The organism is Streptomyces sp. NPDC031265 (assembly GCF_055570295.1).
The window spans coordinates 57,672-106,205 of record NZ_JBVIHM010000004.1 but is presented as its reverse complement, the minus strand read 5'-3'; the positions used below and the strand labels follow the sequence as shown (position 1 = coordinate 106,205).

Below are 48,534 nucleotides of genomic sequence, written 5' to 3'. Positions count from 1 at the left end.
GTTGTTCCTCCCCCCCCCTCCCCCCCCCCCCCTCCCCCCCCCCCCCCCCCCCCCTCCCCCCCCCCCCCCCCCCCCCCCCCCCCGACCAGCCACAGACGGTCCGCGGACGAACTCCGGGCATCAGGCCGGAAGTCCCAACTCCCTCGCGATCAGCATGCGCTGGACCTCGCTCGTGCCCTCGCCGATTTCCAGGATCTTGGAGTCGCGCCACATACGCGCCACCGGGTACTCGTTCATGAAGCCGTAGCCGCCGTGGATCTGGGTGGCGTCGCGGGCGTTGTCGACCGCGACCGTCGACGAGTACAGCTTCGCCAGCGCCGCTTCCTTCTTGAAGGACTCGCCCCGCACCAGGCGCGAGGCGGCGTCGCGCCAGCCCACCCGGGCCATGTGCGCCCGCATCTCCATGTCGGCGATCTTGAACTGGATGGCCTGGTTCTCGCCGATCGGGCGGCCGAACGCGTGGCGCTCGTGCGCGTACTTCACCGACTCGTCGACGCAGCCCTGCGCCAGACCCGTGGCGAGCGCCGAGATGGCGATGCGGCCCTCGTCGAGGATGCGCAGGAACTGCGCGTACCCCCGGCCCTCCTCGCCCAGGAGATTGCCCACCGGGACGCGGACGTCCGCGAAGGACAGCTCGCGGGTGTCCGACGCGTTCCACCCCACCTTCGAGTACGGCGCGGCCACCGTGAAGCCCGGCGTGCCGGACGGGACGATGATCGAGGAGATCAGCGGGCGGCCGTCAGGCTTGCGGCCGGTCACCGCCGTCACCGTCACCAGGCCGGTGATGTCCGTACCGGAGTTGGTGATGAAGCACTTGGTGCCGTTGATGACCCACTCGTCGCCGTCGCGCACCGCCGTCGTGCGCGTGCCGCCCGCGTCCGAGCCGCAGTCCGGCTCGGTCAGGCCGAAGGCGCCGAGCAGCTCACCGGCGCAGAGCCGGGGGAGCCATTCGCGCTTCTGCTCCTCCGTACCGAACCGGAACACCGGCATCGCGCCGAGCGAGACCCCGGCTTCCAGGGTGATGGCGACCGACGAGTCGACCCGCGCCAGCTCCTCCAGGGCGATGCCCAGGGCGAGGTAGTCGCCGCCCATGCCCCCGTACTCCTCGGGGAAGGGCAGTCCGAACAGGCCCATGCGGCCCATCTCGCGGACGATCTCGTACGGGAACTCGTGGCGCTCGTAGAGGTCGCCGATCTTCGGGGCGATGACGTCGTGCGCGAACTCCTCGACCGTACGGCGGAGTTCTTCGTGCTCGTCTGAGAGCCGGTGGTCAAGGGACATGGGGGGTCACTCCTTGTGGGAGTCGGGGGAGAGGGCGCGGACGGTGCGGGACGGGCTCGGCCGTCCCAGCTGCTCGGCCAGCCAGACGCTGGTGGCGGTGAGCCTGCCGAGGTCGACCCCGGTGTCGATACCGAGGCCCTGGAGCATCCACACGAGGTCTTCGGTGGCGAGGTTTCCGGTGGCGGACTTGGCGTACGGACAGCCGCCCAGGCCGCCCGCCGAGGCGTCGACCGTGGCCACGCCGTGCTGGAGCGCGGCGAGGGTGTTGGCGAGCGCCTGGCCGTAGGTGTCGTGGAAGTGCACCCCGATCGCGGAGGTCGGCACGCCCTCCTCGTTCAGGGACGCGAGCAGGCTCTGGACGTGGGCCGGGGTGGCGACCCCGATCGTGTCCCCTAGGCTCAGCTCGTCGCAGCCCAGGTCCATCAGGGACTTGGCGACCCGGACGACCTGGTGGACGGGGACGGCTCCCTCCCACGGGTCGCCGAAGCACATCGACAGATAGCCCCGGACATGGACGTCCTGCTCCTTGGCGCGGGCCACGACGGGCGCGAACATCCCGAGCGACTCGTCGACCGTACGGTTCAGATTGGCCTTGGCGAACGACTCCGTGGCGCTGGCGAAGACGGCGATGCGGCGGGCGCCGAGCGCGAGCGCCCGGTCCAGGCCCCGCTCGTTGGGCACCAGGACCGGCAGCGCCACGCCCTCGATGTCCTGGAGCATCGGGAACAGCTGCTCTGCGTCGGCCAGTTGGGGCACCCACTTGGGGTGCACGAAGCTGGTCGCCTCGATGGTGGTCAGGCCCGCGCCCGCCAGCCGGTGGATGAACTCGGCCTTGATCTCGGTGGGGACGACGGCCTTCTCGTTCTGGAGGCCGTCGCGGGCCCCGACCTCGTGGATCCGCACCGAGGCGGGCAGGTCCTGCGCCGGTACGACCATGGGCAGCGTCACTGGTCCTCCTCCTTCGGGGTCACCACGGCCAGGACCTGGTCCATGGCGACGGTCGAGCCGGGGGAGACGTCCAGCTCGGTGACGGTGCCCGCGTGCGGGGCGGAGATGACGTGCTCCATCTTCATCGCCTCCACCACCAGCAGGCTCTGGCCCGCGTCGACCTCGTCGCCGACCGCCACCTTGACGACGGTGACGGTGCCGGGCATCGGCGCGGCCAGCGTGTCGAGGCCGCCGCGCGCGGCGCCGGTGAGGCTCGCCGCGACGGGGTCGTGGTCGAGCACATGCCAGCTGTCCCCGTCCCGCCCGAGCCAGGTCCCCTCCGGGGAGGGGGCGGTGGTGAAGGTGTGGGTGAGGCCGTCGAGTTCGACGCTGACGTGGCCGGGGGAGACCCGTCCGGCGGCCTTGCCCCGCACCACATGAGTAACGGGTTCGAGTCCCGGTACTCGGAACGGGAAGGCCAGGGGCGCCGGTTCGCCGCCCATGCGCCAGCCGCTCGGCACCGCGAACGGGTCCAGCCACGCGCCCGTGGCCGAGGGGCGCAGCCCCTCCTGCCGCACCAGCGCCGCCGCCGCGTACACCTCGTCCGGCACCCCGTCCGGCACCAGCGCGTCGGCCTCGCGCTCGACCAGGCCCGTGTCGAGGTCGCCCGCGACCACGTCCGGATGGGCGAGCAGCCTGCGCAGGAATCCGGCGTTGGTGGGCACGCCCAGCGTGACCGTGTCGGCCAGCGCCGCCCGCAGCCGGCGCAGCGCGGTGGCGCGGTCCGGCCCGTACGCGATGACCTTGGAGAGCATCGGGTCGTAGAGGCTGCCGACCTCCGTGCCCTCGCTCAGCCCCGAGTCCGTGCGGACTCCCTCGCCCTGCGGCTCGCGCAGCGCCAGGACCGTACCGCCCGAGGGCAGGAAGCCGCGGGACGGGTCCTCGGCGCAGATGCGGGCCTCTATGGCGTGGCCGGTGAGGGTGATGTCCTCCTGGCCGTACGGCAGCTCCTCGCCCGCGGCGACCCTCACCTGCCACTCCACCAGGTCCAGGCCCGTGATGAGCTCGGTGACCGGGTGCTCGACCTGGAGGCGGGTGTTCATCTCCATGAAGTAGTACGAGGACGGGTCGTTGCCCGGGACGATGAACTCCACCGTGCCCGCGCCCGCGTAGCCGCAGGAGCGGGCCGCCTGGACCGCCGCCTCGCCCATCGCGGCCCGGGTCTCCTCGTCGAGCAGGACCGAGGGGGCCTCCTCGATGATCTTCTGGTGGCGGCGCTGGAGGGAGCACTCGCGCTCGCCCAGGTGCACCACGTGTCCGTGGCCGTCCGCCAGGACCTGGATCTCGATGTGGCGGGGGCGGTCGATCCACCGCTCCACCAGGAGCGTGTCGTCGCCGAAGGAGGCGCGGGCCTCGCGGCGGGCGGCCGCGATCTCGTCGGCGAGCGCCGCCTCCTCGCGGACCAGCCGCATGCCCTTGCCGCCGCCGCCCGCGCTGGGCTTGAGGAGCACCGGCATGCCGATCTCGCGGGCCGCGTCGGCCAGTTGGCCGTCGGTGAGGCCGCTGCCCGAGGAGCCGGGCACGACCGGGACGCCGGCCGCCCGCACGGTCTCCTTGGCGCGGATCTTGTCGCCCATCAGGGAGATCGCGTCCGCCGGGGGCCCGATGAAGACCAGGCCCGCCTCGGCGCACGCGCGCGCGAAGGCCGCGTTCTCGGCGAGGAAGCCGTAGCCCGGGTGGACGGCCTGCGCGCCGCTCCTGGCGGCTGCCTCCAGGAGCCGGTCGATGGAGAGGTAGCTCTCGGACGCCGCCGCCGGGCCGATCCGCACGGCCGTGTCGGCCTCCCGCACGTGCCGGGCGTCCGCGTCCGCGTCGCTGAACACCGCGACCGAGCGCACCCCGAGGGCGCGCAGGGTGCGGATGACGCGGACGGCGATCTCGCCCCGGTTGGCGACGAGGACTGTGTCGAACATCGTCATGGTCCGTCTCACATCCGGAAGACGCCGAAGCCGGGCGCCGAGTAGTCCCGCTGGGGGAGGGGGGCGTTGGCACAGGCCGTCAGGGCGAGCCCGAGGACCTGGCGGGTCTCCATCGGGTCGATCACCCCGTCGTCCCACAGCCGGGCCGTCGCGTAGTAGGCGTTGCCCTGCTGTTCGTACTGGGCGCGGATGGGGTCCTTGAAGGACTCCTCCGCGTCGAGGGGCCAGCTCTCGCCGCGCGCCTCCAACTGGTCGCGCTTGACGGTGGCGAGCACCGAGGCCGCCTGCTCGCCGCCCATCACCGAGATCTTGGCGTTGGGCCACATCCACAGGAAGCGCGGCGAATAGGCCCGGCCGCACATCGAGTAGTTCCCCGCCCCGTACGACCCGCCGACCACGACCGTCAGCTTGGGGACGCGGGTGCAGGCCACGGCGGTGACCATCTTGGCGCCGTGCTTGGCGATGCCTCCCGCCTCGTAGTCCCGCCCGACCATGAAGCCCGAGATGTTCTGGAGGAACACCAACGGGATGCCGCGCTGGTCGCACAGCTCGATGAAGTGGGCGCCCTTCTGGGCGGATTCGGAGAACAGGATGCCGTTGTTGGCGACGATACCGACCGGGTGGCCGTGGATCCGGGCGAAGCCGGTGACCAGCGTCTGGCCGAACTCGGCCTTGAACTCCTGGAAGCGGGAGCCGTCGACCACGCGCGCGATGACCTCGCGGACGTCGTACGGCGTGCGCGAGTCGACCGGCACCGCCCCGTACAGCCCGGACGGATCGGCCTTGGGCTCCTCCACGGGCTCCACGCTCCACGGGAGCTCACCGCGCGCGGGGAGGGTGGCCACGATGTTGCGCACGATCCGCAGCGCGTGCGCGTCGTCCTCGGCGAGGTGGTCGGTGACGCCGGAGGTGCGCGAGTGGACCTCGCCGCCACCGAGCTCCTCGGCGGTGACGACCTCGCCGGTGGCGGCCTTCACCAGCGGCGGGCCGCCGAGGAAGATCGTGCCCTGGTTGCGGACGATCACGGCCTCGTCGCTCATCGCCGGGACATACGCCCCGCCGGCGGTGCAGGAGCCGAGGACCGCCGCGATCTGCGGGATCCCGGCACCCGACATCCGGGCCTGGTTGTAGAAGATCCGCCCGAAGTGGTCGCGGTCGGGGAAGACCTCGTCCTGCATCGGCAGGAAGGCGCCGCCGGAGTCGACCAGATAGAGGCAGGGCAGCCGGTTCTCCAGGGCCACCTCCTGGGCGCGCAGGTGCTTCTTCACCGTCATCGGGTAGTACGTGCCGCCCTTGACCGTGGCGTCGTTGGCCACGATCACGCACTCGCGGCCGCTGACCCGCCCGATCCCGGCGATGACCCCGGCGGCGGGCGCCTGGTCCCCGTACATCCCGTCGGCCGCGAGCGGCGCGAGCTCCAGGAACGGCGAGCCGGGGTCGAGCAGCGTGTCGACCCGGTCGCGCGGCAGCAGCTTGCCGCGCGCGACATGGCGCTCGCGGGCCCGCTCGCCGCCGCCGAGCCGGGCCGCCGCCAGTCTGGCGCGCAGCTCCTCGCCGAGGGCGCGGTGCGCCTCCTCGTTGGCCCGCCACGCCTCGGACGCGGGATCTGCCGCACTCCCAAGGACCGGTGCCTGCTGCATCGTGTCGAGCCCCCTTGCCCGTACGAAGTCTTCCGGCCGGATGTTAATGACCGTTAACTCATTTCCTCCAGGTTAACGAGCGCTAACCGCGTTGTCTAGAATGAATTCTCATGAGCACCCGGACCGATGCCCCCACCCGACGCGAGCAGATCCTCCGCGAGGCCGCGCGCCTCTTCGCCGAGCGCGGGTTCCACGGCGTGGGCGTCGACGAGATAGGCGCGGCGGTCGGCATCAGCGGCCCCGGCCTCTACCGCCACTTCGCGGGCAAGGACGCGATGCTGGCGGAGCTGCTCGTGGGGATCAGCGGGCGGCTGTACGACGGCGGCCGCAAGCGCGTCGCCGAGGCCGACGGGGGCCCGGAGGCGCTCCTCGGCTCGCTCATCGACGGCCACATCGACTTCGCCCTGGACGACCGGGCGCTCATCACGCTCCACGACCGTGAGCTGGACCGGCTGCGCGACAGCGACCGCAAGCTGGTGCGCCAGTTGCAGCGGCAGTACGTGGAGCTGTGGGTCGGGGTCGTACGGGAGCTGTACCCGGGATCCGAGGCCGAGGTCCGGGCGGCCGTCCACGCGGTGTTCGGGCTGCTCAACTCGACGCCGCACCTGGGGTCGTACGGGGCGGGGCTGCCCGGCCGGACGGCCACGGAGGCGCTGCTGCGGCGCCTGGCGCACGGGGCGTTCGCGGCGCTCGCGGGCTGAGTGCCGGCACGCGCGTGTGCGCGCGTCCACTGCGCGGGACAGGCGGCGCCCGCCGCGGCGCACCGGGGCAGAATGGGGCGCATGCCGATACCCAGCCGTGCCGCTCTCGTCGACCACCTCGTCCGCACCCGTATCGCCGGAGACGTCGCCACTCCCCGCGACAACAACCTCTCCCACTACCGCAAGCTCGCCAACGGCGACCGCCACTACTGGCTGGGTCTGGAGCTGGGCGACCGCTGGACCGACGAGCAGGACGTGCTCGCGGTGATGGCCGAGCGCTGCGGGGTCGTCGACGACCCCGGGCACCGCACGGGCCAGGACACCATCGACCCCGAGCTGACCGTCGACGCCCTGGAGCGGATGGCGGCGCGGCTGCGCAAGGCGGCCGCGGGCAAGCAGCGGGTGCTCTTCGCGACCGGCCACCCCGGCGCGCTCATCGACGTGCACAGCAGGACGGCCGCGGCCCTGCGCGCCGCGGGCTGCGAGATCGTGCGCATCCCCGACGGGGTGCTGGCCGACGAGGGCTGTGTGGTGCAGTTCGCGGACGTCTCGCTCTTCGAGCGCGGCGCGTCCCTGTGGCACACACACTCGCCCGAGCCGATGGCCGCGATCCTGAACGCGCTGGAGCGCGAGGGGCGGCCGCTGCCGGACCTGGTTGTCGCGGACCACGGCTGGGCCGGGTGCGCGGGCCAGCGCGGGATCGACGCGATCGGCTACGCCGACTGCAACGACCCCGCGCTGTTCATCGCCGAGGCGGAGGGCACCCTCCAGGTCGCGGTCCCGATGGACGACCATGTGGTCGATCCCCGGTTCTACGAGCCGATGACCGAGTATCTGCTGGGTGCGGCCGAGCTGGTCTGAGTTCGCGCCGTGGGGGCGGGGTGGTCGGGCTGGTGCGGACCGTGCTGGGCTGGTCGCGCCCACGCGGCGGAGCCGCACAATGACACAGCCCCGCGTCCCTGAAAGCGGCGGCCCGGACCGCGGTGGGCTCAAGGCCTACCGCGGTACCCGCACCACGCCCTCCTGGATCACCGTGACGGCGAGGCGGCCGTCCTGGGTGTAGATCCGGGCCTGGCCCAGGCCCCGGCCCGCCGAGGCCGACGGTGACTCCTGGTCGTACAGGAGCCATTCGTCGGCCCGGAACGGCCGGTGGAACCACATCGCGTGGTCCAGGGACGCGCCCACCACGTCCCCGACCGCCCAGCCGCCCCGGCCGTGCGCGAGCAGCACGGAGTCGAGCAGCGTCATGTCGGAGACGTAGGTGGCGAGCACGATGTGCAGCAGGGGGTCGTCCGCGAGCTTGCCGTTCGTACGGAACCAGACCTGTGAGCGGGGCTCGCGCGGGGTGCCGACGCTGCCCCACGGCGGCACGTCGGCGTAGCGCAGGTCGACGGCCGCGCGGGCCTCGACCAGGCGGGCGGCGACGTCCGCGGGCAGATGGCGCGGCAGCATCTCGGCCGCCGTCGGGAGCGACTCGGGGTCCGGAGCCGGCGGCATGTCCGCCTGGTGCTCCAGGCCCTCCTCGTACGTCTGGAAGGACGCCGAGAGGTGGAAGATCGGGTGCCCGTGCTGGACCGCCACCACCCTTCGGGTGGTGAAGGAGCGGCCGTCGCGGATGCGGTCGACCATGTAGACGATCGGTGCGCCCGGGTCCCCCGCACGCAGGAAGTACGCGTGCAGGGAGTGCGGCGGACGGTCTCCGGGAACGGTGCGACCCGCGGCGACCAGCGCCTGGGCCGCCACCTGCCCGCCGAAGACGCGGGGAACGAGCGCCGAGCGTGAGCGGCCCCGGAAGTAGTCCCGCTCGATCTGCTCCAGGTCGAGCAGATCGAGCAGGGCATCCAGAGCCTCGGTCACAGACCCATGTCCTTGGCGATGATCGTCTTCATGATCTCGCTGGTGCCGCCGTAGATCCGGTTGACGCGGTTGTCGGCGTACAGACGGGCGATCGGGTACTCGTTCATGAAGCCGTAACCGCCGTGCAGCTGGAGGCACTTGTCGATGACGCGGTGGGCGACCTCGGTGCAGAACAGCTTGGCGGAGGCGGCCTCGGCCGGGGTCAGCTCGCCCGCGTCCAGGGCCTCCAGGGCGCGGTCGGCGACGGCCTCGGCGGCGTCCACCTCGGCCTGGCAGGCGGCGAGCTCGAACTTGGTGTTCTGGAAGTGCGCGACCGGCTTGCCGAAGACGGTGCGCTCCTGGACGTACTCCTTGGCGAACCGGACGGCGGCCTTGGCCTGCGCGTAGGCGCCGAAGGCGATGCCCCAGCGCTCGGAGGCGAGGTTGTGGCCGAGGTAGTAGAAGCCCTTGTTCTCCTCGCCGAGGAGGTCCTCGACCGGGACCTTCACGTCGACGAACGCCAGCTCGGCGGTGTCGGAGGTCTTCAGGCCGAGCTTGTCGAGCTTGCGGCCGATGGAGTAGCCCTCGGACTTGGTGTCCACGGCGAACAGCGAGATGCCGTGGCGGCGGTCCTCGGCGGTGGGGGCGGCGGTGCGGGCGCAGACGATGACGCGGTCCGCGTGGACGCCGCCGGTGATGAAGGTCTTGGCGCCGTTGAGGACGTAGTGCGTGCCGTCCTCGGAGAGCTTCGCGGTGGTCTTCATGCCCGCGAGGTCGGAGCCGGTGCCCGGCTCGGTCATCGCCAGGGCCCACATCTCCTCGCCGGAGACGAACTTCGGCAGGAAGCGCTTCTTCTGCTCGTCGTCGGCGAGCATCTTGATGTACGGCAGGCCGAGCAGCACGTGCACGCCGGAGCCGCCGAACTGGACGCCCGCGCGGGAGGTCTCCTCGTACATGACGGCTTCGAACTTGTACGAGTCGATGCCGGCGCCGCCGAACTCCTCGTCGACGCGGATGCCGAAGACACCCAGCTCGGCGAGCTTGTAGTAGAAGTCGCGCGGCGCCTGGCCGGCGGCGAACCACTCGTCGTAGACCGGGACGACCTCGGCCTCGATGAAGGCCCGGATGGTCTCCCGGAACGCCTCGTGGTCCTCGTTGAATACCGTACGGCGCACGGAGCCTCTCCTTCGACGGTGGCGGCGACTTTGGCTAAGCGCTTGCTCAGAGCTTGAAATACGAAGTTACCCGGCAGTCACTCGCACTGTCCAGAGTGAGCCTCAGCACTTCCGGCCGCACTTCGCAGTGCCAGCCACAGCTCCGTACGGACATCCATGTCGTCCAGGTCCGCGTCGAGCAGCGCGGCGCAGCGGGCCAGGCGCTGGCGGACGGTGTTGCGGTGCACCCCCAGGGCCACGGCCGTGCGGTCCCAGCTGCCGTGCAGCGAGAGCCAGGTGCGCAGGGTCGTGAGCAGCGGCTCGGTGAGCGGGGCGAGCAGCCGGCGGGCGTACGCGGCGGCCTCCTCCGGGTCCACCAGCGAGGCGTAGCCGCCGGTGCGGTGGCGCACGAGGGGCGAACGGGCGGCCTCGGCCCGGTGCAGGGCGCGGGCGGCCTGGGCGTCGGCGGCGGCCAGCTCCCCGGCCCCGACGGGCGCGCTCGCCCCCAGGGTCCAGCCGGGGTGCGGGCCGGTCTCCTGCCCGCCGGGGACGAGTACGCGCGCGTGGCCGTCGCCCGCCTCCACCAGCGGGCTGCCGAGGTCGGGCGGGGCGCCCTCACCGCGCGCGTGGACGACGGTCCAGGGCGCCTCGCCGAGCAGCGGCGCGACCTCGGCCGGAGCCGCGCCGAGCAGCAGCCGCACCAGCGCGGCCGACCGGGTGGCCTCGTCCGCGCCCTGCCGTTCGGCGGTGAGCAGCGAGAGCAGTACGGACGCGGTCCCCGCGATGGTGTGGTCCCCGGGCTCGCGCCGTTCGGTCGCGATCCCGAGCGCGAGCCCGCGCGCCCCGGCCAGCGCGTACGCGGCGAGCTGTGCGCTGCCCGCGGTGTCGCTGGCGGAGGTGGGTGAGGGCGGGAGAGCGGACGCGTCCGGGGACGGGGCCGTCGGGCCTGCGTGCGGCGCCCTCGCCCGGGCGCCCCGCTCCGGGGACACCACACCCGCCAGGCGGCGCAGCGCCGCCGCTTCCTCGGCGGAGGGCTCGCGGCCCGCCGCCCGTACCACCGAGCCCTCCGGGTCCAGCACCCCCGCCCAGCCCCCCAGCCGCACCGCGAGCTGGTGCAGGACCGCCGGGACCGGGTCCGGGCGGGCGGCCGCCGCGGCGAGGCCCTGCTGGGCCTGGGAGACCCGGCGCAGCTCGTGGTGGCGGGCCTCGGTCATCAGGCCCCAGACGGCGCGGGCGATCGCCGTGAACGTGGTCGGCGGCGGCACCTCCACCAGCGGCAGCCCGTGCCGCTCGCAGGCTGCCACAAGCGCCGCCGGAACCGTGTCGTACACCGGCGCGAGCCCGAAGCCCAGCGCCGCCGCGCCCGCCTCCGCGACCCGCGCCGCGTAGCGCTCCGGGTCCGCGAGCTGCACGCCCGCGGTGAGCAGCAGCTCCCCGCCGAGCAGATACGGATACGGGTCCGCCATCTCCGAGGCGTGCACCCAGTGCACCTCGGCCCCCGGCGGCCCGGCGATCTGCCGCAGGCCGAGGTCCGTACGGGCGAGCAGCGCGGAGAGCGGGACGGGAGTGGTGGGCGGGGCCGCCGCGGGCTCGGCAGGCATGGTCACTCCGTACATCGATGGGGCCTTAAGTGGAGGAAACGTACACTTCAGTATCGCTGGACGGCCGCCTAGGGTGGCGAGCGCGGGCCGCACGGGCCCGCGGGAACCACAGGCCGCCGGGTCCGTACGCAGGCCGATCACGAAGGGCACTTCACATGAGCAGCAACGAAACGCCGCGCGGTCCGATCGACTCGTCCCGCGTCCCGCGGTACGCGGGGCCCGCGACCTTCGCCCGGCTGCCCCGCCTCGACGAGGTCGGCACCGCCGACGTCGCCGTGGTCGGCGTGCCCTTCGACAGCGGTGTCTCCTACCGCCCGGGCGCGCGCTTCGGCGGCAACGCCATCCGCGAGGCCTCCCGGCTGCTTCGCCCCTACAACCCGGCCCAGGACGCCTCGCCCTTCGCGCTGGCCCAGGTCGCGGACGGCGGCGACATCGCCGTGAACCCGTTCAACATCAACGAGGCCGTCGACACGATCGAGGCCGCCGCCGACGACCTGCTCGGCACCGGCGCCCGGCTGATGACGCTCGGCGGCGACCACACCATCGCACTGCCGCTGCTGCGCTCGGTCGCCAAGAAGCACGGCCCGGTCGCGCTGCTCCACTTCGACGCGCACCTGGACACCTGGGACACCTACTTCGGCGCGGAGTACACCCACGGCACCCCGTTCCGCCGCGCGGTGGAGGAGGGCATTCTCGACACCGAGGCGCTCTCCCACGTCGGCACCCGCGGCCCGCTCTACGGCAAGCAGGACCTGACCGACGACGAGAAGATGGGCTTCGGCATCGTCACCTCGGCCGACGTCTACCGCCGCGGCGCCGACGAGATCGCCGACCAGCTGCGCCAGCGCATCGGAGACCGCCCGCTCTACATCTCGATCGACATCGACTGCCTCGACCCGGCGCACGCCCCCGGCACCGGCACCCCGGAGGCGGGCGGCATGACCTCCCGCGAGCTCCTGGAGATCCTGCGCGGCCTGGCCTCCTGCAACCTGGTCTCGGCCGACGTCGTCGAGGTCGCCCCGGCGTACGACCACGCCGAGATCACCTCGGTGGCCGCCTCCCACACCGCGTACGAGCTCACGACGATCATGTCCCGGCAGATCGCGGCGAGCCGCACCACCGGCGCGTAGCGACCCCGGCCGAGGGCGGGCGGCCGTACGTCGGCCGCCCGCCCTCGGCCCCCGGCTCCACCGAGAGGACGTGCAGTGACCCACGACCACCACGACCTGGTCCTGCGGCCCACGCCGCGTCAGGTGGAGGCGGCCCTCGACCCGCCCGCCCGTCGCCCGGCCGCCACCCCTCAAGGAAGCGCTACGCGCCACGCGTCGACTGGCCGCATCGGCGGCGACCTCGTCGTGGAGACCCTCCGGGGTCTCGGCGCGACCACCGTCTTCGGGCTGCCCGGCCAGCACGCCCTCGGGATGTTCGACGCGCTGCGCCGCTCGTCGATGACGTACGTCGGGCTGCGCGTCGAGAACAACGCCGCCTTCGCCGCCGACGCGTACGGCCGGGTCACCGGCGAGGCGGCCCCGCTGCTGCTGTCCACCGGCCCCGGCGCCCTCATGTCGCTGGCCGCGCTCCAGGAGGCCGCCGCGGCGAGCGCCCCCGTGCTCGCCATCGCCGCTCAGGTGCCCACGGCCGGACTCGGTGGCGGCCGCCACGGCTATCTGCACGAACTCCGCGACCAGCAGGGCTCGTTCCGGGACGTCGTGAAGTCCGTGCACACGGTCCGCACCCAGTCCCAGATCCCGTCCGCGATCGCGGCGGCCTGGGAGTCGGCGCTGACCGCCCCGCACGGCCCGGTCTGGGTGGAGATCCCGCAGGACGTGCTGCTCGCCGAGACCCCGCTGCCGGTCGTCACGGCTGTGGACGCGACCCCGCGCGAGCTGGTGCCGCGTCCCGAACTGACCGCTGTGGCCGCCGAGTTGCTGACGAACGCGGCCCGCCCGGCGATCATCGCGGGTGGCGGTGTCGTACGCTCCGACGCCTCCGGAAAGCTCCGCGCGCTCGCCGAGAAGCTGGACGCGCCGGTGGTCACCACCTTCGGCGGCAAGGGCGCCTTCCCCTGGGAGCACCCGCTCTCGCTCCAGTCCTGGATGGAGGACCGGCACACCACGGACTTCCTGGAGGACGCCGACGTCCTGCTCGTCGTCGGCTCGGGCCTGGGCGAACTCTCCTCGAACTACCACACGTTCAGGCCGCGCGGCCGGGTGATCCAGATCGAGGCGGACCTCGGCAAGCTGGAGTCCAACCACCCGGCGCTCGGCATCCACGCGGACGCCCGTATCGCGCTCTCGGCGCTCCTGGAGACCGTGGGCGAGCGCACCGACCCGGCGGCGGCCGCGGCCGTGCGGACCGTCCTCGCCAAGGTGCGCGAGCGCATCGCGGGGCAGGATCTGGAGGCCGAGCAGCGGATCCTGGCGCAGGTGCGCGCGGCCCTGCCCGACGACGCGCCCAGTTTCTGGGACATGACGATCCTGGCGTACTGGGCCTGGTCCGCCTGGCCGGGCGCGCTGCACTCGGCGCAGGGCGCGGGCGGCCTCGGCTACGGCTTCCCGGCGGCGATCGGGGCCGCCGCCGCCGACCCGACGCGGCCGGTGCTCGCGGTCTCCGGCGACGGCGGCGCGATGTACTCGATCGCCGAGCTCGCCACCGCGAAGCAGTACGACCTGCCGGTGACCTGGCTGATCGTCGACGACGGCGGCTACGGCATCCTGCGCGAGTACATGACGGACGCGTTCGGCGAGGCCACCGCGACCGAGCTGGCCCGCCCCGACTTCGTCGCGCTCGCCCGGTCCTTCGGCGTCGCGGCGGTCCGTACGAGCGCGGAGTCGCTCCAGGAGGACCTGGGCAAGGCGCTGGCGGCCCCCGGGCCCTCGGTGGTCGTCCTGCCCGCCGTACTGAGGATGTTCGCTCCGACGCATCTGTGATGCCGGAATCCGACCGGTCTATGTCCGCCTGTGACAGAGCTGTGACGGATTCGGTGGGCAACTTTCCCGTCCTCGACGAGTCATCTCAGGCGGGCGCACTGCACAGGTGCGCCCGCGTCATGACTTTCAGGGGACGGGGACGCTTTGCCCAGACAATTCCACACATCCCGAATATCCCGCCGCGCGCGCCGCGGCACGCTCTCCTTGGCCGTCGCCGCGGGCGTGCTCGCGCCGGTGGCCGCGGGTGCCGCGCCGGCCGCCGCCGCGACCTCGGTGACCTGCACCTCCGCCAAGGCCGGTCTCGCGGCCAAGCTGTCCAGCGACATCACCTCGGCGCTCAAGGGCCGCTCGTCGCTGACGGCCCTGGCCCTGTACGACCGCTCGACCGGCACCAAGTGCGAGCTGCGGGCGACCGACACCTTCGACTCCGCGAGCGTGGTCAAGGCCACCGTGCTCGCGACGCTGCTGTGGGACGCGGGCAGGCAGCACCGCTCGCTCACCTCGAACGAGCGCGCCCTGGCCACCGCGATGATCACCGCGTCGGACAACGACTCCACGTCCGCGCTGTGGAAGCAGCTCGGCACCGGCAAGGTGTCCGCGTTCCTCAAGGCCGCCGGGATGACCCAGACGACGCCGGGCTCCGGCGGCTACTGGGGCCTGACCCGGATCACCGCCCGCGACCAGGCCAAGCTGCTCGCGCTGCTGACCTCCCGTAACTCGGTGCTCAGCGACGACGCCCGCGAGTACGAGCTGGGACTGATGAACCGCGTCCGGTCCGACCAGCGCTGGGGCACGCCCGCGGGCGTCCAGGGCGGTACGACCGTGCACGTCAAGAACGGCTGGCTGCCGCGCGCCACGCACGGCTGGCGGGTGCACAGCATCGGCGCCTTCACGGACGGCGGCCACGACTACGGCCTCGCCGTCCTCACCGAGGACAACAGCTCGATGAGCCAGGGCATCGACACCATCGAGGCCGTCGCCCGCGCCGTCCACGCGGACCTCGGCCGCCCGGCCGAGGGCGGCAAGCCCTGGAACCCGCCGAAGTGGCAGCGGCCGACAGTGGCGAGCGAGGCCGTCCCGCCGGTGCCCGAGGCACCCGCGGGCCGCGACCTCGTCACGACGGTCCGGGGCCGCTAGCCCGACCCGTACGCCCCTGGAAGACCCGCCCGGTCCTACGACCAGAGGCGGGTCTTTCGCTGCCGGATGTTGCTACGGGATGAAATCCGCCGGTGACGGCGTTGGAGCCTTCCGGCGGAGCGGACAAACGGGAGGCACCAGTGGCGGCGGCAGAGCAAGGGTGGGCACGACGGCTCACCGGGTACGCCTGGCGGTACCGGCGCGATGTCGTGCTGGCGCTCGGGTCGTCGCTCGGCGGCATGGCGGTGATGGCTCTGGTCCCGCTGGTCACCAAGGTGATCATCGACGATGTGATCGGGGTCCACACCCGGTCCCTGGCGGTCTGGACCGGCCTTCTCATAGCCGCGGCGGTCGTCGTGTACGTACTGACGTACATACGCCGCTACTACGGCGGCCGCCTCGCCCTCGACGTCCAGCACGACCTGCGTACCGACATGTACGCGACGATCACCCGGCTCGACGGGCGGCGCCAGGACGAGCTCTCCACCGGCCAGGTGGTCGGCCGCGCCACCAGCGACCTCCAGCTCATCCAGGGCCTGCTCTTCATGTTGCCGATGACCATCGGCAACATCCTGCTCTTCCTGATCTCCCTGGCCGTGATGGCCTGGCTCTCCCCGCTGCTGACCCTGGTCGCACTGGCCGTGGCGCCCGCGCTGTGGTTCATCGCCCGGCTCAGCCGCACCCGGCTCTTCCCCGCCACCTGGTACGCCCAGGGCCAGGCGGCCGCCGTGGCGGGCGTCGTCGACGGCGCCGTCTCGGGCGTCCGCGTGGTCAAGGGCTTCGGCCAGGAGGACCAGGAGACCGGCAAGCTCCGCGAGGTGGGCCGCAAGCTCTTCGCGGGCCGGCTGCGCACCATCAAGCTGAACTCCCGCTACACCCCGGCCCTCCAGGCCGTCCCCGCGCTCGGCCAGGTCGCCATGCTGGCGCTCGGCGGCTGGCTCGCCACCCGGGGCGAGATCACCCTCGGCACGTTCGTGGCGTTCTCCACCTATCTGGCGCAGCTCGTCGGGCCGGTGCGGATGCTGGCCATGGTGCTCACCGTGGGCCAGCAGGCCCGGGCCGGCGTCGAGCGCGTCCTGGAGCTGATCGACACCGAGCCGTCCATCGCGGACGGCACCAAGGAACTGCCCGCCGACGCCCCGGCCACCGTCGAGTTCGACGACGTGCGCTTCGGGTACGAGGACGGGCGCCCGGTCCTGGACGGCTTCTCCCTGGAGATCCACCCCGGCGAGACCGTCGCCGTCGTCGGCGCCTCCGGCTCCGGCAAGTCCACCGTCTCGCTGCTGCTGCCGCGCTTCTACGACGTCACCCACGGGGCCGTCCTGGTCGGCGGTCACGACGTGCGTGAGCTGACCCTGGCCTCGCTGCGCGCCGCCATCGGCCTGGTGCCGGAGGACAGCTTCCTCTTCTCCGACACCGTGCGCGCCAACATCGCGTACGGGAAGCCGGACGCCACCCAGGAGCAGATCGAGGCCGCCGCGCGCGCCGCGCAGGCGGACCGCTTCATCTCCGAGCTGCCGGGCGGCTACGACACCACGGTCGGCGAGCACGGCCTGACCCTCTCCGGCGGCCAGCGCCAGCGCGTCGCCCTGGCCCGCGCCATCCTCACCGATCCGCGCCTGCTGGTCCTGGACGACGCCACCTCGGCCGTGGACGCGCGCGTGGAGCACGAGATCCACGAGGCCCTGAAGTCCGTGATGGCCGGGCGCACCACGCTGCTCATCGCCCACCGCCGCTCCACCCTCAACCTCGCGGACCGCATCGCCGTCCTCGACGAGGGCCGCCTCGCCGCCCTCGGCACCCACGAGGAACTGCAGCGCGACTCGGCGCTCTACCGCCGTCTGCTGACCGACCCCGACGAGCTGGGCGCGGTCTCGCCCGGCCACATCGCGCCGGCCGAGGCGGTGGAGGACCACACCGTACGGGACGAGCTGGACGCCGAGTTCGACGCCGAGCGGGGCATCACGCCCCCGCTGTGGATACGCGAGGACGAGCCCGTCTCCTCCGCCCCCGGCGGCCTGCCCTCCCCCAAGCCCTCAACTTCGTTCGGGCAGGGGGGACCCCCATCCCCCGAACTCCTCGCCCAGGTCGAGGCGCTGCCCCCGGCCGACGACACCCCGCACATCGACGAGGCCCGGGCGGTGCAGCCCGAGGAGTCGTACGGGCTGCGCCGACTGCTGCGCGGCTTCGGCCGCCCGCTGGCCGTCAGCCTCGGCCTCGTCGCGGTCGACGCGGGCATGTCCCTGCTGCTGCCGGTCCTGATCCGGCACGGCATCGACCAGGGCGTCAGCAAGATGGCGCTCGGCGCGGTGTGGGCGGCCGCGGGCCTGGCCCTGCTGACCGTGGCGATCCAGTGGGCCGCGCAGTTCGGCGAGACCCGGATGACCGGGCGCACCGGCGAGCGTGTCCTCTACAGCCTCCGGCTGAAGATCTTCGCCCAGCTCCAGCGGCTCGGCCTGGACTACTACGAGCGCGAGCTCACCGGCCGGATCATGACCCGGATGACCACCGACGTCGACGCGCTGGCCACCTTCCTGCAGACCGGCCTGGTGACCGCGTTCGTCTCCGTCGTCACCTTCTTCGGCATCATGCTGGCGCTCCTGGTCATCGACCTCCAGCTGGCGCTCGTCGTCTTCGTGACCCTGCCGCCGCTGATCATCGGCACGTACTTCTTCCGCAAGCAGAGCGTGAAGGCGTACGAGCTGGCCCGCGAGCGGGTCGCAGGGGTCAACGCCGACCTCCAGGAGTCGGTGAGCGGGCTGCGGATCGTCCAGGCCTTCGGCCGCGAGCGCGACGGCGCCGAGCGCTTCACCGCCCGCAGCGCCGACTACCGCAAGGCCCGTATCCGCGGCCAGTGGCTGATCTCGGTGTACTTCCCGTTCGTCCAGCTCCTGTCGTCGGTCGCGGCGGCCGCGGTGCTGATCGTGGGCGCCCACCGGGTCGACGCGGGCACCCTGACGACCGGCGCGCTCGTCGCCTACCTGCTCTACATCGACCTGTTCTTCGCCCCCGTACAGCAGCTCTCGCAGGTCTTCGACGGCTACCAGCAGGCGGCCGTCTCGCTGAAGCGCATCCAGGAGCTGCTGCGCGAGCCCACCTCCACGGCGGCGGCCGAGGAGCCGCTGGACGTGCTGTCCCTGCGCGGCGAGATCGCCTTCGAGGACGTCGACTTCGCGTACGGCGACGAGGAGGAGGCGCTGTCGGGCGTGAGCCTGCGGATCCCTGCCGGGCAGACCGTCGCGTTCGTCGGCGAGACCGGCGCGGGCAAGTCGACGCTGGTCAAGCTGGTCGCGCGGTTCTACGACCCGACCGGCGGCCGGGTCACCGCCGACGGCACCGATCTGCGCTCGCTCGACATCACCGCCTACCGGCACCGGCTTGGCGTCGTCCCGCAGGAGGCGTACCTGTTCGCCGGGACGGTCCGGGACGCCATCGCCTACGGGCGGCCCGACGCCACCGACGCCCAGGTCGAGGCGGCGGCCCGCGCGGTCGGCGCGCACGACATGATCGCCACCCTGGACGGCGGCTACCTCCACGAGGTCGCCGAGCGCGGCCGCAACCTCTCCGCCGGACAGCGGCAGCTGATCGCACTGGCCCGCGCCGAGCTCGTCGACCCGGACGTCCTGCTCCTCGACGAGGCCACCGCCGCCCTGGACCTGGCCACCGAGGCGCAGGTCAACCAGGCCACCGACCGGCTCACCGGCCGCCGCACCACCCTGGTCGTCGCCCACCGCCTCACCACGGCCGCCCGCGCGGACCGGGTCGTGGTGATGGACCACGGCCGGGTCGTCGAGGACGGCACCCACGACGAACTCCTCGCCCAGGACGGCCGGTACGCGAGCCTGTGGCGCACCTTCATCGGCGAGGACGAGCCCGCGGCGGTGTGAGCGGCTGAGTACGCGTACGTACGGAAATGAGTACCGGGGACGGTCCGCGCGGCGGGCCGTCCCCGGTTGGATCGGGGGCATGACCACGAACACCGGGTCCCAGCCCGCCCCGACCCCGACGACCTCCCTGCCCCGGCTGCGCTCGGCGGCCGTGCTCTCGGCGGTCGGGCTGATTCCGGCGGTGGTCCTCGCGGTGCTCGTCGTGGCCAGCTCGGACCGGTTCTCCCGGTGCCTGACCTACGGCGACTACTACCCGGACTGCGGCGACCACGGGGCGGGCGGCGCCCCGCTCGGCTGGGCCCTCGCCGTCGCCGGTCTCGCCCTGGTCTTCGTGCTGGCCGTGCCCGACCGCGCCCGGCGCGTCAAGGAGCTGCGGACAGCGGGCCTGTGCGTCCAGCTCATCGCGGAGCTGACCTTCCTCGGGATGCTGCTCAGCAACGCCTGACGGGACCGCCCCACTTCCGGCGCAACCGCGGGTAGCCCCCAGGCGTCCGTACTCACATACGCTCATGTGACGGAAGGGGGAAAGCGTGTTCGGTGGGGAAATGCGAGGGCTGCGCGGGCGGGCCGGCCCGGGTCTGGCGGTACTCCTGGCGACGGCTGCCCTGACCGTGCTCGGGCCGGGCGCGGGGAGTGCCGACGCGGCGGCCTCGTGCGGCGGCCGGCAGGTCAAGACGGTCCAGTTCGCCACCGGCGAGCTGCGGGTCTACAAGACGCACGGCTACGCGTGCGCGGTCGCGGTCGCCAAGTCGCCCGGCGCCAGACGGCAGATGGCGGTGACCATCCAGGCGCGCGGCGGCGGCCCGGTCTCGGACAGCGGCCGGTTCACCCGGCAGGCGGGCCCGGTCTCGGTGCACGCGATCAACCGCTGTGTACGGGCGTCGGGTTCGGTGGCGGGCAGTAGCGGCTCCACGGGCTGGATCCTGTGCTGAGCCGGCCTTGAGCAGAGGATGACAACGCTGCCATAACACCGCGGCCGGACAACCGGGTCTGGTGGTGCGGGTGTTGCCCCCGCTAGGTTCACGACGATCGCGTCACGTCGTGACCCCAGGGGAGAGTGCATGCGCAAGACGCTCAGATGGCTTCTTTCACTCGTCGTGCTCATAGGCACGGTGAGCGTGGCGGGAGCCACGGCAGGGGCGGCCACCGCCGCCGAGCCGGACATCAAGGACCGCATCCTGGCGATACCCGGGGTGAGTCTCATCGAGGAGAAGCCGTACCCCGGCTACCGGTACTTCGTCCTCAATTTCACCCAGCAGGTGGACCACCACAACCCCGCCGCGGGCACCTTCCAGCAGCGGATCACCCTGCTGCACAAGGACACCGGCCGCCCGACGGTCATGTACACCAGCGGCTACAACGTGTCGACCAACCCGAGCCGCTCCGAGCCGACCCAGATCGTCGACGGCAACCAGGTCTCGGTCGAGTACCGCTACTTCACCCCGTCCCGCCCCGCCCCGGCGGACTGGAACAAGCTGGACATCTGGCAGGCGGCCAGCGACCAGCACAGCATCTTCGAGGCTCTCAAGCCGGTGTACAGCAAGAACTGGCTGACGACCGGCGGCTCGAAGGGCGGGATGACGGCGACGTACTACAAGCGCTTCTATCCCAAGGACATGGACGGCGTGGTGGCGTACGTCGCCCCCAACGACGTGGTCAACGACGAGGACTCGGCGTACGACCGCTTCTTCCGGAACGTCGGCACCAAGGAGTGCCGCGACAAGCTGGAGGCGGTGCAGCGCGAGGCGCTGGTGCGCCGCAAGCCGCTGGAGCTGAAGTACGCGGAGTACGCGAAGGCCAACGGCTACACCTTCACCACGACCGGCTCCCTCGACAGGTCGTACGAGGCGGTCGTGCTGGACTACGTGTGGGCGTTCTGGCAGTACAGCCTGCTCTCGGACTGCGGCACCATCCCGGCGGACGCGCGGCACGCGACCGACCAGGCGATCTGGGACACGGTCGACACGATCTCCGGCTTCTCGTTCTACACGGACCAGGGCCTGGAGCCGTACACGCCGTACTACTACCAGGCGGGCACGCAGCTCGGCTCGCCCACCATCGAGCAGCCCTGGCTCGGCGGTCTGAGCCGCTACGGCTACCAGCCCCCGCGCCACTTCGTCCCGCGCTCCATCCCGATGCGCTTCCACCCGGCGGCGATGCCGCAGGTCGACACCTGGGTCCGGCACCACGCCGACCACATGCTGTACGTGTACGGCCAGAACGACCCGTGGGGCGCGGAGCGCTTCCGCCTCGGCGCGGGGACGCGTGACTCGTACGTGTTCACGGTCGCGGGCGGCAACCACGGCTCGAAGGTGGCGGGCCTGGCGGCCGAGCAGAAGGCGACGGCGACGTCGGCGATCCTGCGCTGGGCGGGCGTGCCCGCGACGACCGCGACCCAGGCCAAGCCCCTGGCGCGCTACGACGCGGTCCTGGACCGCCAGTCCATCGAGCGCGAGCCGACGCTGCGGCCGTAGGAGCGGGTCCGGTGTTCGTCTGCGGGCCGGTGGGGGCTTGTCACGCAGTTCGCCGCGCCCCTTGAATGCGCCCCTTCGGGGCGCCCATCAGGGGCGCGGGGAACTGCGCGAGCAACCAGGGACGGCCCGCAGACGAACGGGGTCCGAGGGCGTAGCCCCTCGGGGAATCACAGCCGCCGCGCGCACCCCACCCCGTCCCCGCCCCCTGGCAGCTCCACGTACAGCGCCGTCGACGCCGGGCAGTCCGGGCGGCGGGGCACCGCCGAAGTCACCCTGTACTCCGGCGGGTTGGCGCCCGACCCGTCGCACGGGGCTTCCTTCACCTGGTCCGCCCCCGCGTGGTAGACGCAGTCGCCCACCACCGTGAAGGGGCCGCCGCCCATCCCCGGGTCGCCCGGGTGTGGCGCCTCCAGGTTGCGCATACAGGCGTGGCCCGAGGCGCCCTCGCCCCCGATGTACAGCACGAAGTCCGTGTTCAGCGGGCACCCCGCCGCCCCGGCCGTCCGCGCCCCCTCGCTGCGCACGGAGACCCGTGCCACCGCCCGCTCGCTGGTGCACGGCACCTCGCGGAACGTCTGCCCCCGCGCCGCGCAGTCCCCGGGCCCGAGGAACGTGGCGCCGTAGGACGGTGTGGGGGCCGAGGCCAGGGGAGCCGCCGGGGCGGCCGGTGTCCTCTGGCAGCCCGTCAGCAGCAGCGTCCCGGCCCAGAGCGCGGCCGAAACGGCCCGAACCAGTCTTGCGGCACCGTACTCGTACATGTCGGACCCCCCGTACCAGCGTGACCGCTCACCGCGAGAACACGCCAGAGGGCCCAGGGGTTATCTCTGGAACGACAGACCGAATCCGATCGGGTACAGAACCCGGGCCGGATCGTCCCCGCGCGGCACCGCCACCGGCAGCCGCCCGGCCGGCGCGGCCCTGCCGGCCAGGACCCGTACCGCCGCCCGCAGTTCGACGTCCGTCCAGGAGTAGGTGGCGAGCGAGGCCGTGTACCCGCTGAGGTGGGCGATGTCGTACGGGTTGCGGATCGCGAGGTGCACCACCGGCACACCCGTCGCGCCGAGCGCCGCCACCAGCCGGGCCTGCGCCCCGCCCGGCCCCGCGTTGTACGTGCCCACCACCACCGCGTCCCTGCCCCGTGCCGCCGCCACCGCCGCGTCGATCTGCGCCTGCGTGGGCAGGGTTCCGGTCGACAGCGCGGTGGCGGTGAAGCCCAGCTCGGTCAGGGCCTTGGCCAGGACGGCCGTCGGCGGCCCGGTCGTCCCGGACGGCGACGCCGGGTCCGCGCCGACGACCAGCACGTTGCGGTGGCTTCGCCGTGACAGCGGGAGCAGCCCGCCCGTGTTGACGAGCAGGGTCGTCGTCCGCTCGGCCACCGCGTCGGCGGCGGCGAGGTGCGGCCGGGTGCCCACCACCCGGTCCACGTCGGGCTCCGACACATACGGATGGCTGAACAGGCCGCGCCGCTCCTTGAGTCCAAGGATCCGCAGGATCGATTCGTCGAGCCGGGCCGTGCTGATCTCGCCACTGGTGACCGCCGCCATCACACCGTTCCACGCCACCGCCAGGTCCGGCGGGTTGAGCAGCTGGTCGGCCCCGGCCTTCAGGGCGAGCACCGGCACCCGGTCGTCGCCGTACTTGTCCCGTACGCCCTGCATGCCGAGCGAGTCGGTGACGATCACCCCGCGGTAGCCGAGCTCCTCGCGCAGGATCCCGGTGAGGATCGGGTGCGACAGCGTCGCCGGGTCGTTGGACGCGTCCAACGCCGGGAACTGGATGTGCGCCGTCATGATCGAGTCGATCCCGGCGGCGACCGCGGCCCGGAACGGCGGCGCGTCCAGCTCCTCCCACTCCTGACGGCTGTGGGTGATCACCGGGATGCCGGTGTGGCTGTCGACCGTGGTGTCGCCGTGCCCGGGGAAGTGCTTGGCGGTCGCCGCGACCCCCGCTTCCTGGTAGCCGCGCACCTCCGCCGCCACCATCCTGGCGACCGCCGCCGGGTCGGCGCCGAAGGAGCGGACGCCGATGACCGGGTTGGCCGGGTTGACGTTCACATCGGCGTCGGGGGAGTAGTTCTGCCGGATCCCCAGCGCGCGCAGCTCGGCCCCGGCGACGCGCCCGACCGTACGGGCGTCGCGCGCCGATCTCCCGGCGCCGAGCGCCATCGCGCCCGGGAAGAGGGTGGCGGGGTAGCCGACCCGGCACACGATGCCGTGCTCCTGGTCGGTGGCGATGAGCAGCGGTACGGGCGTGGGCTGGGAGAGGCCCGCCCGCTGGATGCCGTTGGAGAGGCGGGCGATCTGGTGCGGGTCGCGGGTGTTGTGCGCCCAGCTGAAGTAGATGATGCCGCCGACGTGGTACTTGGCGATGAGCTCGGCGGCGGTGCGCACGCCCATCTCGCTCATGTTGGCGTCGGTGTCGGCCTGGTCGGGCGCGGTCGCGGAGTGTCCGTACACCCGCATCACGAAGAGCTGGCCGACCTTCTCCGCCAGGGACATCCGGGAGACGATCCGGCGCAGGCGGTCGTTCGGGGCGCGCCGCGCCTCGGCGTACGCGGGGAGCGCGGGTCCGACGGCGGCCGCGGCGGCCGTCGCGGCGGCGGTGGCGAGGAGGGTGCGTCTGGAGGTGCGGTGCGACACGGGCACTCCATCCCTAGGTCTGGAAGAAACTTCCAAACCGAACGGATAACCGGAAAGTTATTGCCGGTCAAGGGGGCGCGCACCGCCGGACCCGGAAAAAGGGGGCGGCCGCCACCGGCGCAGTCGGAGGGGGCGCACCGGTGGCGGCTGCGCTGCCGGCCGCAGGCGGTTGGAGAGGGGAGTCGGCCGTACGCAGCCAGCAGCGAGGACCGACACCGCTCTGCGGAGACTCACCGGCAGTACGGCACTTGGACGGGGCCCGTCACCGCGGGGTTCCCGGCCATGGCCCGTTCCGGGAAAAAGGTAGGGAACCGGGCCCGCGGGGTGGAGGGTTCGAGTGGGTCAGGGGTGGACGGGAGGCGGCGTTCCCGGTGGGCGGGGAGGCGCCGGTGTCACTGCCCCCGTGAGCAGCGCGGCCAGCCGTTCCCGACCGGCCGTCAGCAGCCCCGGCAGCTGCGCCGCGTCCGGGTACCAGCGCTTCTCGTACTCCCAGCACAGCCAGCCGTCGGGGCCGAGCGGCGCCAGGCAGTCCGCCAGCGGCAGCACCCCGGCGCCGATCGGCAGCGGGGTGGTGTCGTCGGCCGAGGCGATGTCCTTGACCTGGACGTATCCCAGATGCGGGGCGAGTGCCGCGTACGACTCGGCCGGGCTCTCGCCGCCGAGCCAGGTGTGCATCACGTCCCACAGCGCGCCTACTTCGGCCGCGTCGACCCGGTCCAGGACGCGGGCGACGGCCGCGCCCGTCCGGTGGGAGTCATGTGTTTCGAGCAGGACGCGCACCCCCCGGTCGGCGGCGAGCGCGGCCACCGACCGCAGCCGCCGCACGGCCACGCCGTCGTCCTGGGGGCCGCCCCGGCCGCCGGGGAAGACGCGTACGTACGAGGCGCCGAGGTCGTACGCGAGGTCCACCAGCGCGTCCAGCCGCTCGGCGTCGTCGGGGTCGGCCACGCGCGCGTACCCGGCGACGGTGAGCACGCGGACGCCGTGCGCCGCGAACTCCACAGCCACGTCGGCCCGTTGGCGGGCGCCGATGCCGGGGTGCACCGGCTCCTCCGGGTGGGCGCGGAGCTCGACGCCGTGGTAGCCGTGCGCGACGGCGAGGCGGACGACGTCGGCGACGGGGAGGCCGGGCACCCCGAGGGTGGAGAACGCGTACCGCACGCCGCTCACCGGTCCACCAGGCCCAGGGCCCGTTCCGAGTTCCCCGCCTGCGCCCCGACGCCCGGCAAGCACCCTCGGCGCACGGCGTCGCAGGACAGGTGGCTCCGCCACATGACCTGCGACGCCGCACGCCGAGCGCACGCACCGAACGCCGCTGCGCCCGCGCTTCGCGCGGACGACGGGGAACTCGGAACGGGCCCTGGCCGCCAGTCCTGGCCGACCAGGTCGGCGCCGTAGGAGCGGTGGGGCTTCTCGGCCACGAGGGTGAAGCCGTGGCGCAGACAGAGCGCGCCGGCGGCCGCGAGCACGTCGTTGGTCCACGGCACCAGCTCGCGGTAGCCCGCTTCGCGGGCGAAGGCGACGACCTCCGCCACCAGCCGGTCCCCGAGGCCGTGGTCACGGTCCCCGGGTTCCACGAGGAGCAGGCGCAGCCGCGCGGTGGCCGGCGCGTCGTCGCGTACGCACATCACGCACCCGGCGCGGCGCCCGTCCAGCTCCGCGATCCGGACGCGCTCCAGACGCGGGTCGTGGTCCCGGGCGAAGGCCGCGACGATCCCGGCGACCAGACCCTCGAAGGCGGTGTTCCGCCCGCACTCGGCGGCGTACAGCGCGCCGTGCCGCTCCGCGATCCAGCCCAGGCCGCCCGGGCGGGGGTCCCGCAGGACGGGCCCGGCGCGCGGCGAGGTGGAGTGTGTGTCGGCCACGGGGCCAGTATGCCGGGCGGACGTCACCGTACGGCGGACCCGGAGGTCTCCACCGGTCCGCCCCGCGAAACCGAGCCACCCCGCGAAACCGATTCGCCTCGCACCACCGCCTCGAACCGCTCCACGGTCTCCCGGAGCACCTCCACCCCCTTCCGCCCCCACAGCCCCTCGTTGAACAGCTCGACCTCCACGGGGCCCGGGTAGCCCGCCGCGCCCACCCGCTCGTACCACCCCCACAGGTCGATCACACCGTCCCCGAGCTGGCCGCGCCCGGTCAGGACGCCGGCGGGCAACGGTGTGATCCAGTCAGCCAGTTGGAAGGAGTGGATGCGCCCGCCCGCCCCGGCGCGGGACACGGCGGCCGGGGCCAGGTCGTCCCACCAGACGTGGTAGGTGTCGACGACGACCCCCACCTCCTCGGCCGGGAACCGCTCGGCGAGCTCCAGGGCCTGGCCGAGGGTGGACACGACACAGCGGTCCGAGGCGTACATCGGGTGCAGCGGCTCGATCGCCAGGCGTACGCCCCGGGCGCGTGCGTACGGCCCGAGTTCGGCCAGGGCGTCGGCGACCCGCTCCCGCGCCCCGGCCAGGTCCCGGCTGCCCTCGGGCAGTCCGCCCGAGACAAGGACCAGCGTGTCCGTGCCCAGGGCCGCCGCCTCGTCGATCGCCGCCCGGTTGTCGTCGAGCGCACGTACGCGCGCGTGGGGCTCGCTCGCCGTGAAGAAACCGCCCCGGCACAGCGTGGTGACGCTCAGCCCGGCGTCCCGGACGAGCCGCGCGGCCGCCTCGACGCCGTAAGCCCGGACGGGCTCGCGCCAGAGCCCGACGCCCGGCACGCCCGACTCCACGCAGGCGCCGACGAGTTCGGGCAGCGAGAGCTGCTTCACGGTCATCTGGTTGATGCTGAGACGGGAGAGGTTCATGGGATCGAGGGGGCTCATGAGGTGACTCCGTAGACCGTGAGCAGGGTGCGCATACGGGACTCGGCCGCCTCCGGGTCCGGGAACAGGCCCAGACCGTCGGCCAGTTCGTACGCCCGCGCCAGATGCGGCAGCGAGCGGGCCGACTGGAGGCCGCCGACCATCGTGAAGTGGTCCTGGTGGCCCGCCAGCCAGGCGAGCAGGACCACGCCGGTCTTGTAGAAGCGGGTCGGCGCCCCGAAGAGGTGGCGGGCGAGCTCGACGGTCGGGTCCAGACGCTTGCGGAAGCCCGCGGGATCGCCTGCGTCCAGTGCCCGTACCGCGTCCGCGGCCATCGGGCCAAGCGGGTCGAAGATCCCCAACAGGGCGTGGCTGAAGCCCTGTTCGTCGCCCTCGATCAGCTCGGGGTAGTGGAAGTCGTCGCCCGTGTAGCACTTCACACCGTCCGGCAGGCGCCGTCTGAGCTCCACCTCCCGGCGGGCGTCGAGCAGCGACACCTTGACGCCGTCGACCTTCTCCGCGTGGGCGGCGACGATCCCCAGGAACGCCTCCGTGGCCGTGTCCAGGTCCGGTGAGCCCCAGTACCCGGCGAGCGCCGGGTCGAACATCGGGCCGAGCCAGTGCAGGATCACCGGCCGGGCGGTCTGCTCCAGCAGCCGCCCGTACACCGCCGGATAGTCCTCCGGGCCGCGCGCCACCGCCGCCAGCGCCCGCGACGCCATCAGGATCGCCTGGGCGCCGACGCCTTCGACGAGGGCGAGCTGCTCCTCGTACGCGGCCGTCACCTCGGCGAGCGAGGCGTTCGGGGAGTCCGGGGCGGCCGGGGTCAGCTGGTCGGTGCCCGCCCCGCACGCGATCCGCCCGCCGACCGCCCGCGCCTCGGCGGACGAGCGCCGGATCAGCTCGGCGGCCCCGGCCCAGTCCAGGCCCATCCCGCGCTGCGCGGTGTCCATCGCCTCCGCGACACCGAGTCCGTGCGCCCACAGATGGCGGCGGAAGGCGAGCGTGGTTTCCCAGTCGACGGCCGCCGGTCCTCCGGGCGCGGTGTCGGCGTACGGGTCGGCGACGACGTGCGCCGCCGAGAAGACCGTACGGGAGACGGGCGGGCCGCCCGGGGCGACGGCGACCGGGTCGGGGCGCGGCTCGTACCGTACGAGCGCCCCGCCCGCGCGCGGCAGCAGCAGGCTCACAGCGCGATCTCCGGCACCTCGATACGACGGCCCTCGGCCGAGGACCGCAGCCCCAGCTCGGCCAGCTGCACTCCGCGCGCGCCCGCCAACAGATCCCAGCGGTAGGGGGTGTTGAGAGCCACATGGCGCAGGAAGAGCTCCCACTGGGCCTTGAAGCCGTTGTCGAACCCGGTGCCGGGCCCGGTGTTGTCCGGCACCTCCTGCCACTGCTCGCGGAACGACTCGGTCGCGGGCAGGTCCGGGTTCCACACCGGCTTGGGGGTCGCGGCGCGGTGCTGGGCGCGACAGGTGCGCAGGCCCGCCACCGCCGAGCCCTCGGTGCCGTCCACCTGGAACTCGACCAGCTCGTCCCGGTGCACGCGGACCGCCCAGGACGAGTTGATCTGGGCGACCGCGCCGCCCTCCAGCTGGAAGATCCCGTACGCGGCGTCGTCGGCGGTCGCGTCGTACGGCTTGCCCCCCTCGTCCCAGCGCTGCGGAACGTGCGTGGTCGCCAGCGCCTGTACGGAGGTCACGCGGCCGAAGAGCTCGTGCAGCACGTACTCCCAGTGCGGGAACATGTCGACGACGATGCCGCCGCCGTCCTGGGCGCGGTAGTTCCACGACGGGCGCTGGGCGCTCTGCCAGTCGCCCTCGAAGACCCAGTAGCCGAACTCGCCCCGAACCGACAGGATCCGGCCGAAGAAGCCGCCGTCGACCAGCCGCTTCAGCTTCAGCAGGCCCGGCAGAAAGAGCTTGTCCTGGACGACGCCGTGCTTGATCCCGGCGTCCCGGGCGAGCCGGGCGAGCTCCAGGGCGCCGGACAGGCCGGTCGAGGTGGGCTTCTCGGTGTAGACGTGCTTGCCCGCGGCGATCGCCCTGGCGAGGGACTCCTGGCGGGCGGAGGTGACCTGGGCGTCGAAGTAGATCTCCACGGTGTCCTCGGCGAGCACGGCGTCCAGGTCGGTGGACCAGTGGGCGAGCCCGTGCCGCTCGGCGATGGCCCGCAGCGCGGGCTCGCGGCGGCCCACCAGGACGGGCTCGGGCCACAGGACCGTGCCGTCGCCGAGGTCCAGGCCGCCCTGGTCGCGCAGGGCGAGCAGGGAGCGTACGAGGTGCTGGCGGTAGCCCATGCGGCCGGTGACGCCGTTCATGGCGATCCGCACGGTCCGGCGTGCAGGTGTGGGTGTCATCTGAAGCCCCTTCAATCCCCTCAGCCCCTTCCGTACCGGCTGGCGGGGCGCGGTGATCCAGCGGTGATCTACTGGTAACAGCTGTAGCAAGCGCTTTCTATCGAGGGGGACGCTAGCCTGCGCACAGCGCCGCCGACAAGAGGCGCGCGGCGGACCACCCCAAGTGCCCAAAAGACGTGCCCGGAGGCAGAGATGACAGCGACCCTCGCGGATGTGGCGGCGCGCGCCCGGGTGTCCCCGGCGACCGTCTCGCGGGTGCTCAACGGCAACTATCCGGTCGCCGCGGCCACCCGCGAGCGCGTCCTGCGGGCCGTCGACGAACTGGACTACGTCCTGAACGGGCCCGCGAGTTCGCTCGCCGCCGCCACCTCCGACCTGGTCGGCATACTCGTCAACGACATCGCCGACCCCTTCTTCGGCATCATGGCGGGCGCGGCCCAGTCGGAGATCGGCGGCGGCCCCGGGGCCCGCGAGAAGCTGGCCGTGGTCTGCAACACGGGGGGCTCGCCGGAGCGCGAACTCACCTACCTCACCCTGCTCCAGCGCCAGCGCGCGGCGGCGGTCATCCTCACCGGCGGCGCCCTGGAGGACCCCGGCCACGCGGCGGCGGTCGCGGCGAAGCTGGGGCGGCTGGCGGAGGCGGGGGCACGGATCGTGCTGTGCGGACGGCCGCCGCTGGCGCTTTCCGGGCCCGCCACCGGGGCGGGGGCGCGGGTCGACGCCCGGCCCGCCGGGCCCGTCGCGGCGACGCTCACCTTCGACAACCGGGGTGGCAGCCGTCGGCTGACGGAGCATCTGCTCGCGCTCGGCCACCGCCGCATCGGCTATGTCGCGGGCCCCGAGGAGCGCACGACGACCCGGCACCGCGTCGAGGGCCACCTGGCCGCGCTCGCGGACGCGCGCGTGGCGCCCGGCCCGCTCGTCCACGGCTCGTACGACCGCCGCTCCGGCTACGACGCGACCCTCGAACTTTTGCGCCTCGACCCGTCGTTGACGGCGGTCGTGGCCGCCAACGACACCGTCGCGCTCGGCGCCTGCGCGGCCCTGCGCGACCGCGGTCTGTCCATCCCGGACGACGTCTCGGTGGCGGGCTTCGACGACCTCCCGTTCAGCACGGACGCCGTCCCCGCCCTGACGACGGTACGGCTGCCGCTGTACGAGGCGGGGGCGCGGGCGGGACGGCTCGCGATGGGCAAGGAGCCGGTGCCGCCGGGCGGGATCGCCACGGTGCACGGCGAGTTGATGGTCCGGGGCTCGACCGGTCGTACGCGCGCGTAGAGGACGTGCGGGGGTCTTCGGCGGGGTGCAACTCGGTGCCGGATTCCCGCCAGCGAGCGGGGGCGCGGCAGAACAGGATCAGGTGCACGGCCTCCGGTTCGCCCGTCCGGGGCGAGGGCCGCACCCGAGGAGACAACCCCATGGACCTGCAACTTTCCGGCCGCTCCGCACTCGTCACCGGTGCCTCGAAGGGCATCGGCCTGGCGGTGGTGCGCACGCTGCTCGACGAGGGCGCGCGGGTGGTCGCGGTGTCCCGCCGCACCAGCCCGGAGCTGGAGAAGCTGGCCCGCCCCGAGCTCGTCCACGTGGCGGCCGACCTCATGGACCCCGAGGCCCCCGCGCGCGTGGTGGCCCGTACGGTCGAGGAGTTCGGCGCTCTGGACATCCTGGTCAACAACGCGGGCGGCCCGCCGCCGGGCGTGTCTCTGCCGCGCACGTCGTTCCTGGACGCGCCGGACGCGGACTGGGCAGCCATCTTCGAGTTCAACCTGTTCTCGGCGGTACGGGCGGTCCGCGCGGCCCTGCCGCACCTGCTCGCCGAGGGCGGCGGCGCCGTCGTCAACGTCTCGACGGGCCTGGCGCGTCAGCCCGCGGTCGGCAACGCCGAGTACGGCGCGGCGAAGGCGGCCCTGACCAACTTCACGAAGGTCCTGTCGGAGGAGTACGCCCCCCAGGGCGTCCGCTTCAACACGGTGTCGCCGGGTGCGGTGCGGACGGCGTGGTGGACCGAGGAGGGCGGCGCGGCGGACGTCATCGCGGCGATGGCGGGCTCGGACCGCGACACGGTGATGGACACCCTGGCCCCCCAGATGATGAACGTCTCCACGGGCCGCCTGGTCACGCCCGAGGAGATAGCGGACGCGGTGGCCCTGCTGGTGTCCCCGAGGTCGGGCAGCACGACGGGGGCGGACTTCGTGGTGGACGGGGGGTATCTGAAGGGGGTGTGACCCCGTAGGGGTCTGGGGCCCGGGGTGCGGTCCCGGTGGGCTATTTGGGCCCCTTGCCCGCCGCGCCCCGCTTGCTCAGTACCGCCAGCACCACCGGGACCAGCAGCTCAAGTCCCCGCGTCACCGTCGCGACCGGGAGGCCCGTCTTCTTCGCGACCGCCGTGGCCACCGGCTTCGTCGCCTTCGCCAGGACCCCGGCCATCAGGCCGCCGCCGACCGCCCCGAGGCCGCCGAGCGTGGCCACGCCCCGCAGGGGCGCGTCCTGTGGCCGTGCATCCTGCGGGGGTGCCGCCGCCTCCGACGCCACCGCGTCCGGGGGCAGCCCGTCGGCCAGCTCGGAGGCCGCCGACTCCACGACGCGCTGGGCGCCGGCCGGATCCGTACCGAGCTGCTGGGCGAGCTGCTGCAGCCCGTCGTCCCCCAGCTCGTTCAGTACATCCTGTTCAAAGCTGGAATCGTCACTCATGGGCGAAACGCTACGACCGGCCCCCTTTGTCGGCACGTCGAGATTCCGGAAAAACTACTGCCCGCAGTCGTACAACCCTTGTGGCGTGATGGGTGTCTTACTTTGCGTCGGCGTTCCAGGGGAGGGATCCGGGGGGATCCGAGGGAATGCCGATTGGGGAGGGACAGGGGAGGGAATCGAGGGGCCCGGTCATACGGACCGGGCCCCCTTGAATTCCGGCGCCTCCAACAGCCGTCCCCCACGGGAAAGTTATCCACAGGCGCCCCGCGGTGTCCGAGCCCACGGGTAGCGTCGGATCATGTCCAATCTCGCGGTGGTCGAAGGGGTCCTGGAGCGGATCACGTATGCCAACGAGGAGAACGGCTACACGGTCGCCCGGGTCGACACCGGGCGCGGCGGTAGCGATCTCCTCACGGTGGTCGGCTCGCTGCTCGGCGCGCAGCCGGGCGAATCGCTGCGGATGGAGGGCCGCTGGGGCTCGCATCCGCAGTACGGCAAGCAGTTCACGGTGGAGAACTACACGACCGTGCTGCCCGCCACCATCCAGGGCATCCGGCGCTACCTCGGCTCGGGCCTGATCAAGGGCATCGGCCCCCGTATCGCCGACCGCATCGTGGAGCACTTCGGCACGGACACGCTCGACGTCATCGAGCAGCAGCCCAAGCGCCTCGTGGAGGTGCCCGGCCTAGGCCCCAAGCGCACCAAGCTCATCGGAGCCGCCTGGGAGGAGCAGAAGGCCATCAAGGAAGTGATGGTGTTCCTCCAGGGGGTCGGCGTCTCCACCTCCATCGCCGTGCGCATCTACAAGAAGTACGAGGACGCCTCGATCTCCGTGGTGAAGAACCAGCCCTACCGGCTGGCCGCCGACGTCTGGGGCATCGGCTTCCTCACCGCCGACCGCATCGCCCAGGCCGTCGGCATCCCGCACGACAGCCCGGAGCGCGTCAAAGCGGGTTTGCAGTACGCGCTGTCCCAGTCCACCGACCAGGGCCACTGCTTCCTGCCCGAGGAGCAGCTCATCGCGGACTCGGTGAAGCTCCTCCAGGTCGACACGGGCCTGGTGATCGACTGCCTGGCCGAGCTGGTCGCCGAGGAGGGTGTCGTCCGCGAGCCGGTCCCGGGCCCGGTGGGCGGGGCCGAGCGGGTCAACGCCGTCTATCTGGTCCCCTTCCACCGCGCCGAGCTCTCCCTCGCCGCGCAGGTCGTCCGGCTGCTGCGCACCGGCGAGGACCGGATGCCGGGCTTCCAGGACGTGGACTGGGACCGGGCCCTGTCCTGGCTCGCCGCGCGCACCGGCGCCGAGCTCGCCCCCGAGCAGCAGGAAGCCGTGCGGCTCGCCCTGACCAGCAAGGTCGCGGTGCTCACCGGCGGCCCCGGCTGCGGCAAGTCCTTCACCGTGCGCTCCGTCGTCGAGCTCGCCCGGGCCAAGCAGGCCAAGGTGGTGCTCGCCGCGCCCACCGGCCGCGCCGCCAAGCGGCTCGCCGAGCTCACCGGCGCCGACGCGTCGACGGTGCACCGCCTGCTGGAGCTGAGACCGGGCGGCGACGCGGCGTACGACAAGGACCGCCCGCTCGACGCCGATCTGGTCGTGGTCGACGAGGCCTCGATGCTCGATCTGCTGCTCGCCAACAAGCTGGTGAAGGCGGTCGCCCCGGGCGCGCACCTGCTGATGGTCGGCGACGTGGACCAACTGCCCTCGGTCGGCGCCGGCGAGGTGCTGCGCGATCTGCTCGCCGAGGGCGGACCGGTGCCGAGGGTGCGCCTCACCAGGATCTTCCGCCAGGCCCAGCAGTCCGGCGTGGTCACCAACGCCCATCGCATCAACTCCGGCGTCCCGCCGCTCACCCAGGGCCTCAGCGACTTCTTCCACTTCGTGGAGGAGGAGACCGAGGACGCCGGGCGGCTCACCGTCGACGTGGCGGCGCGGCGCATCCCCGCCAAGTTCGGCCTCGACCCCCGTCGCGACATCCAGGTGCTCGCCCCGATGCACCGCGGCCCGGCGGGCGCGGGCAACCTCAACGGCCTCCTCCAGCAGGCCATCACGCCGGCCCGCCCCGATCTGCCGGAGAAGCGGTTCGGCGGCAGGGTGTTCCGGGTGGGCGACAAGGTCACGCAGATCCGGAACAATTACGAGAAGGGCAAGAACGGTGTCTTCAACGGCACCGTCGGCGTGGTGACCGCGCTCGACCTGGACGAACAGCGGCTGACGGTGCTGACGGACGAGGACGAGGAGGTGCCGTACGACTTCGACGAACTGGACGAGCTGGCCCATGCGTACGCGGTGACGATCCACCGCTCGCAGGGCAGTGAATACCCGGCGGTGGTGATCCCGGTCACCACGGGCGCCTGGATGATGCTTCAGCGGAACCTGCTCTACACGGCGGTGACCCGGGCCAGAAAACTCGTCGTACTGGTGGGGTCCCGCAAGGCGATCGGCCAGGCAGTGCGTACGGTTTCCGCAGGCAGACGCTTTACCGCACTCGCTCACCGGCTGTCAGGAGGCGGTTTGGTGTGAAACATCACCTGGGGCTTCCAGAACCGGGGCGAAGGGGGCAGGATGAGCAGGTTGACGGCACTGAGTGCCGCTAATGAGCCCAACGGGCGACCCCGAGTGCACTCTGCTGAGCCAAGTGGGGGATGGTAGAGACAGTCAGGGCACCTCGAAGAAGAGGCACTACGTCGGTGAGGGATGACGTGAGCGAGAACGCTAACAACGCTGTAGTACTGCGGTTCGGCGATGGCGAGTACACCTACCCGGTGATCGACAGCACCGTCGGCGACAAGGGCTTCGACATCGGGAAGCTCCGGGCCCAGACCGGTCTCGTGACCCTGGACAGCGGATACGGCAACACGGCCGCCTATAAATCCGCGGTCACCTACCTCGACGGCGAACAGGGCATCCTGCGCTACCGCGGCTACCCGATCGAGCAGCTGGCTGAGCGCTCGACCTTCCTGGAGGTCGCGTACCTGCTCATCAACGGCGAGCTGCCGACGGTCGACCAGCAGTCGACGTTCAAGAGCGAGATCACCCAGCACACGCTGCTGCACGAGGACGTCAAGCGCTTCTTCGACGGCTTCCCGCGGGACGCCCACCCGATGGCGATGCTCTCCTCGGTCGTCTCGGCGCTGTCCACGTTCTACCAGGACAGCCACAACCCGTTCGACGAGAAGCAGCGTCACCTCTCGACGATCCGCCTGCTCGCCAAGCTTCCGACGATCGCGGCGTACGCGTACAAGAAGTCGATCGGCCACCCGTTCGTCTACCCGCGCAACGACCTCGGCTACGTCGAGAACTTCCTGCGGATGACGTTCTCGGTCCCGGCGCAGGAGTACGAGCTGGACCCGGTCGTCGTCTCGGCGCTCGACAAGCTGCTGATCCTGCACGCGGACCACGAGCAGAACTGCTCGACCTCCACGGTCCGCCTGGTCGGCTCGTCGCAGGCCAACATGTTCGCCTCGATCTCGGCGGGCATCTCGGCGCTGTGGGGCCCCCTGCACGGTGGCGCCAACCAGTCGGTCCTGGAGATGCTGGAAGGCATCCAGGCCAACGGCGGCGACGTCGACTCCTTCATCCGCAAGGTGAAGAACAAGGAGGACGGCGTCCGTCTGATGGGCTTCGGCCACCGGGTCTACAAGAGCTTCGACCCGCGCGCGAAGATCATCAAGGCTGCCGCGCACGACGTCCTGTCGGCCCTCGGCAAGTCCGACGAGCTGCTCGACATCGCGCTGAAGCTGGAGGAGCACGCGCTCTCCGACGACTACTTCGTCTCGCGCAACCTGTACCCGAACGTGGACTTCTACACGGGTCTGATCTACCGCGCGATGGGCTTCCCGACCGAGATGTTCACGGTCCTGTTCGCCCTGGGCCGCCTCCCGGGCTGGATCGCCCAGTGGCACGAGATGATCAAGGAGCCGGGTTCCCGCATCGGCCGCCCGCGCCAGATCTACACGGGCGAGGTCCTGCGCGACTTCGTCCCGGTCGAGGCCCGCTAACCCGATCGCTTGCAACCCCCTGGGTTCGGGATGCCCCCAACCCCCGGCGAATGAGTCGAAGGGGTGTGCCGTTGTCGAGACGGCGAACGCGCGGAGGCCCGACGAAGGAGGGTCGAGCACGATCGCCGTCTCGACAACGGCTTTTGCGCCCCGGAGGCGAACCGAGCCTCAAAAAAATACAGAAGCGCCCCGCCCACCGATCCCCCCACGGGTCGGCGGCCGGGGCGCTTCCCATTACCCGGTGCGGATTCCCCCCACGGGATCCGGCCGGGAGTCCGGCGGTCTGCCGGGGTACGTACGTAACGGGTGGGCCGCTCAAAGCTCCCCGTTGTACGTGCCCCGGCCAACGCGCTGCCTGGAACGTCCCCCAAGACATTCCATGGACGTCCCCCAAGACGTCCTCGGCATCGACCACTTAGACTCCCGAACCCGTCCGATGGTTACCTCATAATCTCTGTGATCTAGCTCTCTTTGTGGAGATCAGGTGAAGGAGCGCAACCGTAGGCTGTTGGTTACCACGAAGACCGAGGAGAACGCCATAGCCGCGCCCGCGATCATAGGGTTCAGCAGGCCCGCCGCGGCGAGCGGAACCGCGGCCACGTTGTAGCCGAAGGCCCAGAACAGGTTGCCCTTGATGGTCGACAGGGTCCGCCGGGAGAGCCGGATCGCGTCGGCCGCGACCCGCAAGTCCCCCCGTACGAGGGTCAGGTCGGACGCCTCTATCGCCGCGTCCGTTCCGGTGCCCATCGCCAGACCCAGATCGGCGGTGGCCAGCGCGGCCGCGTCGTTGACGCCGTCGCCCACCATCGCCACCGAACGGCCTTCGGCCTGGAGCCGCTTGACCACGTCGACCTTCTCCTCGGGCAGCACCTCGGCGTGGACGTCCTCAGCGGCGATCCCGACCCGGGCCGCCACCGACTCGGCCACGGCCCGGTTGTCCCCGGTCAGCAGTACCGGCCGCAGCCCGAGGCCGCGCAGCAGGGACACCGCCTCGGCACTCGTCTCCTTCACCGCGTCGGCGACGGTCAGGACGCCCCGGGCGGCCCCGTCCCAGGCCACCACGACCGCCGTACGACCGTCTGCCTCGGCGGCCTTCTTGGCGGCCGCGAGCGCGGGGGGCAGTTCGACGCCCCGGCCCACGAAGACCGCGTGCCCCTCCACCACGCCCTCCACCCCGCGCCCGGGCAGGGCCAGGAAGGACTCGGGCACGGGCAGCTCCCCGGCCCGCTCGGCGGCACCCTGGGCGATGGCGCGGGCGATGGGGTGCTCGGAGGAGTGCTCCAGGGCGCCCGCGTACCGGAGCACCTCCTTGTCGTCGGTGCCGTCCGCCGCGTACACGTCGTACAGGGTCATCCGCCCCGTGGTGACCGTGCCCGTCTTGTCGAGGACGACGGTGTCGACGCGGCGGGTGGTCTCCAGGACCTCGGGGCCCTTGATGAGGATGCCGAGCTGGGCGCCGCGGCCGGTGCCGACCATGAGCGCGGTCGGGGTCGCGAGCCCCAGGGCGCACGGGCAGGCGATGATCAGGACCGCGACGGCGGCCGCGAAGGAGGCCATGATGTCGTCGGTGGCGAGCAGCCAGACGACGAGCGTGCCGAGCGCGATGAGCAGCACGGCGGGGACGAAGACGCCGGAGATGCGGTCGGCGAGGCGCTGGACCTCTGCCTTGCCGTTCTGCGCGTCCTCCACCAGGCGGGCCATCCGGGACAGCTGGGTGTCGGCGCCGACCCGGGTCGCCTCGACGACCAGACGGCCGCTCGCGTTGACGGTGGCGCCGGTGACGCCGTCGCCCGCGCTCACGTCGACGGGGACGGACTCGCCGGTCAGCATGGACGTGTCCACGGCGGACGCGCCCTCCACGACCGTCCCGTCGGTCGCGACCGTCTCGCCGGGCCGCACCACGAACCGGTCCCCGACGCGCAACTCGCCGATGGGTACGCGCACTTCACTGCCGCCACGGAGGACGGCGACGTCCTTGGCGCCGAGTTCGAGCAGCGCCCGCAGGGCCGCGCCCGCCTTCCGCTTGGAGCGGGCCTCCAGGTAGCGGCCGAGCAGGATGAAGGTGACGACGCCGGCGGCGACTTCCAGGTAGATGGTGGAGGCGCCGTCCGCGCGGCTGACGGTGGCGTCGAACCCGTGGCGCATCGCGGGCATCCCCGCGTCGCCGAAGAACAGCGCCCACAGCGACCAGAGGAACGCGGCGAGGGTGCCCACCGAGACGAGGGTGTCCATGGTGGCCGCGCCGTGGCGCAGATTGGTCCAGGCGGCCCTGTGGAAGGGCAGTCCGCCCCAGACGACGACCGGCGCGGCGAGCGTCAGGCTCAGCCACTGCCAGTTGTCGAACTGGAGTGAGGGGACCATGGCGAGCAGGACGACGGGCGCGGCGAGCAGGGCCGAGACCTGGAGCCGCTGCCGCAGGGCGGCCAGCGCCTGCGCCGCCCTGCTCTCGGCGGCTCCCGCCGCGTCGGTGCGGGGTGCGATCGGCTCCCGCCGGTCGGCCTCCGGCGCGGTGGTGGCCCCTATGGTCTCCCGCAGGGGCTCGGCCGCCAGGGGCGTGGGAGGCGGTGGGGGCTCCGGAGGCGCCAGTGACTCGGCGGTGTACCCCATCTTGACGACCGTCGCGACCAGCCCCGCCACCTCGACGCCGTCGCCGAAGGCGACCTTCGCCTTCTCGGTCGCGTAGTTGACCGTCGCCTCCACCCCGTCCAACCGGTTCAGCTTCTTCTCGATGCGGGCCGCGCACGAGGCGCAGGTCATGCCGCCGATGGTCAGTTCGACCAGGTTGCTTTCCACGTGAGCTCCTGAAAAAGAGACCGGGCCGTACGGCGCGGAAGCGCTCGTCGTACGGCCCGGAAGAGGAAGATCGGGCTTTCAGGCCCGGCCGACCAGCTCGAAGCCGGCCTCGTCGACCGCCGCGCGGACGGCCTCGTCGTCCAGCGGCGCGGCCGAGACGACGGTCACCTCGCCGGTCGCGGCGACGGCCTTCACCGAACCGACGCCGGCGATCTCGCCGATCTCACCCGACACGGCGCCCTCGCAGTGCCCGCAGGTCATACCGGAGACCCGGTAGACGGTGGTGACGGAGCCGACCTGGACGTCGGCCGGGCCGGCGCTGTGGCAGGAACCGGCGGGCGAGCAGCAGGAGCCGGTTGTGGCGACGGCGGCTTCGGTCTCGGCGGTCATGGAGTTCTCCTCTTCGGGGCGGTACGGATCCATGGTGCACCAGAGGGCCACGGGAAGGCCGGGGCCCTCTGACAGGATCCACGTTATACCCCTAGGGGGTATTAATCCAGTAACCGCTCCACCTCCTCAGTCAGTCGTTCGCCCTGCGGCTCCGGTTCCCTGGGCGGCGCGCGACCCAGGTGCGGATGGTGTCGGCGTACCAGAAGGGCTTGCCGTTCTCGACCGTGTCGGGCGGGGGCAGCAGCCCGTGCTTGCGGTACGAGCGGACCGTGTCCGGCTGTACGCGGATGTGCGCGGCGATCTCCTTGTACGACCAGAGCCGTCGGTCGGTCATGGTGGGCACCTCCCTGCGTGCGCCGCAGCGGCGGTCTGACGGCCGTCGGGGGAGCTGGGCGCGGGCACTTGACGATCACTCAGCCTTCCTGTTGAACGATGGACAGTTGAGGCGGGGGTGTGGCTGTCGCGTCCCTGTGACGCAAGACCCGCGTAATGGAGACATGTGTGACGTGAGGGGGACGGTTGTGACACATGGGATGAATGAGACGACCGGGAGGGGCCGGGGCACGCGGGGGCACGCTCTGGGCGCACGTAGCCGCAGGCGCACGCTCCCTACAGCGACAGCGGCCGCTGCAACCCGGCCCCGTCGGTTACGCGTACAGCCCCGGCCGTTCCAGCGCGGGCTCGACCGCCACCCGCTCGCCCGAGCGCTGGGCCCGTACGCCCGCCTCGCAGACCACGGCCGCCATATAGCCGTCCCAGGTGCTCGGTCCCTCGACGCGGCCCTGCCGGGTGGCGTCCACCCACGCCTGCACCTCGCGGTCGTACGCGTCGGCGAAGCGGGCTGTGAAGTCCTGCGGGATCTCGCCGCCCCAGCGCCCGCCGGAGCGGACCACCGGGCCGGTCCCGGCGCCGGTCGAGGCGGCGCCGCGCTCGCAGACGGCCTCGCAGCGCACCTCGTACCCGAAGCCGCAGTTGACGAAGATCTCGACGTCGACGACCGCGCCGCCCGCCGTCTCGAACAGCACGAGTTGCGGGTCGCCCAGGCCTTCCGGGGCGTACGAGGAGGGACGCGGGCGGAGCACCTGGACGGCGGTGAGCTCCTGGCCGAGCAGCCAGCGGGCCGCGTCGACCTCGTGGACCACGGAGTCGCGGATCAGCATCTCGGTGGTGAAGAACGAGGGGGAGGAGGCGTTGCGGTGGCGGCAGTGCAGGAACAGCGGGCGTCCGAGGCCGCCCTCGTCGAGCAGAGCCTTGAGGCGTACGTACTCCGCGTCGTACCGCCGCATGAACCCCACCTGCACCAGGCGGCGCCCGAGCCGGGTCTCGGCCTCCAGGACCCGCAGTGCCCCGCCCGGGTCCGGGGTGAGCGGCTTCTCGCACAGGACGGGCAGCCCGCGCCGGAACGCCTCCAGGAGCGCGGGCTCGTGGGCCGGGCCCGAGGAGGCGATCAGGACCGCGTCGACGCCCGGCGCGGCCATCGCGGCCACCGGGTCGGTATGGGCGGTGCAGCCGTCGATCGGGCCGGCTACGGCCTTGGCGCGCTCCGCGTCGATGTCGGCGACGGCGGCGACCCGGGCCCCGCCGGTCACGGTGGTGAGGCGGCGGACGTGGTCGGCGCCCATCTTGCCGGTGCCGATCACGGCGATCCCGAGCGGTGCGGAGGCCATGGCTCACGCCCCGCAGGAGCGCAGGAACGCGCGCGTGCGCGTGGCGATCGGCAGCGGCCGGTCCGGATCGCACGGGTACATGTCCTGCTCCACGATCGCGAAGAGGTCGACGTCGAGAGCCTGGGCGGCGGCCAGCACCGGTTCGAGCGCGGGCACCCCGGCGGGCGGTTCGCACATCACGCCCCGGGCCACGGCGGGCCCGAACGGCAGCTCCTCGGCGTGCACCTGGGCCAGGATGTCCGGGTCCACCTGCTTGAGGTGGAGGTAGCCGATCCGCTCCCCGTACGTCTCGATCAGCTTGACGCTGTCGCCGCCGCAGTAGGCGTAGTGCCCGGTGTCCAGACAGAGGCTCACCAGGTCGGGGTCGGTGGCGTCGAGGAAGCGGGCGACGTTCTCCTCGCTGTCGACATGGGTGTCGGCGTGCGGGTGCACGACGATCCGCAGCCCGTACCGTTCGCGCACCTCGCGGGCGAGCCGTTCGGTCTGCCCGGCGAGATCGCGCCACTGTGCGGCGGTGAGCGTCGCGCTCTCCAGGACCTCACCGGTCTTGTCGTCGCGCCAGAAAGCCGGGATGACGACGAGGTGCCCGGCGCCGGTCGCCCGGGTCAGCTCGGCCACGTCCGCCACGTGCTCCCAGGTCGTCTCCCACACCGCCGGGCCGTGGTGCAGCCCGGTGAAAACGGTCCCGGCCGACACGCGCAGGTTCCGGCGCGCGGTCTCGTCGGCGAGGCGCTGCGGGTCGGTGGGGAGATAGCCGTACGGTCCGAGTTCGATCCAGCCGTATCCGGCCCCGGCGACCTCGTCGAGGAAGCGGGACCAGGAGACCTGGCGGGGGTCGTCGGGAAACCAGACGCCCCAGGAGTCGGGGGCCGAGCCGATCCGGATGCGAGTCTTGGCCGTCGTCATGGGAGCCAGCCTTCCGGGGGCGCCGGAACGGTGTCAAGACTACGTCCGAATGTAAGGACAAAAGATTGACAGGGCCGGGCCGGGCCGCTAGACCTGGATCCGCCGGACAGGCCCTAGGGGTCGCCGATGAAGGGGGCGTGCATGGAGGCGGTTCCGTACGACGTGATCACCATGGGGCGGATCGGGGTGGACCTCTACCCGCTCCAGACCGGCGTGCCGCTCTCCCGGGTGACCTCGTTCGGTAAGTTCCTCGGCGGCTCGCCCTCCAACGTGGCGGTCGCGGCAGCCCGGCTCGGGCGCCGCACGGCCGTGATCACCGGCACCGGCGAGGACCCCTTCGGGGAGTATCTGCGCACGGAGCTGGGCGAGTTCGGGGTCGACGCGCGCTGGGTGAAGAGCGTGCCGGGCCTGGCGACGCCGATCACCTTCTGCGAGATCTTCCCGCCGGACGACTTCCCGCTGTACTTCTACCGTGAGCCCAAGGCCCCCGACCTGGAGCTGTACGAGGCGGACCTCGACCTGGACGCGATCCGCGCGGCGCGGATCTTCTGGGTCACGGGCACGGGGCTGAGCGTCGAGCCGAGCCGGTCCACCACGCTGGCGGCGCTGGCCGCCCGGGCCCGCAGCGGCACCACGGTCTTCGACCTCGACTGGCGGCCGGCGTTTTGGACGGACACAGCCTGGGGCGATCAGACGGAGGCGCGGGCGTACTACCGCGATGCCCTGCGCCACGCGACCGTCGCCGTCGGCAACCTCGACGAGTGCCAAGTGGCCACCGGGGAGCGGGAGCCGCACGCCGCCGCCCGGGCGCTGCTCGCGCTAGGGGTGGAGCTCGCCGTCGTCAAACAGGGGCCCGACGGGGTGCTCGCCGTCCACCGGGACGGGAGCGCCGCCGAGGTGCCGCCCGTCCCCGTGGAGGTGGTCAACGGGCTCGGCGCCGGGGACGCGTTCGGCGGGGCGCTCTGCCACGGGCTGCTGGCGGGCTGGGACACCGAGCGGCTGATGCGGTACGCCAACGCCGCCGGCGCGATCGTCGCATCCCGGCTCGCCTGCTCCTCCGCCATGCCGTACCCGGCCGAGGTCGAGCGCGTACTGACGGGGGGACAGGCGTGAGCATCCGCATCAGCCCCGGCGACCTCGCCCGGGTGCGCACCCGGAACCCGGAGGCCGTCGCCGAAGCCGCCGCCCGGCGTGAACGGCGTCCGCTCGTGCGGGGCGCCGGGCGGCTCCTGATCATCGCGGCCGACCACCCCGCCCGGGGCGCGCTGGGCGTCGGCGACGACGCCTTCGCCATGGCCGACCGTTCCGTACTGCTCGAACGGCTCTGCCTCGCGCTGTCCCGGCCCGGCGTCGACGGGGTGCTCGCCAGCGCGGACATCCTGGAGGACCTGCTGCTGGTCGGGGCCCTGGAGGACAAGGTCGTCATGGGGTCGATGAACCGGGGCGGGCTCGCCGGGGCCTCCTTCGAGCTCGACGACCGCTTCACCGGCCACCGCGCCCAGGACCTCGCCCGGCTCGGCTTCGACGCGGGCAAGCTGCTGCTGCGGGTCGACTACGACGACCCCGGCTCGCTCAACACGCTGCACTCGGCGGCCCGCGCCATCGACGAGATGGCGGAGCGTCGACTTCCCGTCTTCGTGGAGCCGTTCATCTGTCACCGGCGCGACGGACGGCTGCGGAACGATCTCAGCGCGGACGCGGTGACGCGCTCGCTCGCCATCGCCTCCGGGCTGGCCGGGACCTCGGCGTACACCTGGCTGAAGGTGCCCGTCACCGAGAACCCGGACGACATGGCCCGGGTGATGGCGACCACCACGCTGCCCGCCGTGCTGCTCGGCGGGGACATCGGCAAGACCGTGGGAGAGCAGGAGGCGGCGTACGAGAAGTGGCGCGGCGCGCTGCGACTGCCCACCGTGCAGGGGCTGGTGGCCGGGCGCACCCTGCTCTATCCGGCCGACGGCGACGTGGCGGGCGCGGTCGACACCGCCGCCGGGCTGCTGAGGGGGTAGGGAGGAGGCATGGACGAGCACAAGGACGAGCTGTTCGTACGGGCCGGAACCACCTCCCGCGAGGCGTACGCCCTCGACATCGGCCCCGAACGGGCCGGCTGGGGCTACTCGGGGCTGCGCGTGCTGGAGCTGGCGCCGGGCGGGACGCACGCCTTCGCCACCGGCGACAGCGAGTGGATCCTGCTGCCCCTCAATGGCGGATGCACGGTACACGTAGAAGACCGGACCATGGAACTGCTGGGCAGGGAGAGCGTGTTCGCCGGAGTCACCGACTTCGCGTACCTCCCGCGCGACGCCCACGCACAGATCGCCTCCGGCGCGGGAGGCCGGTTCGCCCTGGCAGGAGCGAGATGCGAGCGCCGACTCCCCGCTCGTCACGGCCCCGCGCCGGAGGTGCCCGTCGAACGGCGCGGCTCGGGCGTCAGCGCCCGCGAGGTCCGCAACTTCGCCGCCGCCGACGTCTTCGCGTGCGACCGGCTGATCGCCGTCGAGGTGATCACCCCGGGCGGCAACTGGTCCTCCTACCCGCCCCACAAGCACGACGAGCACGTCCCCGGGCAGGAGTCGGAGCTGGAGGAGATCTACTACTTCGAGTTCGCGGCGCCGCAGGGCTTCGGCTACCAGCGCGTCTCGCCCTCGCGCCCCGGCGGCGCCGACGTGCTCGCCGAGGTCCGCGCCGGTGACGCCGTCCTCGTCCCCGACGGCTGGCACGGCCCCTCCATCGCCGCGCCCGGGCACCCCATGTACTACCTGAACGTGATGGCGGGCCCGGGCGAGGAACGCGCGTGGCAGATCCGCTTCCACCCCGACCATGCGGAGGGCTACCGATGAGCGGTACGACCAGGCGCCTCACCACCGCGCAGGCGCTGCTCGCCTTCCTCTCCCGCCAGTACACGGCCCGCTCCGGCGCCGAGCAGCGTCTGATCACCGCCACCTGGGGCATCTTCGGCCACGGCAACGTCGCCGGGATCGGCCAGGCGCTCCTGGAGCCCGGCAGCGACATGCCGTACCACCAGGGCCGCAACGAACAGGCCATGGTGCACGCGGCCGTCGGCTACGCCCGTCAGGCCGGCCGGCTCTCGGCGCACGCGGTGACCACCTCGATCGGCCCGGGCGCCACCAACCTCGTCACGGGCGCGGCCCTGGCCACCGTCAACCATCTGCCGGTCCTGCTGCTGCCCGGCGACGTCTTCGCCTCCCGCCCGGCCGACCCGGTCCTCCAGCAGCTCGAAGTCCCGTACGCGGGCGATGTCTCGGTCAACGACTGCCTGCGTCCGGTCTCGCGCTACTTCGACCGGATCACCCGGCCCGAGGCCCTGATCCCGGCCGCGCTCTCCGCGATGAGCGTGCTCGCGGACCCCGCCAGGACCGGCGCGGTCACGCTGGCGCTGCCGCAGGACGTGCAGGCGGAGGCGTACGACTGGCCCGAGGAGTTCTTCCGGCGGCGGGTATGGCACGTGCGCGCCCAGGAGCCGGACCCGGTGGAGCTCGACGAGGCGGCCGCACTGCTGCGCGCCGCCCGCCGTCCACTGGTCGTCGCGGGCGGAGGTGTGCACCACGCCCGTGCCGAGGACGCCCTGCGCCGCTTCGCCGAGCGGACCGGCATCCCGGTCGCTTCCACCCAGGCGGGCAAGGGCTCGCTGCCGTACGACCACCCCTGCGACGTCGGCGGGATCGGCCACACCGGCACCGCCACGGCCGACGCGCTCGCCCGCGAGGCCGATGTCGTCCTCGGCGTCGGCACCCGCTGGACCGACTTCACCACCGCCTCCTCGACCCTCTTCCAGAACCCTTCCGTCCGCTTCATCGGGCTCAACGTGAACGGCGCCGACGCCCACAAGCTGGGCGCGCTTCAGCTCGTCGCGGACGCGCGCGCGGGCCTCGACGCGCTCGCGAAGGCCCTCGGCGAGCACTGCGTCGCACCCGCGTACACGACCGCCTACGGCGAGGCGAAGGCGGTCTGGGAGGACCGGGTGACCGCCGCGTACACGCCCGGAGACGAGGACGCCCGCCCCACCCAGGCCCAAGTCCTGGGCGCACTCGACACGTTGGTCAGCGGGGACGACATCCTGATCAATGCGGCGGGCTCGCTCCCCGGCGATCTGCACAAGCTCTGGCGGACCCGCTCGCGCGACCAGTACCACGTCGAGTACGGCTACTCCTGCATGGGATACGAGATCCCGGCGGCGATCGGGGCGGCGCTCGCCGCGCCCGGCCGCCCGGTGTGGGCGCTGGTCGGCGACGGCACGTATCTGATGAATCCCACCGAGATCGTCACGGCGGTGCAGGAGAACCTCCCGATCAAGGTGGTGATCCTGCAGAACCACGGGTACGCCTCGATCGGCGGCCTGTCCGCCTCGGTGGGCGGCGAGCGCTACGGCACCGCGTACCGCTTCAAGGCGCCCGACGGGACCTATACGGGCGAGCCGCTGCCGGTGGACCTGGCAGCCAACGCGGCCTCCCTGGGGATGGCCGTGCTGCGCCCCAAGACCGTTCGTGACCTGCGCGAAGCCCTCGCGGCCGCACGTGCGGCGGACCGTCCTACATGTGTCTACGTCGAGACCGAAACGGCAGACACTGTGTCGGGCCCGCCCCCGGCACAGGCGTGGTGGGATGTTCCTGTGGCCGAGACCGCGACCCGCTCGTCGGCGGTCGAGGCGCGTGAGGAGTACGACCGGCAAGTCGCAGCCCGACGCCGCCATCTCTGAAGGAGCTATTCGTCATGACGAAGACCGTCAACCACTGGATCGGTGGCAAGACCGTCGAGGGCGCGTCCGGTACGTACGGCCCGGTAACCGATCCCGCCACCGGGGTCGTGACCACGCAGGTCGCCTTCGCCGACGTGGAGGAGGTGGACGCGGCGGTCGCCGCGGCCCGTGAGGCGTACGCGACCTGGGGCCAGTCTTCGCTGGCTCAACGTACGACGGTGCTGTTCAAGTTCCGCGCACTGCTGGACGCCAACCGCGACGCGATCGCGGAGCTGATCACCGCCGAGCACGGCAAGGTGCACTCGGACGCGCTCGGCGAGGTCGCGCGCGGCCTGGAGATCGTGGACCTGGCGTGCGGCATCAACGTGCAGCTCAAGGGCGAGCTGTCGACGCAGGTCGCCAGCCGCGTCGACGTCGCCTCGCTGCGCCAGCCGCTCGGTGTCGTCGCGGGCATCACGCCGTTCAACTTCCCGGCGATGGTGCCGATGTGGATGTTCCCGCTGGCCATCGCCTGCGGCAACACCTTCGTCCTCAAGCCGTCGGAGAAGGACCCGTCGGCGGCGATGAAGATCGCGGAGCTGCTGAGCGAGGCCGGGCTGCCCGACGGCGTCTTCAACGTCGTGCACGGCGACAAGGTGGCCGTCGACCGCCTCCTGGAGCACCCGGACGTGGCCGCCGTCTCCTTCGTCGGCTCCACCCCGATCGCCCGGTACATCCACACCACGGCCTCCGCCAACGGCAAGCGCGTCCAGGCCCTCGGCGGCGCCAAGAACCACATGCTGGTCCTGCCGGACGCCGACCTGGACGCCGCCGCCGACGCCGCCGTCTCGGCCGCGTACGGCTCGGCGGGCGAGCGCTGCATGGCCATCTCGGCGGTCGTCGCGGTGGGCGCCATCGGCGACGAGCTGGTGGCGAAGATCCGCGAGCGCGCCGAGAAGATCAAGATCGGCCCGGGCGACGACGCGGCCTCCGAGATGGGCCCGCTGATCACGGCCGTCCACCGCGACAAGGTCGCCTCCTACGTCACGGGCGCGGCGGCGCAGGGCTGCGAGGTCGTCCTGGACGGTTCGGCCTACACCTATGAAGGTGCGGGCTACGAGAACGGCCACTGGATCGGCCTCTCGCTGCTCGACAAGGTGCCGACGTCGGCCGACGCGTACAAGGACGAGATCTTCGGCCCGGTGCTGTGCGTGCTGCGCGTGGAGTCGTACGACGAGGGCCTGGCGCTCATCAACGCCTCGCCGTTCGGCAACGGCACCGCGATCTTCACCCGCGACGGCGGCGCGGCCCGCCGCTTCCAGCTGGAGGTCGAGGCCGGCATGGTCGGCGTCAATGTGCCGATCCCGGTGCCGGTGGGCTACCACTCCTTCGGCGGCTGGAAGGACTCGCTCTTCGGCGACCACCACATCTACGGCAACGACGGGACGCACTTCTACACCCGCGGCAAAGTCGTCACCACCCGCTGGCCGGACCCCTCCGACGCCCCCGCCGGCGTCGACCTGGGCTTCCCGCGCAACCACTGACGCAGGACGCCACCGGCGTGCCACACGGCCGCGAAGCCCGCACGAAGGGGCTTCGCGGCCGTACGCGTTCCCGGGCGGCAGCGCCCGCGCACACCGGCTGACGCACGGCGGTGACCGGGGGTAACCGGAAGGCCTGGCACGGGGTGCCAAGGTGTTCCGGTATTCGGAATTCGGCAAACTTTTTCGGCCGCGGAGGCTGCGGTTCCCGTACCGCTCGATCACGCGCTTTTATTGCACTCTTAACGCCGTATCAGTTCCAGAAGGGTGTCGGGGCGACGAATTCCGTAGGTGAACAGCTATTGACCTGCGGATCGAGTGGAGATTGAAATGGCGGCCCGGGAGCGACCCACCACTCACCAACCGGGGCCGGACGGGCCCCGCGAGCACCACCCGGAGGTCGATAGCGCTCCCCGCTCACACCCCCACCCGCCGATCGGACGCACATCGATGACCGAAACGCTCAGCCCGCCCCACGTCCTCTCCCCGGCCACGGGCGAAGCCCCCAAGAAGCTCAAGCGTTC

At 72.5% G+C, this 48,534-nt stretch carries 38 protein-coding genes and 1 pseudogene (1 of these 39 cut by a window edge); 19 read left to right on the top strand and 20 right to left on the bottom strand.

The genetic code is table 11. The features are described from left to right. Positions 1 to 120 precede the first annotated feature (120 nt). From ACZ499_RS08965 to ACZ499_RS08950, 4 genes are read right to left on the bottom strand one after another with little or no spacing between them, the layout of a single operon-like run. Positions 121 to 1,281 carry an acyl-CoA dehydrogenase family protein gene (locus tag ACZ499_RS08965; protein WP_468673393.1) on the bottom strand — a complete coding sequence of 387 codons (1,161 nt, stop codon included), beginning with the start codon at positions 1,279 to 1,281 and terminating at the stop codon, positions 121 to 123. Between the two features lie 6 nt (positions 1,282 to 1,287). Next, positions 1,288 to 2,217, bottom strand: a complete 930-nt coding sequence (locus tag ACZ499_RS08960; protein ID WP_468673575.1) for a hydroxymethylglutaryl-CoA lyase — start codon at positions 2,215 to 2,217, stop codon at positions 1,288 to 1,290. Between the two features lie 8 nt (positions 2,218 to 2,225). Beyond that, positions 2,226 to 4,181, bottom strand: coding sequence for an acetyl/propionyl/methylcrotonyl-CoA carboxylase subunit alpha (locus ACZ499_RS08955; RefSeq protein ID WP_468673392.1), 1,956 nt, complete (start codon positions 4,179 to 4,181; stop codon positions 2,226 to 2,228). Positions 4,182 to 4,195: 14 nt separating this feature from the next. Further along, positions 4,196 to 5,827, bottom strand: coding sequence for a carboxyl transferase domain-containing protein (locus tag ACZ499_RS08950; protein ID WP_468673391.1), 1,632 nt, complete (start codon positions 5,825 to 5,827; stop codon positions 4,196 to 4,198). A 110-nt stretch (positions 5,828 to 5,937) separates the two neighbouring features. Here ACZ499_RS08950 and ACZ499_RS08945 point away from each other — a divergent pair, with 110 nt between their 5' ends. Together ACZ499_RS08945 and ACZ499_RS08940 are read left to right on the top strand one after the other, a co-directional pair. Beyond that, on the top strand, positions 5,938 to 6,528 hold the full coding sequence (locus ACZ499_RS08945) for an SACE_7040 family transcriptional regulator (RefSeq protein WP_468406815.1): 591 nt from the start codon (positions 5,938 to 5,940) through the stop codon (positions 6,526 to 6,528). Positions 6,529 to 6,609: 81 nt separating this feature from the next. Next, positions 6,610 to 7,389 (top strand): phosphatase, encoded by a 780-nt coding sequence (locus ACZ499_RS08940; protein WP_468406813.1) that lies wholly within the window; start codon positions 6,610 to 6,612, stop codon positions 7,387 to 7,389. Positions 7,390 to 7,524: 135 nt separating this feature from the next. Here ACZ499_RS08940 and ACZ499_RS08935 read toward each other — a convergent pair whose 3' ends face one another. The 3 genes from ACZ499_RS08935 to ACZ499_RS08925 form a co-directional block, all read right to left on the bottom strand. Further along, entirely contained in the window at positions 7,525 to 8,385 is an 861-nt protein-coding gene (locus tag ACZ499_RS08935; RefSeq protein WP_468673390.1) for an acyl-CoA thioesterase, read from the bottom strand. Continuing rightward, the gene (locus tag ACZ499_RS08930) at positions 8,382 to 9,539 is read right to left on the bottom strand and encodes an acyl-CoA dehydrogenase family protein (RefSeq protein ID WP_468406809.1); all 1,158 of its coding nucleotides are present in this window, start codon (positions 9,537 to 9,539) and stop codon (positions 8,382 to 8,384) included. The genes ACZ499_RS08935 and ACZ499_RS08930 overlap by 4 nt, the downstream gene beginning before the upstream one ends. 77 nt (positions 9,540 to 9,616) lie before the next feature. Further along, on the bottom strand, positions 9,617 to 11,119 hold the full coding sequence (locus ACZ499_RS08925; protein ID WP_468673389.1) for a PucR family transcriptional regulator ligand-binding domain-containing protein: 1,503 nt from the start codon (positions 11,117 to 11,119) through the stop codon (positions 9,617 to 9,619). A gap of 155 nt (positions 11,120 to 11,274) precedes the next feature. On the opposite strand from ACZ499_RS08925, the gene speB reads away from it, so the two are divergent. From speB to ACZ499_RS08890, 7 genes are all read left to right on the top strand, one after another. Continuing rightward, positions 11,275 to 12,249: an agmatinase gene (gene speB, locus ACZ499_RS08920; RefSeq protein WP_468406805.1), complete on the top strand. Its 975-nt coding sequence runs from the start codon at positions 11,275 to 11,277 to the stop codon at positions 12,247 to 12,249. A gap of 75 nt (positions 12,250 to 12,324) precedes the next feature. Next, positions 12,325 to 14,049, top strand: a complete 1,725-nt coding sequence (locus ACZ499_RS08915; RefSeq protein WP_468673388.1) for a thiamine pyrophosphate-binding protein — start codon at positions 12,325 to 12,327, stop codon at positions 14,047 to 14,049. A gap of 204 nt (positions 14,050 to 14,253) precedes the next feature. After that, on the top strand, positions 14,254 to 15,186 hold the full coding sequence (locus ACZ499_RS08910; RefSeq protein WP_468673387.1) for a serine hydrolase: 933 nt from the start codon (positions 14,254 to 14,256) through the stop codon (positions 15,184 to 15,186). Between the two features lie 140 nt (positions 15,187 to 15,326). Beyond that, entirely contained in the window at positions 15,327 to 19,073 is a 3,747-nt protein-coding gene (locus ACZ499_RS08905) for an ABC transporter ATP-binding protein (protein WP_468673386.1), read from the top strand. 79 nt (positions 19,074 to 19,152) lie between these two features. Then, positions 19,153 to 19,518, top strand: coding sequence for a hypothetical protein (locus ACZ499_RS08900; protein ID WP_468673385.1), 366 nt, complete (start codon positions 19,153 to 19,155; stop codon positions 19,516 to 19,518). A gap of 100 nt (positions 19,519 to 19,618) precedes the next feature. After that, positions 19,619 to 20,005 carry a hypothetical protein gene (locus ACZ499_RS08895; RefSeq protein ID WP_468673574.1) on the top strand — a complete coding sequence of 129 codons (387 nt, stop codon included), beginning with the start codon at positions 19,619 to 19,621 and terminating at the stop codon, positions 20,003 to 20,005. 129 nt (positions 20,006 to 20,134) lie between these two features. Further along, complete coding sequence (locus ACZ499_RS08890) at positions 20,135 to 21,547, top strand: S28 family serine protease (RefSeq protein ID WP_468673384.1); 1,413 nt, start codon at positions 20,135 to 20,137, stop codon at positions 21,545 to 21,547. 167 nt (positions 21,548 to 21,714) lie between these two features. Here the strand turns inward: ACZ499_RS08890 and ACZ499_RS08885 are convergent, their stop codons facing one another. The 7 genes and pseudogenes from ACZ499_RS08885 to ACZ499_RS08855 form a co-directional block, all read right to left on the bottom strand. After that, positions 21,715 to 22,305, bottom strand: coding sequence for a hypothetical protein (locus tag ACZ499_RS08885; RefSeq protein WP_468673383.1), 591 nt, complete (start codon positions 22,303 to 22,305; stop codon positions 21,715 to 21,717). A gap of 60 nt (positions 22,306 to 22,365) precedes the next feature. Further along, on the bottom strand, positions 22,366 to 24,186 hold the full coding sequence (locus ACZ499_RS08880) for a glycoside hydrolase family 3 protein (protein WP_468673382.1): 1,821 nt from the start codon (positions 24,184 to 24,186) through the stop codon (positions 22,366 to 22,368). Positions 24,187 to 24,528: 342 nt separating this feature from the next. Next, positions 24,529 to 25,347: a sugar phosphate isomerase/epimerase family protein gene (locus ACZ499_RS08875; RefSeq protein WP_468673573.1), complete on the bottom strand. Its 819-nt coding sequence runs from the start codon at positions 25,345 to 25,347 to the stop codon at positions 24,529 to 24,531. 203 nt (positions 25,348 to 25,550) lie between these two features. Beyond that, positions 25,551 to 26,021 (bottom strand): annotated as a pseudogene (locus tag ACZ499_RS08870) (GNAT family N-acetyltransferase); the annotation flags it as partial. A 53-nt stretch (positions 26,022 to 26,074) separates the two neighbouring features. After that, the gene (locus ACZ499_RS08865; RefSeq protein WP_468673381.1) at positions 26,075 to 26,992 is read right to left on the bottom strand and encodes a sugar phosphate isomerase/epimerase family protein; all 918 of its coding nucleotides are present in this window, start codon (positions 26,990 to 26,992) and stop codon (positions 26,075 to 26,077) included. Continuing rightward, on the bottom strand, positions 26,989 to 28,161 hold the full coding sequence (locus ACZ499_RS08860; protein WP_468673380.1) for a dihydrodipicolinate synthase family protein: 1,173 nt from the start codon (positions 28,159 to 28,161) through the stop codon (positions 26,989 to 26,991). Before ACZ499_RS08860 ends, ACZ499_RS08865 begins: the two co-directional genes overlap by 4 nt. Continuing rightward, positions 28,158 to 29,333, bottom strand: a complete 1,176-nt coding sequence (locus tag ACZ499_RS08855) for a Gfo/Idh/MocA family protein (protein WP_468673379.1) — start codon at positions 29,331 to 29,333, stop codon at positions 28,158 to 28,160. The genes ACZ499_RS08860 and ACZ499_RS08855 overlap by 4 nt, the downstream gene beginning before the upstream one ends. Before the next feature lie 192 nt (positions 29,334 to 29,525). Between ACZ499_RS08855 and ACZ499_RS08850 the strand changes: the two genes are divergently transcribed. After that, positions 29,526 to 30,611: a LacI family DNA-binding transcriptional regulator gene (locus ACZ499_RS08850; protein WP_468406784.1), complete on the top strand. Its 1,086-nt coding sequence runs from the start codon at positions 29,526 to 29,528 to the stop codon at positions 30,609 to 30,611. Between the two features lie 140 nt (positions 30,612 to 30,751). Then, a complete protein-coding gene (locus ACZ499_RS08845; RefSeq protein WP_468673378.1) occupies positions 30,752 to 31,558 on the top strand; it encodes an SDR family NAD(P)-dependent oxidoreductase in 807 nt (268 codons plus the stop codon). 40 nt (positions 31,559 to 31,598) lie between these two features. On the opposite strand, the gene ACZ499_RS08840 is transcribed toward ACZ499_RS08845, so the two are convergent. Beyond that, on the bottom strand, positions 31,599 to 32,024 hold the full coding sequence (locus ACZ499_RS08840) for a DUF937 domain-containing protein (RefSeq protein WP_468673377.1): 426 nt from the start codon (positions 32,022 to 32,024) through the stop codon (positions 31,599 to 31,601). A gap of 298 nt (positions 32,025 to 32,322) precedes the next feature. Between ACZ499_RS08840 and recD2 the strand changes: the two genes are divergently transcribed. Both recD2 and ACZ499_RS08830 read left to right on the top strand, forming a co-directional pair. Next, positions 32,323 to 34,539, top strand: coding sequence for an SF1B family DNA helicase RecD2 (gene recD2 / locus ACZ499_RS08835; RefSeq protein WP_468673376.1), 2,217 nt, complete (start codon positions 32,323 to 32,325; stop codon positions 34,537 to 34,539). Between the two features lie 179 nt (positions 34,540 to 34,718). Further along, the gene (locus ACZ499_RS08830; protein WP_371652797.1) at positions 34,719 to 36,017 is read left to right on the top strand and encodes a citrate synthase; all 1,299 of its coding nucleotides are present in this window, start codon (positions 34,719 to 34,721) and stop codon (positions 36,015 to 36,017) included. A gap of 480 nt (positions 36,018 to 36,497) precedes the next feature. Here the strand turns inward: ACZ499_RS08830 and ACZ499_RS08825 are convergent, their stop codons facing one another. From ACZ499_RS08825 to ACZ499_RS08805, 5 genes are all read right to left on the bottom strand, one after another. Further along, positions 36,498 to 38,774: a heavy metal translocating P-type ATPase gene (locus tag ACZ499_RS08825; protein WP_468673572.1), complete on the bottom strand. Its 2,277-nt coding sequence runs from the start codon at positions 38,772 to 38,774 to the stop codon at positions 36,498 to 36,500. 114 nt (positions 38,775 to 38,888) lie between these two features. Beyond that, positions 38,889 to 39,200 carry a heavy-metal-associated domain-containing protein gene (locus ACZ499_RS08820; RefSeq protein WP_385540686.1) on the bottom strand — a complete coding sequence of 104 codons (312 nt, stop codon included), beginning with the start codon at positions 39,198 to 39,200 and terminating at the stop codon, positions 38,889 to 38,891. Positions 39,201 to 39,330: 130 nt separating this feature from the next. After that, a complete protein-coding gene (locus tag ACZ499_RS08815; protein ID WP_101388375.1) occupies positions 39,331 to 39,534 on the bottom strand; it encodes a helix-turn-helix transcriptional regulator in 204 nt (67 codons plus the stop codon). Between the two features lie 313 nt (positions 39,535 to 39,847). Next, positions 39,848 to 40,867: a Gfo/Idh/MocA family protein gene (locus tag ACZ499_RS08810; protein WP_468673375.1), complete on the bottom strand. Its 1,020-nt coding sequence runs from the start codon at positions 40,865 to 40,867 to the stop codon at positions 39,848 to 39,850. Between the two features lie 3 nt (positions 40,868 to 40,870). Next, positions 40,871 to 41,773 (bottom strand): sugar phosphate isomerase/epimerase family protein, encoded by a 903-nt coding sequence (locus ACZ499_RS08805; RefSeq protein WP_468673374.1) that lies wholly within the window; start codon positions 41,771 to 41,773, stop codon positions 40,871 to 40,873. A gap of 141 nt (positions 41,774 to 41,914) precedes the next feature. On the opposite strand from ACZ499_RS08805, the gene iolC reads away from it, so the two are divergent. The 6 genes from iolC to ACZ499_RS08775 all read left to right on the top strand — a co-directional run. Continuing rightward, the gene (gene iolC / locus ACZ499_RS08800; protein ID WP_468673373.1) at positions 41,915 to 42,886 is read left to right on the top strand and encodes a 5-dehydro-2-deoxygluconokinase; all 972 of its coding nucleotides are present in this window, start codon (positions 41,915 to 41,917) and stop codon (positions 42,884 to 42,886) included. Further along, on the top strand, positions 42,883 to 43,782 hold the full coding sequence (locus tag ACZ499_RS08795; protein ID WP_468673372.1) for a Cgl0159 family (beta/alpha)8-fold protein: 900 nt from the start codon (positions 42,883 to 42,885) through the stop codon (positions 43,780 to 43,782). Before iolC ends, ACZ499_RS08795 begins: the two co-directional genes overlap by 4 nt. A 9-nt stretch (positions 43,783 to 43,791) precedes the next feature. Then, complete coding sequence (gene iolB, locus ACZ499_RS08790) at positions 43,792 to 44,613, top strand: 5-deoxy-glucuronate isomerase (protein WP_468673371.1); 822 nt, start codon at positions 43,792 to 43,794, stop codon at positions 44,611 to 44,613. Beyond that, entirely contained in the window at positions 44,610 to 46,490 is a 1,881-nt protein-coding gene (iolD, locus tag ACZ499_RS08785; protein WP_468673370.1) for a 3D-(3,5/4)-trihydroxycyclohexane-1,2-dione acylhydrolase (decyclizing), read from the top strand. Before iolB ends, iolD begins: the two co-directional genes overlap by 4 nt. Positions 46,491 to 46,504: 14 nt before the next feature. Then, positions 46,505 to 48,013 (top strand): CoA-acylating methylmalonate-semialdehyde dehydrogenase, encoded by a 1,509-nt coding sequence (mmsA, locus tag ACZ499_RS08780; protein WP_468673369.1) that lies wholly within the window; start codon positions 46,505 to 46,507, stop codon positions 48,011 to 48,013. 447 nt (positions 48,014 to 48,460) lie between these two features. Continuing rightward, positions 48,461 to 48,534, top strand: the 5' end (the start) of a protein-coding gene (locus ACZ499_RS08775) for an APC family permease (protein ID WP_468673368.1). It continues 1,324 nt past the right edge of the window; 74 of the gene's 1,398 nt are visible here — the first part of the coding sequence; its start codon is at positions 48,461 to 48,463; its stop codon lies beyond the right edge, outside the window.

Excerpts from the sequence above, each read along its gene's own strand:
- ACZ499_RS08965 (WP_468673393.1), bottom strand. The coding sequence starts at position 1,281 with ATGTCCCTTGACCACCGGCTCTCAGACGAGCACGAAGAACTCCGCCGT.
- ACZ499_RS08960 (WP_468673575.1), bottom strand. The coding sequence starts at position 2,217 with ATGGTCGTACCGGCGCAGGACCTGCCCGCCTCGGTGCGGATCCACGAG.
- ACZ499_RS08955 (WP_468673392.1), bottom strand. The coding sequence starts at position 4,181 with ATGTTCGACACAGTCCTCGTCGCCAACCGGGGCGAGATCGCCGTCCGC.
- ACZ499_RS08950 (WP_468673391.1), bottom strand. The coding sequence starts at position 5,827 with ATGCAGCAGGCACCGGTCCTTGGGAGTGCGGCAGATCCCGCGTCCGAG.
- ACZ499_RS08945 (WP_468406815.1), top strand. The coding sequence starts at position 5,938 with ATGAGCACCCGGACCGATGCCCCCACCCGACGCGAGCAGATCCTCCGC.
- ACZ499_RS08940 (WP_468406813.1), top strand. The coding sequence starts at position 6,610 with ATGCCGATACCCAGCCGTGCCGCTCTCGTCGACCACCTCGTCCGCACC.
- ACZ499_RS08925 (WP_468673389.1), bottom strand. The coding sequence starts at position 11,119 with ATGCCTGCCGAGCCCGCGGCGGCCCCGCCCACCACTCCCGTCCCGCTC.
- speB (WP_468406805.1), top strand. The coding sequence starts at position 11,275 with ATGAGCAGCAACGAAACGCCGCGCGGTCCGATCGACTCGTCCCGCGTC.
- ACZ499_RS08900 (WP_468673385.1), top strand. The coding sequence starts at position 19,153 with ATGACCACGAACACCGGGTCCCAGCCCGCCCCGACCCCGACGACCTCC.
- ACZ499_RS08895 (WP_468673574.1), top strand. The coding sequence starts at position 19,619 with ATGCGAGGGCTGCGCGGGCGGGCCGGCCCGGGTCTGGCGGTACTCCTG.
- ACZ499_RS08890 (WP_468673384.1), top strand. The coding sequence starts at position 20,135 with ATGCGCAAGACGCTCAGATGGCTTCTTTCACTCGTCGTGCTCATAGGC.
- ACZ499_RS08885 (WP_468673383.1), bottom strand. The coding sequence starts at position 22,305 with ATGTACGAGTACGGTGCCGCAAGACTGGTTCGGGCCGTTTCGGCCGCG.
- ACZ499_RS08865 (WP_468673381.1), bottom strand. The coding sequence starts at position 26,992 with ATGAGCCCCCTCGATCCCATGAACCTCTCCCGTCTCAGCATCAACCAG.
- ACZ499_RS08855 (WP_468673379.1), bottom strand. The coding sequence starts at position 29,333 with ATGACACCCACACCTGCACGCCGGACCGTGCGGATCGCCATGAACGGC.
- ACZ499_RS08850 (WP_468406784.1), top strand. The coding sequence starts at position 29,526 with ATGACAGCGACCCTCGCGGATGTGGCGGCGCGCGCCCGGGTGTCCCCG.
- ACZ499_RS08845 (WP_468673378.1), top strand. The coding sequence starts at position 30,752 with ATGGACCTGCAACTTTCCGGCCGCTCCGCACTCGTCACCGGTGCCTCG.
- ACZ499_RS08840 (WP_468673377.1), bottom strand. The coding sequence starts at position 32,024 with ATGAGTGACGATTCCAGCTTTGAACAGGATGTACTGAACGAGCTGGGG.
- recD2 (WP_468673376.1), top strand. The coding sequence starts at position 32,323 with ATGTCCAATCTCGCGGTGGTCGAAGGGGTCCTGGAGCGGATCACGTAT.
- ACZ499_RS08825 (WP_468673572.1), bottom strand. The coding sequence starts at position 38,774 with ATGACCTGCGCCTCGTGCGCGGCCCGCATCGAGAAGAAGCTGAACCGG.
- ACZ499_RS08820 (WP_385540686.1), bottom strand. The coding sequence starts at position 39,200 with ATGACCGCCGAGACCGAAGCCGCCGTCGCCACAACCGGCTCCTGCTGC.
- ACZ499_RS08815 (WP_101388375.1), bottom strand. The coding sequence starts at position 39,534 with ATGACCGACCGACGGCTCTGGTCGTACAAGGAGATCGCCGCGCACATC.
- ACZ499_RS08810 (WP_468673375.1), bottom strand. The coding sequence starts at position 40,867 with ATGGCCTCCGCACCGCTCGGGATCGCCGTGATCGGCACCGGCAAGATG.
- ACZ499_RS08805 (WP_468673374.1), bottom strand. The coding sequence starts at position 41,773 with ATGACGACGGCCAAGACTCGCATCCGGATCGGCTCGGCCCCCGACTCC.
- iolC (WP_468673373.1), top strand. The coding sequence starts at position 41,915 with ATGGAGGCGGTTCCGTACGACGTGATCACCATGGGGCGGATCGGGGTG.
- iolB (WP_468673371.1), top strand. The coding sequence starts at position 43,792 with ATGGACGAGCACAAGGACGAGCTGTTCGTACGGGCCGGAACCACCTCC.
- iolD (WP_468673370.1), top strand. The coding sequence starts at position 44,610 with ATGAGCGGTACGACCAGGCGCCTCACCACCGCGCAGGCGCTGCTCGCC.
- mmsA (WP_468673369.1), top strand. The coding sequence starts at position 46,505 with ATGACGAAGACCGTCAACCACTGGATCGGTGGCAAGACCGTCGAGGGC.